Source organism: Salinirubrum litoreum (genome assembly GCF_020567425.1).
Classification (GTDB): domain Archaea; phylum Halobacteriota; class Halobacteria; order Halobacteriales; family Haloferacaceae; genus Salinirubrum; species Salinirubrum litoreum.
This window is the reverse complement of the sequence record NZ_JAJCVJ010000002.1, coordinates 112,283-168,486: the sequence shown is the minus strand read 5'-3', so window position 1 is coordinate 168,486 and position 56,204 is coordinate 112,283. Positions and strand designations below refer to the sequence as shown.

At 68.1% G+C, this 56,204-nt stretch carries 55 protein-coding genes, 3 tRNA genes and 1 pseudogene (2 of these 59 running past the window's edge); 28 read left to right on the top strand and 31 right to left on the bottom strand.

Going from position 1 to position 56,204, the window contains the following annotated elements; all coding sequences use genetic code 11:
- Positions 1-994: the 5' portion of a putative ATP-dependent zinc protease gene (locus LI337_RS09505; protein ID WP_227229609.1), read on the bottom strand. 365 nt of this gene lie to the left of the window's left edge; the window shows 994 of its 1,359 coding nt (coding positions 1-994); it begins with the start codon at positions 992-994; its stop codon lies off the left edge, out of view.
- Positions 995-1,147: 153 nt separating this feature from the next.
- Here LI337_RS09505 and LI337_RS09500 point away from each other — a divergent pair, with 153 nt between their 5' ends.
- The 8 genes from LI337_RS09500 to LI337_RS09465 all read left to right on the top strand — a co-directional run bounded on the left by LI337_RS09500 (position 1,148) and on the right by LI337_RS09465 (position 7,609).
- The gene (locus LI337_RS09500) at positions 1,148-2,173 is read left to right on the top strand and encodes a succinylglutamate desuccinylase/aspartoacylase family protein (protein WP_227229608.1); all 1,026 of its coding nucleotides are present in this window, start codon (positions 1,148-1,150) and stop codon (positions 2,171-2,173) included.
- A 112-nt stretch (positions 2,174-2,285) separates the two neighbouring features.
- Complete coding sequence (gene sdhC / locus LI337_RS09495; protein ID WP_227229607.1) at positions 2,286-2,681, top strand: succinate dehydrogenase, cytochrome b556 subunit; 396 nt, start codon at positions 2,286-2,288, stop codon at positions 2,679-2,681.
- Positions 2,681-3,052, top strand: a complete 372-nt coding sequence (locus tag LI337_RS09490; protein ID WP_227229606.1) for a succinate dehydrogenase hydrophobic membrane anchor subunit — start codon at positions 2,681-2,683, stop codon at positions 3,050-3,052. Before sdhC ends, LI337_RS09490 begins: the two co-directional genes overlap by 1 nt.
- 1 nt (position 3,053) lies before the next feature.
- Positions 3,054-3,950 (top strand): succinate dehydrogenase/fumarate reductase iron-sulfur subunit, encoded by an 897-nt coding sequence (locus tag LI337_RS09485; protein ID WP_227229605.1) that lies wholly within the window; start codon positions 3,054-3,056, stop codon positions 3,948-3,950.
- Positions 3,951-4,076: 126 nt separating this feature from the next.
- Entirely contained in the window at positions 4,077-5,936 is a 1,860-nt protein-coding gene (locus tag LI337_RS09480; protein ID WP_227229604.1) for an FAD-binding protein, read from the top strand.
- Positions 5,937-5,996: 60 nt separating this feature from the next.
- On the top strand, positions 5,997-6,941 hold the full coding sequence (locus LI337_RS09475) for a prenyltransferase (RefSeq protein ID WP_227229603.1): 945 nt from the start codon (positions 5,997-5,999) through the stop codon (positions 6,939-6,941).
- 102 nt (positions 6,942-7,043) lie between these two features.
- Positions 7,044-7,131: transfer RNA gene (locus tag LI337_RS09470), tRNA-OTHER, on the top strand.
- Positions 7,132-7,384: 253 nt separating this feature from the next.
- Positions 7,385-7,609, top strand: a complete 225-nt coding sequence (locus tag LI337_RS09465; protein ID WP_227229602.1) for a helix-turn-helix domain-containing protein — start codon at positions 7,385-7,387, stop codon at positions 7,607-7,609.
- A 25-nt stretch (positions 7,610-7,634) separates the two neighbouring features.
- Here LI337_RS09465 and LI337_RS09460 read toward each other — a convergent pair whose 3' ends face one another.
- The 5 genes from LI337_RS09460 to LI337_RS09440 all read right to left on the bottom strand — a co-directional run bounded on the left by LI337_RS09460 (position 7,635) and on the right by LI337_RS09440 (position 9,971).
- Positions 7,635-7,793, bottom strand: a complete 159-nt coding sequence (locus tag LI337_RS09460) for a DUF7563 family protein (RefSeq protein ID WP_227229601.1) — start codon at positions 7,791-7,793, stop codon at positions 7,635-7,637.
- Positions 7,794-8,088: 295 nt separating this feature from the next.
- On the bottom strand, positions 8,089-9,141 hold the full coding sequence (locus tag LI337_RS09455; RefSeq protein ID WP_227229600.1) for a hypothetical protein: 1,053 nt from the start codon (positions 9,139-9,141) through the stop codon (positions 8,089-8,091).
- A 46-nt stretch (positions 9,142-9,187) separates the two neighbouring features.
- On the bottom strand, positions 9,188-9,346 hold the full coding sequence (locus LI337_RS09450; protein ID WP_227229599.1) for a hypothetical protein: 159 nt from the start codon (positions 9,344-9,346) through the stop codon (positions 9,188-9,190).
- Positions 9,347-9,406: 60 nt separating this feature from the next.
- Positions 9,407-9,480: transfer RNA gene (locus LI337_RS09445), tRNA-Thr, on the bottom strand.
- A 14-nt stretch (positions 9,481-9,494) separates the two neighbouring features.
- Entirely contained in the window at positions 9,495-9,971 is a 477-nt protein-coding gene (locus LI337_RS09440; RefSeq protein WP_227229598.1) for a GNAT family N-acetyltransferase, read from the bottom strand.
- Positions 9,972-10,212: 241 nt separating this feature from the next.
- Between LI337_RS09440 and LI337_RS09435 the strand changes: the two genes are divergently transcribed.
- From LI337_RS09435 to LI337_RS09420, 4 genes are read left to right on the top strand one after another with little or no spacing between them, the layout of a single operon-like run.
- Positions 10,213-11,289 (top strand): branched-chain amino acid ABC transporter permease, encoded by a 1,077-nt coding sequence (locus LI337_RS09435; protein ID WP_227229597.1) that lies wholly within the window; start codon positions 10,213-10,215, stop codon positions 11,287-11,289.
- The gene (locus LI337_RS09430; RefSeq protein WP_227229596.1) at positions 11,286-12,629 is read left to right on the top strand and encodes a branched-chain amino acid ABC transporter permease; all 1,344 of its coding nucleotides are present in this window, start codon (positions 11,286-11,288) and stop codon (positions 12,627-12,629) included. The genes LI337_RS09435 and LI337_RS09430 overlap by 4 nt, the downstream gene beginning before the upstream one ends.
- Entirely contained in the window at positions 12,622-13,488 is an 867-nt protein-coding gene (locus LI337_RS09425; RefSeq protein WP_227229595.1) for an ABC transporter ATP-binding protein, read from the top strand. Before LI337_RS09430 ends, LI337_RS09425 begins: the two co-directional genes overlap by 8 nt.
- Positions 13,485-14,282: an ABC transporter ATP-binding protein gene (locus LI337_RS09420; RefSeq protein WP_227229594.1), complete on the top strand. Its 798-nt coding sequence runs from the start codon at positions 13,485-13,487 to the stop codon at positions 14,280-14,282. Before LI337_RS09425 ends, LI337_RS09420 begins: the two co-directional genes overlap by 4 nt.
- A gap of 918 nt (positions 14,283-15,200) precedes the next feature.
- Here LI337_RS09420 and LI337_RS09415 read toward each other — a convergent pair.
- Complete coding sequence (locus LI337_RS09415; RefSeq protein WP_227229593.1) at positions 15,201-15,653, bottom strand: Hsp20/alpha crystallin family protein; 453 nt, start codon at positions 15,651-15,653, stop codon at positions 15,201-15,203.
- 131 nt (positions 15,654-15,784) lie between these two features.
- Between LI337_RS09415 and cofD the strand changes: the two genes are divergently transcribed.
- The 5 genes from cofD (at position 15,785) to LI337_RS09390 (ending at position 19,508) form a co-directional block, all read left to right on the top strand.
- Positions 15,785-16,828 (top strand): 2-phospho-L-lactate transferase, encoded by a 1,044-nt coding sequence (gene cofD / locus LI337_RS09410; RefSeq protein ID WP_227229592.1) that lies wholly within the window; start codon positions 15,785-15,787, stop codon positions 16,826-16,828.
- A 26-nt stretch (positions 16,829-16,854) separates the two neighbouring features.
- Positions 16,855-17,709, top strand: coding sequence for a tRNA-dihydrouridine synthase (locus LI337_RS09405; protein ID WP_227229591.1), 855 nt, complete (start codon positions 16,855-16,857; stop codon positions 17,707-17,709).
- The gene (locus LI337_RS09400) at positions 17,706-18,536 is read left to right on the top strand and encodes a triphosphoribosyl-dephospho-CoA synthase (protein WP_227229590.1); all 831 of its coding nucleotides are present in this window, start codon (positions 17,706-17,708) and stop codon (positions 18,534-18,536) included. Before LI337_RS09405 ends, LI337_RS09400 begins: the two co-directional genes overlap by 4 nt.
- A complete protein-coding gene (locus LI337_RS09395) occupies positions 18,533-19,186 on the top strand; it encodes a DUF447 domain-containing protein (RefSeq protein ID WP_227229589.1) in 654 nt (217 codons plus the stop codon). The genes LI337_RS09400 and LI337_RS09395 overlap by 4 nt, the downstream gene beginning before the upstream one ends.
- Positions 19,187-19,313: 127 nt before the next feature.
- Entirely contained in the window at positions 19,314-19,508 is a 195-nt protein-coding gene (locus LI337_RS09390; protein ID WP_227229588.1) for a 30S ribosomal protein S17e, read from the top strand.
- 107 nt (positions 19,509-19,615) lie between these two features.
- Here the strand turns inward: LI337_RS09390 and LI337_RS09385 are convergent, their stop codons facing one another.
- Entirely contained in the window at positions 19,616-20,845 is a 1,230-nt protein-coding gene (locus LI337_RS09385) for a TIGR04347 family pseudo-SAM/SPASM protein (RefSeq protein ID WP_227229587.1), read from the bottom strand.
- Positions 20,842-21,231 carry an Htur_1727 family rSAM-partnered candidate RiPP gene (locus tag LI337_RS09380; protein WP_227229586.1) on the bottom strand — a complete coding sequence of 130 codons (390 nt, stop codon included), beginning with the start codon at positions 21,229-21,231 and terminating at the stop codon, positions 20,842-20,844. Before LI337_RS09380 ends, LI337_RS09385 begins: the two co-directional genes overlap by 4 nt.
- Positions 21,232-21,348: 117 nt before the next feature.
- Between LI337_RS09380 and LI337_RS09375 the strand changes: the two genes are divergently transcribed.
- From LI337_RS09375 to LI337_RS09360, 4 genes are all read left to right on the top strand, one after another.
- Positions 21,349-22,536 (top strand): radical SAM protein, encoded by a 1,188-nt coding sequence (locus LI337_RS09375; RefSeq protein WP_227229585.1) that lies wholly within the window; start codon positions 21,349-21,351, stop codon positions 22,534-22,536.
- 215 nt (positions 22,537-22,751) lie between these two features.
- Complete coding sequence (locus LI337_RS09370) at positions 22,752-24,977, top strand: CDC48 family AAA ATPase (protein WP_227229584.1); 2,226 nt, start codon at positions 22,752-22,754, stop codon at positions 24,975-24,977.
- 86 nt (positions 24,978-25,063) lie between these two features.
- A complete protein-coding gene (locus LI337_RS09365; protein WP_227229583.1) occupies positions 25,064-25,444 on the top strand; it encodes a DUF8159 domain-containing protein in 381 nt (126 codons plus the stop codon).
- Entirely contained in the window at positions 25,441-26,403 is a 963-nt protein-coding gene (locus tag LI337_RS09360) for an alpha/beta hydrolase (RefSeq protein ID WP_227229582.1), read from the top strand. Before LI337_RS09365 ends, LI337_RS09360 begins: the two co-directional genes overlap by 4 nt.
- A 197-nt stretch (positions 26,404-26,600) precedes the next feature.
- Here LI337_RS09360 and argF read toward each other — a convergent pair whose 3' ends face one another.
- From argF to LI337_RS09310, 10 genes and pseudogenes are all read right to left on the bottom strand, one after another.
- The gene (argF, locus tag LI337_RS09355) at positions 26,601-27,488 is read right to left on the bottom strand and encodes an ornithine carbamoyltransferase (protein ID WP_227229581.1); all 888 of its coding nucleotides are present in this window, start codon (positions 27,486-27,488) and stop codon (positions 26,601-26,603) included.
- On the bottom strand, positions 27,488-28,582 hold the full coding sequence (locus LI337_RS09350; RefSeq protein WP_227229580.1) for a [LysW]-lysine hydrolase: 1,095 nt from the start codon (positions 28,580-28,582) through the stop codon (positions 27,488-27,490). Before LI337_RS09350 ends, argF begins: the two co-directional genes overlap by 1 nt.
- Positions 28,582-29,706: an aspartate aminotransferase family protein gene (locus LI337_RS09345; protein WP_227229579.1), complete on the bottom strand. Its 1,125-nt coding sequence runs from the start codon at positions 29,704-29,706 to the stop codon at positions 28,582-28,584. Before LI337_RS09345 ends, LI337_RS09350 begins: the two co-directional genes overlap by 1 nt.
- 31 nt (positions 29,707-29,737) lie before the next feature.
- A pseudogene (locus LI337_RS09340) lies at positions 29,738-30,577 on the bottom strand (acetylglutamate/acetylaminoadipate kinase); the annotation flags it as partial.
- Positions 30,578-30,604: 27 nt separating this feature from the next.
- Complete coding sequence (gene argC / locus LI337_RS09335) at positions 30,605-31,642, bottom strand: N-acetyl-gamma-glutamyl-phosphate reductase (RefSeq protein ID WP_227229577.1); 1,038 nt, start codon at positions 31,640-31,642, stop codon at positions 30,605-30,607.
- Positions 31,639-32,511: a lysine biosynthesis protein LysX gene (gene lysX, locus LI337_RS09330; RefSeq protein ID WP_227229576.1), complete on the bottom strand. Its 873-nt coding sequence runs from the start codon at positions 32,509-32,511 to the stop codon at positions 31,639-31,641. The genes argC and lysX overlap by 4 nt, the downstream gene beginning before the upstream one ends.
- 1 nt (position 32,512) lies before the next feature.
- Positions 32,513-32,683: a lysine biosynthesis protein LysW gene (lysW, locus tag LI337_RS09325; protein WP_227229575.1), complete on the bottom strand. Its 171-nt coding sequence runs from the start codon at positions 32,681-32,683 to the stop codon at positions 32,513-32,515.
- Positions 32,684-32,979: 296 nt separating this feature from the next.
- A complete protein-coding gene (gene argH / locus LI337_RS09320) occupies positions 32,980-34,479 on the bottom strand; it encodes an argininosuccinate lyase (protein WP_227229574.1) in 1,500 nt (499 codons plus the stop codon).
- A complete protein-coding gene (locus LI337_RS09315) occupies positions 34,480-35,745 on the bottom strand; it encodes an argininosuccinate synthase (RefSeq protein WP_227229573.1) in 1,266 nt (421 codons plus the stop codon). It abuts the gene before it with no gap.
- A gap of 730 nt (positions 35,746-36,475) precedes the next feature.
- Positions 36,476-37,645, bottom strand: coding sequence for an NAD-binding protein (locus tag LI337_RS09310; RefSeq protein WP_227229572.1), 1,170 nt, complete (start codon positions 37,643-37,645; stop codon positions 36,476-36,478).
- A 259-nt stretch (positions 37,646-37,904) separates the two neighbouring features.
- Between LI337_RS09310 and LI337_RS09305 the strand changes: the two genes are divergently transcribed.
- The 3 genes from LI337_RS09305 to LI337_RS09295 all read left to right on the top strand — a co-directional run bounded on the left by LI337_RS09305 (position 37,905) and on the right by LI337_RS09295 (position 40,810).
- Entirely contained in the window at positions 37,905-39,200 is a 1,296-nt protein-coding gene (locus LI337_RS09305) for a potassium channel family protein (RefSeq protein WP_227229571.1), read from the top strand.
- Positions 39,197-40,465, top strand: a complete 1,269-nt coding sequence (locus tag LI337_RS09300) for a DUF8167 domain-containing protein (protein WP_227229570.1) — start codon at positions 39,197-39,199, stop codon at positions 40,463-40,465. The genes LI337_RS09305 and LI337_RS09300 overlap by 4 nt, the downstream gene beginning before the upstream one ends.
- 66 nt (positions 40,466-40,531) lie before the next feature.
- Positions 40,532-40,810, top strand: coding sequence for a ubiquitin-like small modifier protein 1 (locus LI337_RS09295; protein WP_227229569.1), 279 nt, complete (start codon positions 40,532-40,534; stop codon positions 40,808-40,810).
- A gap of 67 nt (positions 40,811-40,877) precedes the next feature.
- Here the strand turns inward: LI337_RS09295 and LI337_RS09290 are convergent, their stop codons facing one another.
- The 3 genes from LI337_RS09290 to LI337_RS09280 all read right to left on the bottom strand — a co-directional run bounded on the left by LI337_RS09290 (position 40,878) and on the right by LI337_RS09280 (position 42,866).
- Positions 40,878-41,396: a peptidylprolyl isomerase gene (locus LI337_RS09290; RefSeq protein WP_227229568.1), complete on the bottom strand. Its 519-nt coding sequence runs from the start codon at positions 41,394-41,396 to the stop codon at positions 40,878-40,880.
- A 65-nt stretch (positions 41,397-41,461) separates the two neighbouring features.
- Entirely contained in the window at positions 41,462-42,127 is a 666-nt protein-coding gene (locus tag LI337_RS09285) for a potassium channel family protein (protein WP_227229567.1), read from the bottom strand.
- Between the two features lie 106 nt (positions 42,128-42,233).
- Positions 42,234-42,866 (bottom strand): DUF2238 domain-containing protein, encoded by a 633-nt coding sequence (locus LI337_RS09280; RefSeq protein WP_227229566.1) that lies wholly within the window; start codon positions 42,864-42,866, stop codon positions 42,234-42,236.
- 176 nt (positions 42,867-43,042) lie between these two features.
- Between LI337_RS09280 and LI337_RS09275 the strand changes: the two genes are divergently transcribed.
- Positions 43,043-43,654: a metal-dependent hydrolase gene (locus LI337_RS09275; RefSeq protein WP_227229565.1), complete on the top strand. Its 612-nt coding sequence runs from the start codon at positions 43,043-43,045 to the stop codon at positions 43,652-43,654.
- 99 nt (positions 43,655-43,753) lie between these two features.
- On the opposite strand, the gene LI337_RS09270 is transcribed toward LI337_RS09275, so the two are convergent.
- On the bottom strand, positions 43,754-43,915 hold the full coding sequence (locus LI337_RS09270) for a DUF7563 family protein (protein WP_227229564.1): 162 nt from the start codon (positions 43,913-43,915) through the stop codon (positions 43,754-43,756).
- 167 nt (positions 43,916-44,082) lie between these two features.
- Positions 44,083-44,535 carry a PaaI family thioesterase gene (locus LI337_RS09265; protein WP_227229563.1) on the bottom strand — a complete coding sequence of 151 codons (453 nt, stop codon included), beginning with the start codon at positions 44,533-44,535 and terminating at the stop codon, positions 44,083-44,085.
- A 222-nt stretch (positions 44,536-44,757) separates the two neighbouring features.
- Between LI337_RS09265 and LI337_RS09260 the strand changes: the two genes are divergently transcribed.
- Complete coding sequence (locus LI337_RS09260; RefSeq protein ID WP_227229562.1) at positions 44,758-45,276, top strand: high-potential iron-sulfur protein; 519 nt, start codon at positions 44,758-44,760, stop codon at positions 45,274-45,276.
- Between the two features lie 157 nt (positions 45,277-45,433).
- Here the strand turns inward: LI337_RS09260 and LI337_RS09255 are convergent, their stop codons facing one another.
- From LI337_RS09255 to LI337_RS09240, 4 genes are all read right to left on the bottom strand, one after another.
- On the bottom strand, positions 45,434-48,169 hold the full coding sequence (locus LI337_RS09255) for a S8 family peptidase (protein WP_227229561.1): 2,736 nt from the start codon (positions 48,167-48,169) through the stop codon (positions 45,434-45,436).
- Between the two features lie 154 nt (positions 48,170-48,323).
- A tRNA-Pro gene (locus tag LI337_RS09250) sits at positions 48,324-48,396 on the bottom strand.
- A gap of 143 nt (positions 48,397-48,539) precedes the next feature.
- Positions 48,540-50,399, bottom strand: coding sequence for an SLC13 family permease (locus LI337_RS09245; RefSeq protein WP_345777746.1), 1,860 nt, complete (start codon positions 50,397-50,399; stop codon positions 48,540-48,542).
- A gap of 103 nt (positions 50,400-50,502) precedes the next feature.
- Complete coding sequence (locus tag LI337_RS09240; protein WP_227229560.1) at positions 50,503-52,563, bottom strand: DEAD/DEAH box helicase; 2,061 nt, start codon at positions 52,561-52,563, stop codon at positions 50,503-50,505.
- A gap of 227 nt (positions 52,564-52,790) precedes the next feature.
- On the opposite strand from LI337_RS09240, the gene LI337_RS09235 reads away from it, so the two are divergent.
- The gene (locus LI337_RS09235) at positions 52,791-52,979 is read left to right on the top strand and encodes a DUF8106 domain-containing protein (protein WP_227229559.1); all 189 of its coding nucleotides are present in this window, start codon (positions 52,791-52,793) and stop codon (positions 52,977-52,979) included.
- A 28-nt stretch (positions 52,980-53,007) separates the two neighbouring features.
- Here LI337_RS09235 and LI337_RS09230 read toward each other — a convergent pair whose 3' ends face one another.
- The gene (locus LI337_RS09230; protein WP_227229558.1) at positions 53,008-53,403 is read right to left on the bottom strand and encodes a cupin domain-containing protein; all 396 of its coding nucleotides are present in this window, start codon (positions 53,401-53,403) and stop codon (positions 53,008-53,010) included.
- Between the two features lie 52 nt (positions 53,404-53,455).
- On the opposite strand from LI337_RS09230, the gene LI337_RS09225 reads away from it, so the two are divergent.
- Positions 53,456-54,637 (top strand): site-2 protease family protein, encoded by a 1,182-nt coding sequence (locus tag LI337_RS09225; RefSeq protein ID WP_227229557.1) that lies wholly within the window; start codon positions 53,456-53,458, stop codon positions 54,635-54,637.
- Positions 54,638-54,714: 77 nt separating this feature from the next.
- Here LI337_RS09225 and LI337_RS09220 read toward each other — a convergent pair whose 3' ends face one another.
- Positions 54,715-55,515, bottom strand: coding sequence for an ABC transporter permease subunit (locus LI337_RS09220; protein ID WP_227229556.1), 801 nt, complete (start codon positions 55,513-55,515; stop codon positions 54,715-54,717).
- 48 nt (positions 55,516-55,563) lie between these two features.
- A protein-coding gene (locus LI337_RS09215) for an ABC transporter ATP-binding protein (protein WP_227229555.1) crosses the window boundary here: on the bottom strand, positions 55,564-56,204 show its 3' portion. Its footprint extends 343 nt past the window's final position; only the last 641 of its 984 coding nucleotides appear in the window; the start codon falls outside the window, past its right edge; its stop codon occupies positions 55,564-55,566.

Here is a 56,204-nt window from a genome sequence, read left to right as displayed (position 1 = left end):
CCTCGATGTAGCCGACGATGGGCGCGTCCTCGCGTTCCGGGCGGTCGATGCGCGGCTTGCAGGACGGGGTGGAGTCGTCCAGCGAGTTGGCGAGTGCCTCGACGCGGTCTTGGTCGACCTCGCCCTCGACGCGTTCGATGGCGGCCTTGGCGATGTACGGCGCGGGACTCGTCCCCGTCGCTTCGTAGAGCCCCTTGAACCCGGCGGTCGGGTTGACTTCGAGGACGAACCAGCCGTCCTCGCCCTCCACGAGGTCCACTCCCGCGTAGTCGAGGCCCATCACGTCGGCGGCGTAGAGTGCGGTCTCGGAGGCCTCCTCGGGCATCTCGTCGGTCGCGTCGTCGACTGCACCGCCGAGTGCGACGTTCGTCCGCCAGTCGCCCTCGGGCGCGTAGCGGTACATCGCGCCGATGATCTCGCCGTCGACGATGTAGACGCGCAGGTCGCGGTGTTTCGAGGAGTCGCGTTCGATGAGATCCTGCAAGAAGGCCTGCCGGTTGCCGACCTTCGGGTTCACGGGTTCGGTGAGGTCCACCTTCCACGTCCCGCCGCCGTGGGTCCCGATGGCGGTCTTGTAGACGCCGACGTCGCCGAAGCGTTCTCTCCCCTGGTTCAGTCGCTCGTTCGAGAGCGCGAGGAGTGCGTCGGGTACCTGGATGTTCCAGTTCGCCAGCGTCGCGGCCGTGGCGAACTTGTGGATGGCCGTCAGGACGGCGTCCGGTTCGTTCATCATCGGCCGGATGCGGTTGAACGTCGTCGCGAGGCCGAGCAGTTCGGCCGGTTCCTCGGTGTTCGACAGCAGGAGGCGGTTGGCGATGATGTCGACCTCTGGTTCGACGGTCAACTCCGAGTCTTCGACGCTGATGGCCGTGTTCTCCCGGCGGAGCCAGACCGGTTCGTGACCGAGGTCCTCGACCGCGTTCAGGATCGCTTTCGTCTCTTTGCTGTTGTGTAGGCTCAACACCCCGACTCGCACCGGCTCGTCTCCAGACATTCCTGTTCGAGGCTTCACGGACGATTTTGAAAGGTATGCCGGTTTCCGAAGTCTCGGGTCGTCGAATCCTCCGGCTCGCCGAACACTTCGCCTCGCTGAGAGGCTCGCCCCGTCGGTGGGCCATTTAAATACCGTCGCCCCGGAACGTCGCTCATGGCCGACGACGCGACCTTCACCTACAACGGGGGGAAGGTCGATCCGGGCGAGACGCAGAACATCCGGTACGGGATCAGCGAGACGTATCTCGGTGATCCGGTCCGCATCCCCGTGACGATCATCAACGGGGCACGGGAGGGACCGACCGTCTTCCTCTCGGCGGCCGCCCACGGCGACGAACTGAACGGCATCGAGGTGGTCCGCGAGGTAGCCCACGAGTGGAACCTGGACGACCTCGCCGGCACGCTGGTCTGTATGCCGGTGTTGAACGTCCCCGGCTTCCTCGCCCAACAGCGCTACCTGCCGATCTACGACCGCGACCTGAACCGATCGTTCCCCGGGCACGAGACCTCCACCAGCGCGAAGCGGATGGCCTACCGCATCTTCCACAACTTCGTCGAACCCTGCGACTTCGGGCTGGACTTCCACACCTCCACGCGCGGCCGAACGAACACGCTCCACGTTCGCGCCGACATGAGCGACCCCGAGGTGGCTCGTCTCGCACAGGCGTTCGGGACGAACATCATCCTCGACGGCGCCGGCCCGGACGGCACCCTGCGCGGCGAGGCGACTCGACGCGGGACACCGACCATCACCATCGAGATGGGTGAGGCCCACCGGTTCCAGCGGGAACTGATCGACGAGGCACTCGCGGGCGTAGAGAGCGTCTTCGCCGAGTACGGACTCCAAGAGACACCCACGGTTCGGTGGCCCGGTTGGCGGACGATCATCACCGACGATCAGGAGAAGACGTGGATTCGCGCCGACGCGGGCGGTATCGTCGACATGCACCACGACGTCGGCTCGCTGGTCGAGGCCGGCGACCGCATCTGCACGCTGACGAACCCCTTCAAGGACGACAACGTCACGGTCGAGGCACCCTTCACGGGCCTGCTCGTCGGTGTGCTGGAGAATCCGGTCGTCTACCCCGGCAACCCGCTGTGTCACCTCGTCGAACTCGACGAGCGCGTCCGGCGCGTGGTCGAGCGTCAGCAGTCGCCGCAGTCGGACGGCGGCGTCTGAGCGAGGCGGAGGGTCGCGTCACACCCGACGAATCGGAGAGAATCGCCGGGAGTCGGCGTCCCGTTCGCTGACACACGTAACTTCTATACCACCCCGGTCCGGAACGTGCCGTATGAGTCAGTCTTACAACCGTGGGCTGGTCGAGGACTTCGGACGCTGGCGGGAGTTCTCGGCCGGCATGTGGGCGTGGATCTTCCACAAGTTCACCGGCTGGGTGCTCGTGGGCTATCTGTTCACCCACATCGCCGTCCTCTCGACCGCGCTGTCGGGCGGGGACGCCTACACCGCGACGATCAGCACGCTCGAGAGCCTGCTGATCGTCCGCATCCTCGAAGTCGGTCTACTCGCGGTGGCGATGTTCCACATCCTGAACGGACTTCGCCTCCTGCTCGTGGACCTCGGTATCGGCCTCGAATCGCAGGACAAGAGCTTCTACGCCTCGCTGGTGTTGACGGGTGCGATCGTCGTCGCCAGTGTCCCGACGTTCCTCGCCGGGGTGAGCCTCTGATGGCGGAACGCTACTCCTCGTTCGAGACCGGCGGGCGGCGGTGGCTCTGGCAGCGCATCACGGCGGCGTTCCTCGTCGTCGTGCTCGCGTTCCACTTCTTCCTCCTGCACTTCGTCCACCACGCGGCGGACGTGACGTTCGCCATGAGTGCAGGCCGGATGGAGACGCTGAGCTACTACTCGCTGATGGTGCTGTTCCTCGTCACCGCGACGTTCCACGGCGTCAACGGCGTCTACAACGCACTGATCAACCAGGGCCTGTCGGGCCAGCGCAAGACCGCGATCAAGTGGGTGCTGGTCGCCGCCAGCGCCCTGCTGATCGTGCAGGGGATCCGCACCGCGAACGCCTGGGCCGGACTGCCGACCTTCTAACATGAGCACGCAAGTACCCGAGTCGAAAGAGCAGACCGAATCGGAACCGGAGACGAAGCCCGTCTCGCAGGGCAAGCAGAAGCGCGACCAGAAGAAGCGCGAGCGCCGAGAGCGCGAGGCCGCCGAGGCGGAAGAGCAGTCGCAGAAGGAGGAGGCCGCGAAACTCGCCGAGGACAGCTACCACCTGAAGGTGTTCCGCTACGACCCCGAAGTGGAGGGGAAACAGGAACCCCGGTTCGACGACTTCCACGTCCCCTACAAGCAGGGGATGACCGTGCTGGACGCGCTCATCTACGCCCGCGACGAGTACGACTCCTCGCTCACCTTCCGGCACTCCTGCCGGCAGGCGATCTGTGGCTCGGACGCGATGTTCGTCAACGGCAGCCAGAAACTCTGCTGTAAGACGCAGTTGTCGGACCTCTCGGAACCGGTCCGCGTGGAACCGCTCCCGCACGCCGAGGTCGTGAAGGACCTCGTCGTGGACATGGAGCACTTCTACGACCAGATGGAGGCGGTCGAGCCGTACTTCCAGACGAACGACCTGCCTGAGGGTGAACTCGAAGAACAGCGCCAGACGCGGGAGAACCGCGAGAAGGTGAAGATGTCCACCCGGTGTATCTGGTGTGGCGCGTGCATGTCCTCGTGTAACATCGCGGCCGGCAACAACGACTACCTCGGCCCGGCGGCCATCAACAAGGCCTACCGCTTCGCCATGGACGAACGCGAGGGCGAAGAGATGAAACAACACCGACTGGAGATCATCGAGCGCGAGAACGGGGTCTGGCGCTGTCAGACGCAGTTCTCCTGTACCGAGGTCTGTCCGAAGGACATCCCGCTGACCGAGCACATCCAGGAACTGAAGCGGGAAGCGGTGAAGAACAATCTGAAGTTCTGGTAGGTCGGCACCGTCGCCGACATCCGACTCGATTTGTCGTTCCGGTGTCCGTCCTGGCAAAGGACCCGACACGAAAGAGGGTGAGTCTCAAGTACCCCCAGTCCTAACCACGGATAGAACCAGTCTATCATGTACGAACACGACGTCATCGTGGTCGGCGCGGGGGGCGCTGGCCTCAGAGCCGCAATCGCGGCACAGGAAGAGGGTGCGGACGTGGCCATCGTCTCGAAGCTCCACCCGGTCCGGTCACACACCGGAGCGGCGGAGGGTGGCATCAACGCCGCGCTCCGGGAGGGCGACTCCTGGGAGTCGCACGCCTACGACACGATGAAGGGGTCGGACTACCTCGGCGACGCCCCGGCCATCGAGACGCTCGCACAGGACAGCCCCGAGGAGGTCATCCAACTCGAACACTGGGGGATGGCGTTCTCGCGCGACGACGACGGCCGGGTGAGCCAGCGTCCGTTCGGCGGTCTGTCGTTCCCGCGAACCACCTACGCCGGTGCCGAGACCGGCCACCAACTGCTCCACACGATGTACGAGCAGTTGGTGAAGCGCGGCATCGAGGTGTACGACGAGTGGTACGTCTCCAACCTCGCGGTCTCCGACGAGGAGAACCCGGAGGAGCGCACCTGTCACGGCGTCGTCGCCTACGACATCCAGTCCGGCGAGGTCGAGGGCTTCCGCGCCCGGAAGGGTGTCGTGCTGGCGACCGGCGGTCTGGGCCAGGTGTACGACCACACGACGAACGCGGTCGCCAACACCGGCGACGGCGTGGCGATGGCCTACCGCGCCGGCGTCCCCATCGAGGACATGGAGTTCATCCAGTTCCACCCGACGACGCTCCCCTCGACCGGCGTGCTCATCACCGAGGGTGTGCGCGGAGAGGGCGGCATCCTCTACAACAGCGAGGGCGAGCGGTTCATGTTCGAACACGGCTACGCGAACAACGCCGGCGAACTCGCCTCGCGTGACGTGGTCTCCCGCGCCGAGTTGACCGAGGTCAACGAGGGCAGAGGGATCGAGGACGAGTACGTCCACCTCGACATGCGCCACCTCGGCGAGGAGCGCATCGTCGACCGCCTGGAGAACATCGTCCACCTCTCGGAGGACTTCGAGGGCGTCGATCCCCTCGAAGCGCCGATGCCGGTCAAGCCCGGCCAGCACTACGCGATGGGCGGCGTCGAGACCGACGAGAACGGCGAGACCTGCGTCTCGGGGCTGTACGCCGCCGGCGAGTGTGCCTGCGCGTCGGTTCACGGCTCGAACCGCCTCGGCGGCAACGCCCTGCCGGAACTGATCGTCTTCGGCGCGCGCGCCGGCCACCACGCCGCCGGGCGCGACCTGGGCGAGGCGAAGATCGAGACCGGCAAGCGCGGCGAGTACGAGGTCGGCGAAGTCGACACGCCGGTCTCGCCCGGCGAGGTCGGCCTCGGGAGTCCGTCCGGCGACGCGGTCGCCGACGGCGGCGAGAAAGCGGCGGACGGCGGTGCGGTCGCCGCCACGGGCGAGGAGATCGTCCAGCGCGCGCTGGACCGCGAGCGTGCCCGCGTCGACCGCCTGCTGAACACCGACGGCGTCAACCACTCCGAGATCCGGTCGGACGTCCAGCAGTCGATGACACGGTACGTGAACGTCTTCCGCGAGGAGGGGGGCCTGAAGGAGGCGCTCCGCGACATCCGGGAGGCCCGGGAGCGCTACCAGGAGGTCGGCGTCTCCGACCCCTCGCGGACGTTCAACACCGACCTGATCCACACCATCGAGACGCGGAACATCCTCGACCTCGCGGAGGCCATCACCCTCGGCGCACTGGCCCGCGACGAGTTCCGCGGTGCCCACTGGCGGAAGGAGCACCAGGAGCGGAAGGACGACTCGTGGCTCAAACACACGATGCTGTCGTGGAACGACGGCGAACCGGAGCTCTGGTTCCGGCCGGTCATCCTCGAAGGCGAGGGGAAGACCTACGAACCGAAGGTCCGGAGCTACTGAGTCCCCCGGTTCGTGGCCGACTCCCCCCGCCGCTCTGTGCCCGACGCTTCCGACCGCTCTGTGCCCGACTCCTCCCGCCCCGGCGCAGATCACGACTCGCTGACCGTTCTCCGCGCGCTGATCGAGATGAGCCGCCCCGACCAGCTACTGCTGATGGTGCTGCTGTACGCGACCGGCGTGCTCGTCGCGGTGGTCGCGGGGGCGACCCTCGACCCCCTCTCCGCCCTCGTCGGGTTCCTCCTCTTCTCGCCGGTCGCCGTCAGCGTCCACTACGCGAACGAGTACGCCGACTACGAGACCGACCACCTGACGACCCGGACACCCTTCTCCGGCGGGAGCGGCGCACTCGTGCGGACCGGCCTCCCACGACGACTCGCACTGCGGGCGGCCGTCGCCGCCCTCGTGCTCGCCGCCGTGGCGGTGGGAGTCGTCGCAGGGATCGAACTCTGGGCGACCGGCCGCGTCACGACCGTGCCGGACGCGAAGGCGCTCGGCCTCCTCGCACTGATCGCCGTCCTCGGCTGGCAGTACTCGCTCCCGCCGCTGGCGCTTGCGTGGCACGGCTGGGGCGAACTCGACAACGCCCTGCTCGGCGGTGTGCTCCTGCCGGTGTACGGCGTGGCGGTCGCGGGCGAGGTGACGGTCGCGTCGGTGCTGGCGTTTCTCCCGTTCGGCTGTGTGGTCTTCGTCAACCTGCTGGCGACGACCTGGCCCGACCGCGCGGCCGACGCGGCGGTCGGGAAGGCGACGCTGGCGACCCGCCTGTCGGCCGGTCGACTCCGGTGGCTCTACGCCGGCGGACTCCTCGCGGGTGGGGTGTCGATGGCGGCGGTCCACGGCGGGCCGGTGCCGGCGGTCGTCTGCTGGGCGAGTCTGCTCGCCGCCCCGTTCCTGCTGTGGGGCCTCCTGGCGTACACCCGGCGTCGGTCGCCGTTTCCGACGGTCGCCGGGATGGTCCTACTCGCCGGTGCGCAGTTCGCCGGGTGGGTCGTCGCCGGTCTGTAGCACAGCTCTCGCCGCCCCGAGGCCCCGACAGAGCCGGCGACGCCCTGGACCGGGTCGGAGACAACCAACGATTATTTGCTCGTCGCTCGCGTAGCGACGAGTGGAAGGGTGGCTCAGTGGTAGAGCAGCACCGCCGTCCGTGCGCGGTGGTACTTTCTGGCTTCGCGTGGTTCGACTCCCGCCCCTTCCACTCACGCTCGACGCCACTCGTCGACGAGGACTCGCAGCGAGCGTCGGGGACGACACCGTGTCGATCCCCGATCACGACGACGGTCGAAAATCGGCCGCGCTCGGGGTCGACTCTCACGTCGACTGGCGACGCCCGGCGGGGGCGATTTCCCCGCCAGCGACCGTCTGTTTAGAGGTTTACTCGATTGCGAGTATTTCGACGACTGTTGTAGACGGGTTTTATTATCGTCGAACAGTTGGTGTCCAGTACGACAATGCAACAGGCACGACGGACACACCAGACTGCGGTTCCCGACGGTCTCGAATCGCCACGGGCGAAACTCGTCTATCTCTACCTCTCGACGCACGACGGGGCGACCGTCACCGAACTGCAGGACGGACTGTCGATGAAGAAGATCACGCTGTTCAGCATCCTGAAGACGCTTCGCGGGCGCGGACTCGTCGGGCAGGACCGCGACCGGTACGTCGTCGCGTCCTGAGCGGCTCTCACGGGGCGAGTGTCGGTCAGGTGTTTCTCGGAGAGCGGGCTTGCCGCACGTCGGCACCGTCGCGGACCATATCCTCGCAGTTCGGACAGACTCGTGGCTCCTCGACCTCCTCGGGTGTGAACACCCGCGCGTACGCTCTCGTCACGAACGAGCCACAGTTCTGGCATTCCGGCATGGGTCGTGATGGACTAATCGATTGACATAAACTTTGTGTCGACACGCACGCTCGGTGCGGACTCGCCTGCGACTCACAGCAGACTCACCGCGATGCCGACCACGAACAGCGCGAACAGCAGGGCGATCACCGCGAGGAAGAATCGGTCCGATCCGGTCATACGTCGACTACTCCCGCCAGTGACCTAACGGTCACGCCGTCGTATCGCCGGGACCGACCACCTCCCGGAGCACGACCCGAGTGCGTACCGGGTGGGTCACGCGCCACGCGGCGCGCCGGTCGTGTCGCCGCCGACTCAGGCGACACAGGCCCCCGCTCGCGACAGGGCGGCCCGCGCGTCCGAGACGAACAGGTCGGCGTCCGCAGTCCGGGCGTCGCCGTAGGCGGTCGCCGCGTCCGCGTAACTGGCCGCCGCGTCGGCGAAGGCTCCGGTGTAACACGCGAGGTCGGTCACGAGCGACGCGAACGCGCCCGGCGCGGGCCGGGCAGTGAGTCGGCGTTCGGCCCGGCGGAACCGGTCGGCGACGACCCGGAACCGGAACGCTGCCGTCCCGAACTGCTCGTCGTCCAGCGTCGCGAGCGCGTCCGCGAAGTCGTCACGCTCCGAGAGCGTCGTCGTGTACCCCGCCCGGAGTGCGTCGGCCGCCTCCAGTTCGTCGGCGAGTCGGTCGACTTTCCGGCGGGCCTGTTCAAGAGACACGTCCGCGACCAGTTCGGTCACGCTCCGCGAGAGCCGACTTCCGGTCCGCACGACCGCGTCGTAGCCCGCCTCGGCGCGGTCGACGGCGTCGGTCAACGCGTCCAACTCCCGGCGTGCGCTGCTGTCGGGTCCCTCGAAGGTCCGTGCGGCGACACGGCGTGCCGACCGCAGACAGGCGACGTAGGCCGGGACCGTCTCGACGACCGCCCGGAAGAACGCGAGCCACGTCCGGAGGCGCTGGATCGTGGTCCGCTCGTCGGGTGTCGGCGGCGGGTCGGCCGCGTCGACGGCGTCCAGTTCTCGGCTCGCGGCCGCGAGCGACCGGGTGATCGGTGCCGGATCGAACATCGTCGTCCCGGCCGTCACTGCCCCGGCGAACCCCCCGTCGCCGTACGAGCGGTAGTCCGCGACCGCCGCGTCGATCAGCGACTGGGCGGTCTCGATGCGCTCTGCGACGGTCGGCCGCGGCGTCGTCGGTTCTTCGGTCGGTTCCTCTGTCGGAGACGCGGTGGTCGTCGGAGACGTGGACGTCTCGGTGCGAGTCGTGGTCTCCGCGTCGGTGGTGGTCGGGGTCTCGGTCGGAACGACCGCGTCGCTGCATCCGGCGGTGAGCGCAGCGAGTGCCGCGAGAAGTGATCTGCGAAACATATCCGGCGAGCGTCACGTCGGTCTGTCGTCGGTTCGGTGTCGTAGATCAGGCCGCAGAGTGGCTGCTCCGGTCCTGGTCGGCGTCGCTCCCGTCACCGCTGTCGGCGTCGTCCGGGACGAGCATATCCGGATGCCGGCGGGACCGTGGCGTCTCGATGAACCGTTTGATACGCGCTTTCTCCCCGTTCGTTGGCTCCCCAACCATATCCGAACAAAACCATAGGACAGGGAAAAGCACACTGGCTGAATTCTCAGGGTGGTCGGAAGCCAGGGACGGGATTTGAACCCGTGAAGTCTCGATTACAAGTCGAGTGCATGAACCGCCCATGCTCCCCTGGCGCGGTTTCGGCTACTCACCCCTCCGTTGTTACGTTGTCGCTTTCGGTCCGCTTCTCCAACTCGACGCGGTGAGGGCGATAGCCCGCCCGCTCGTAGAATCGCCGGGCCGAGTCGTTGCCCGCCATGACCTCCAGTGCGACCGTGTCCGCGCCGTCCTCGGCGAGTCGCGTCTCGGCCGCCTCCAACAGGGCGGTGCCGACGCCCTCGTCTCGCCGTCCGGCGACGACGTAGAGGTTGTGGACGATACCCCGTGTCACGTCCTGTTCGTAGCTCCCGGCTTCGGGACCGAACATCACGAACCCGACGACGTCGGGGTCGCGGGCGACGAGTAAGCCGCCGGTGATGAGGTGTCGCGAGATGGCGTCGGTGATCGCCCCCCGGTTCGCCTCACTCCGGAGGTGTGAGCCGTGGCTTCGCTGGCCTCGCGCGAGCGACACCCAGAGGTCGGCGACCGTCTCGGTCTCCTCCATCGTCGGCGGTTCGATCTCCATTCGCTGTCCGCCGGTCGGTCCGCAGACGGGATAAAACCCGCCGTCGGGTGCGGGATCGAATCGCCGTGATATTTCTTTCGGCCATCGGGACCACGATGCCAGCGTTCCGAGCTCCGTCGTTCTCCGAAAACCGCACGACGCGGGTCGGCTCGGACGCCACGAGACGGCAGTGCTCACAGTCGGGCCGGAACGAAGGTTTATTTACCGTGGTAGGGTCGTAAGTACGTTGTGAACAGCAGACATGGGAGTGAGTGATACATACACGCGGGGGCGGGAGATGGTCGTCGAGCGACCGATGGCGGTCGTCGTCGGCGCTGTCGGCGTTCTCGTCCTCTTGGACCTCGCCAGACAGCTCGCCACCGGGTCGATGGCGGTCTCCAGACTGCTGACCCTGTTGACCGACGGGATCGTCGTCGGGCTGGCGGTCGGGCTCGCCGGCATCGGGTTGTCCATGACGTACAGCATCCTGAATTTCGCCAACTTCGGCCACGGCGACTACGTGACGAGCGGCGCGTTCACCGGCTGGGCGGTCGCGTACATCGTCGCCGGCATCGGGACCGTCTCCTTCGGCGACCTCGTCCTGATCGAAGCGAACAACATCGGCCTCAACATCAGCCAGTCGCCGGTCGCCGTCCTCCTGGGGTTGGTCGCGGCGGGCGTCGGCACCATCGCGCTGTCGCTCGTCTTGGACCGGGTGGTCTACCGGCCGATGCGTGACTCGGACGGCATCTCGTTGTTGATCGCCAGCATCGGTGTCGCGCTGGCGCTCCGGTACCTGATCGCGTTCGTCTGGAAGACCGGCACGAAGGGTGTCACGGCCAGTCCGGCGAAGATCGACCTCGCGGGCGTCACCTTCACGAGCCACGAACTGACGCTGGTGTTCGGGTCGGCTGGGTTGATGCTCGGCGTCCACCTCCTGCTCCAGCGGACGAAACTGGGGAAGGCGATGCGCGCGATGGCCGACAACAAGAGCCTCGCCCGCGTCACCGGCATCCCGACCGAGCGCGTCATCCGGATGACGTGGATCATCGGCGGCGGCCTGACCGGCATCGCGGGCTACCTGCTCGTCTTGGAACGCGGGACGATGTCGTTCAGCTTCGGGTGGGTGCTGCTCCTCCTGATCTTCGCGGCGGTCATCCTCGGCGGCATCGGCTCCATCTACGGCGCGATGGCCGGCGGCCTGATCATCGGCGTCGTCGACGCGATGTCGATCATCTGGCTCCCGTCGGGGCTGACGCGGGCGGCGGCGTTCCTCATCCTGATCGTCGTGCTCCTGATCAAACCCGAAGGGCTGTTCGGGGGGGTGAAGACAGCATGAGCGCCGAACAGGAGGGAATCGGCGCGCGGATCGAGTCGCTGTTCGGCGGGAACGACTTCCTGATGGTCGTCGCCGCGATGGCGTTCATCTACGCCTGCTTCCTCGCCGTGACGATCGCCATCGGCCTGAACACCGTCGGGACGGTCAACACCCTGCGGAACGTGACGTTCTTCGTCGCCGCCTACGCGATGCTGGTGCTCGCGCTGAACCTCCACTGGGGGTACACCGGGCTGTTCAACATCGGCGTCGCGGGCTTCATGGCGGTCGGCGTCTACACGATGGGCATCCTGACCGCACCGCCCGGCGGGACGCCGCCGGGACTCGGTCTCCCGCTGTGGGTCGGCATCATCGGCGGGATGCTCGGTGCGGCCATCGTCGGCGGCATCGCGGCGCTGCCGGCACTGCGACTCGAAGCCGACTACCTCGCCATCGTGACGGTGGCGTTCTCCGAGATCATCCGCCTCGCGGTGAACTCCAACACCTTACAGGAGTTCACGATTCTGGGGACGACCCTCGGCACCGGCGGCGGGCGCGGCATCTCGTACCCGCGCCCGTCCGAGCCGATCCGGGCCGTCTTCTACCAGGACCCGAGCAGTCCGGCGTCGGCGACGACACCGCTCGGGGAGTCGATATTCACGTTCTTCGAGGGGTTCGGCATCACGTCGAGCGTGGTGGTCGACAGCGTCTACACGGTGGCGATCATCCTCGTCGCGCTCCTCTTCTACTGGCTCCTCACTCGGATCGGCAACTCGCCGTTCGGCCGGGTGTTGAAGGCGATCCGCGAGGACGAACTCGTCGCCTCCTCGCTCGGGAAGGACACGCGCCTGTTCAAGATCAAGGCGTTCATGGTCGGCTGTGCGCTGATGGGGCTGGGCGGGATCCTGTGGCTCGGTGCCTCCGGGTTCGTGAACCCCCTCTCCTTCCGGCCGAACATCACCTTCTACATCTTCATCGCACTGATCATCGGCGGTGCCGGGTCGAACACCGGCGCGGTGCTCGGCGGCGCGGTGTTCTCCGCGCTCCTGTTCCTCCTGCCGCAGTTGATCAACCAGAACGCGGGGCAGTTCATCGAACGCGGCGTGACGCCCGACACCATCGTCGGCGCACTCGCGCCGATCGCCAGCGCGGACCTGCTCCCGCTGGTCGCCTACGCGGTGGAGAACATGGCCTCGCTCCGGTTCGTCGTCGTCGGCCTCCTGTTGATCTACCTGATGCAGAACCGGCCGGAGGGCCTGCTCGGCCACCGGTCCGAGGTCGCCTCGGCTGTCGATCTCTCGGAGCGCACGAGCCGACCGGCGGATGCTCGGCCGGCGACAGACGGAGGTGAGACCGATGAGTGACGCCGTGACCGATCCGGAGACCGACGCCCGCGACGAACCGCCGGTGGAGTCGGCCGACGCGGAGGCGGCCTCCGAGACGACCGGGGCACCGGACACGCCGCTACGCGTCGAGAACCTGCGGAAGGAGTTCGGCGGTATCACCGCAGTCGACGGCGCGACGTTCGCGGTCGAGCGCGGGTCGCTGACCGGGCTGATCGGGCCGAACGGGGCCGGGAAGTCCACGACGTTCAACTGTATCACGGGCGTCCACGACCCGACGGCCGGCAACGTCTACTTCGAGGGCGAGGACATCACGGGACTGCGGCCGGACCAGATCGCCAACGAGGGGCTGGTGCGGACGTTCCAGATCGCCCGCGAACTGGAGGAGATGACCGTGCTGGAGAACATGATGCTCGCGCCGCGCGGGCAACTCGGCGAGTCGCTGTACCGGTCGGTGACGCCGGGACTGCGCAGTGGGGTCCGCGAGCAGGAGGAAGAACTCCGCGAACGTGTCTGGGAGACCCTCGAACTGTTCGAGATCGACCACCTCGCGGAGGAGGAAGCGGGCAACCTCTCCGGCGGGCAGCGGAAACTGCTGGAGATGGCCCGCGTGCTGATGACGGACCCGGAGATGGTCCTGCTGGACGAACCGCTGGCGGGCGTGAACCCGTCGCTGGAGAAGAAACTGCTGGAACGGGTCCACGAACTCCGCGACGAGGGGTACACGTTCCTGCTGGTGGAACACGACATGGACGTGATCATGAACAACTGCGAACACATCATCGTCATGCACCAGGGACAGGTGCTGGCGGAGGGCGACGCGAGCGACATCCGGAGCAACGACCAGGTGATCGAGGCCTACCTCGGTGAGAACGTATGAGTACCGACGACCACGCAGAGAGTACGGAGACGACCGACGCGGAGACCACTCCCACGGCGGGAGCGAGCACCGACGCGAGTGCGGTGACGGGCGACCTCCTGCGCGTGCAGGGGTTGGACGCCGGCTACGGCGAACTCCAGATCCTCGACGGCGTCGATCTGGACGTCGACAGCGGGGAGTACGTCACCATCGTCGGCCCGAACGGGGCCGGCAAGTCGACGGTGATGAAGTCGGTGTTCGGCCTGACGACCTACATGGGCGGGTCGATCACGTTCGACGGCGAGGAGATCTCCGGGGAGAACCCCGAGGAGATCATCCACCACGGACTGGGCTACGTCCCGCAGAACGAGAACGTCTTCAGTTCGCTCACGGTTCGGGAGAACCTGGAGATGGGCGCGTACATCTTGGACGAGGTGCCACAGGACCGCCTGAACGAGGTGTTCGAGCGGTTCCCGATCCTGGAGGAGCGCCAACAGCAGAAGGCCGGCACCCTGTCGGGCGGCCAGCGTCAGATGCTGGCGATGGGCCGGGCGCTGATGCTCGATCCGAAACTGCTGATGCTGGACGAACCCTCGGCCGGGCTCGCGCCCGATCTGGTGGACGACATGTTCGACCGGATCGACGAGATCAACGAGTCGGGGACGGCGGTGTTGATGGTCGAGCAGAACGCGAAGGAGGCGCTCCGGCGCTGTGACCGTGGCTACGTGCTGGTGCAGGGCGGGAACCGGTACATGGACGACGGCGACGTGTTGCTCCACGACGAGGAAGTTCGCCAAGAGTTCCTCGGTGGGTGAAGGTACGGCACTCGGTCTCGGATCTTCTCGGTTGGTGTTTTGGTGGTGTTCTCGGGTTCGTGATGTTCGACTTAGGGAGGTGTTTTCAGGTCGGTGTTGGAGCGCGTGACTCGGTTGTCTCGGGGTGTCTCGCTGGGGATTCGATAGGGAGAGTACTGCGAACCACAGACCGCGACAGCACTGCTACTCGATTTGGCACATCTCTGACACGACCGCGACAGCACAAGCAACCACGACCGCAACAGCGACAACACAGCTACTCGTGCGAGCGCGAGGAACCGCCACCGCACAGCAACCGCACCACAATTGGAATACCCACAAGCCTCCCCAGCCGACTGCGTTGTCGTCGGGCGACACGGGAGTCGCCCGACTACTGGCGAGACCTCCGGTCTCGCTCTGCTCACGTGGCGCGCCCACAAGGGGCGCGCCGGACTGCGCTACTCATCCACCGTCAGAGGCAAGCTCTGACGAGCCTTCGTTCGGTCCCCTCACTAAGACCTCGCACGCGTTTCTCGCGCACGCCGACCGCAACCGCACAGCAGGATTTCAACTCACATCACAAGTACCAGTCGAGTGGGCTGGCGCGACCTCCGTGTCGCGCCGACGGTCGCAGGTAGGCGCTCGCGCTGAAATCGACTGGTCAACCGGAAGTTGCACGCGCCTTCGCCAAATCACCGGGCGGGACTGAAAGGGGCCGAACGCTCGACCCGGCCCCGACGACGTAAGCACTGGACTGAAGGCGAGTCGGCTTGCCGACTCGCCTGAGGGAAGCGCGCAACGAGTCGCGGCCGGTCGAGCGTTCGGGGGCTTTCACCCAACGGTATCCAAGACTCACTCGACAGAACCCTCACTCACGACGTATCCGACAAAACCCTCACTCACAACGAATTCAACACATCCCACGTACCCAATATTTCCTCACTCGATTTCGATGTCCCGCCCGGTCTCCACCGGTTCCGTCTTCGCCAGCGTCACGGTCAACACGCCGTTCCGGAACTTCGCGGACACCGACCCCTCGTCCACCGGTTCCGGAAGCCGAACGACGCGCTCCATCGAACTGCGGTGCCGCTCCTGCCGGACGAACCGACCGTCGTCCTCGGTCTCACCCTCCTCGGTCGTCTCCTCTGCGTGCTCCGCCGAGATGCGGAGTCGCTGGTCCGAGAGGCGTACGTCGATGTCCTCCTTCTCGAACCCCGGCAGGTCGGCCGTGACGACGAACGACTCGCCGGTGTCCTCCACGTCGATCCGCATCCCCGAGCGCAGCGACTCGACGCTCACCTCGTCCATCGATCCCGTCGCCTCCTCGAACTGGCGGCGCATTCGGTCGAACAGTTCCTCCAGATCCTCGAAGGGGTTGGCTCGTCGGGCCATGACACCCCCCAGTTCGACCGCGACCGGCTTCAAGCTACACCCGGACACCTCAACTCGCGTCCCACCAGAGCCGTCTCACCGTCCCCCGCAGGAGAGCCAGATACAAATCCACGGTCGCCCAACGCCGGTACATGACGACGTTTCTCGCCGGGGGGACCGGCACCCCCAAACTGCTCGACGGGCTGACCGACCCCGGCCGGTCGAGTGTCTTCGATCCCACCGAGACGGTCGTCGTCGGCAACACCGGCGACGACGTGGAACTCGGTGGCCTGCTCGTCTGTCCCGATCTTGACACCGTCCTCTTCCACGGCGGCGGCGTGATCGACCGCGAGCGGTGGTGGGGCATCGCCGACGACACGACCGAGACGAACGCCGAACTCCACCGCCTCGCGGACGCGGCGGGACTCGACGGCGGGCCGCGCTACCTCCCGCCCGAGGCACAGACCGAGGGCCGCGAGATCGCCCGGTGGCGGCGATTCTCGGGGATCGCGGAGTTCATGGAGATCGGCGACCGTGACCGGGCGGTCCACCTCACCCGGACGAGTTTGCTCGACGAGGGCCAGAGCCTCACCGAGGTCACGGCGACGCTCGCCGACGCGTTCGACCTCCCGTACCGACTCCTGCCGATGTCCGACGACCCGGTCGCCACCATCGTCCACACCGACGAGGGGGCGATGCACTTCCAGGAGTTCTGGGTCGCCCGGCGAGCAGTGCCCGGAGTCGAAGACGTGGAGTTCCGGGGGAGTGAGACCGCCAGTCCGACCGACGAGACGCTCGCGGCGCTCCGCGATCCGGTGGTGATCGGCCCCTCGAACCCCGTGACGAGCCTCGGGCCGATGCTGGCACTCCCCGGTGTGGAGCAGGCGCTCGCCGAGACACCGGTCGTCGCCGTCTCGCCGTTCGTCGAGGACCGAGTGTTCTCCGGCCCGGCGGACGACCTGATGCGCGGGGTCGGCTACGAAGCCAGCACGCGCGGGGTGGCCGAGGCGTACCCCTTCGCGGACGCGTTCGTCCTCGACAGCGAGGACGGGACCGACCTCGACGCATCGACGGACGACGACCGGGAGCCGGTCGTCGTCAGGACCGACACGGGGATCGAGGGACCGGCGGACGCGGCGCGCGTCAGGCACGCGGTCGCCGACGCGTTCGCGGAACTGGGGGTCGAGGCGTCGTGACCGGCGAGTCGCTCCTCGGACGAGAGATGGACACCGACCGCCCACTGCTCGCACTCGCCAGCCTCAGCGGGGAGGCGGACGCGGCGTGGGCGAGGCAGGCCGACGACCTCGCAGACCTCGCCTTTCTCGGCGGTCTCGCGCTGGACGACGAGAGCCGGGCGGCGGCCCGCGAGTTGGTCGCCCGCGACCGCGAGGAGTTCCTGCCCGAGGACCCACTCGCCTTTGCCGACCGCCAGTTGTCGGCACTCGCCGACGCGCCGATCCAGGCGGGACTGAACGTCCGGAGTGCGACCGGCGAGCCGATTCGGAAGGCCGCCGCCGTCTGTGCCGACCACGACGCAGTGATCGAGATCAACGCCCACTGTCGACAGCCGGAACTCCGGGCGGTCGGCTGTGGCGAATCGCTGTTGGCCGACACCGACCGCCTCGCCGAGTACGTCGAGACGGCCGCCGCGACCGGTGCGACCGTCTCCGTGAAGGTCCGGTCCGAGGTACCGGGTGTCGACCTGCGGGAGACGACCCGTGCCGTCGCCGAGAGTGGTGTCGACGCCATCCACGTTGACGCGATGGACTCCGAGTCGGTGATCAGCGAGGTGGCGACGACAGCCGAGTCGCTCGCCGAGACGACCGAAGCCTCGGGCGGCGGCGCGTCGGCCGCCGACGGTTCGGCGACCCGACCGACCGTGATCGCCAACAACGAGGTCCGGGACCGCGAGAGCGTCCACGAGTACCTGCGGTACGGCGCGGACGCGGTGAGCGTCGGTCGGCCCAGTACCGACCGCAGAGTCCTCCGGCGTGTCCGCGAGGCACTCGTCGCGTGGCGTGGTGCACAGGAGGAGTCTGCCGGTGCAGTCGCCGAGGACGCCGAGGTGTCGCCGTGACGCCCACCGAGCACGCGCAACTCGCGCTCCTGCTGGAGGTCGCCGGGACGCCGAAACCGGGTAACGTGGACCGGCACCGCGACCTCGCCGACCTGCGATTCGAGCACTTCCTCGCCGGTAGTGTCGGTGCAGGCGAGGGTCTGCGACTGGCCGAGTCGGGCGCGCCGGTCGGCGAGGCCTTCGAGACCGCCGTCGCCGGGATGAGCCAGCAGGAGGGTGGCAACACCCAGTTCGGCTGTCTGCTGTTGCTCGTCCCCCTCGTCAAAGCCGACTGCGAGACCGACCTGTCGCCGGCCGGCGTCGAGTCGGTCGTCGAGTCCACCACCGTCGCCGACGCCGCGGGCTTCTACCGGGCCTTCGAGCACGTCGACGTGGCGGTGGACGACCCACCCGAGAACGCGCCGGATCTCGACGTACGCCGGGGTGCCGACGCGGTGCCGACGCTCGAATCGCGCGGGCTGACGCTCGCGGACGTGATGGAGTCGAGTGCCGACCGGGACACGAACGCCCGCGAGTGGGTCGATGGGTTCCCGCGCACCTTCGAGACCGCCGAGTCCATCCTCGCCGACGAGGGGCCGATTCTCGACCGGGCGGCGCGGGCGTTTCTCGATCTGCTCGCCGACGAACCGGACACGCTGGTCGCCACACAGCACGGCGAGGAGGTCGCGCGGGAGGCGTCGGCGCGGGCGGCCGAAGTCGGACACGACCTCGACGCCGCCGAGGAGTTGGCCGAGACGTTCGTCGCCGAGGGGATCAACCCCGGCACCACCGCCGACCAGACCGCGAGCGCGCTGTACGTCGCGCTCCGCCGGGGGGTGCCGCTGTGAGCGACGACGCGAACTCGGGAGGTGACCAGCAGTGGCTCGGCGACAGCCCCACCGGGTGGCCGACCCCGCTCCGGGGCGTCACCGAGTCGGTCGTCGCCACGCTCGGTCCGAACGACCTGTGGAACCTCGCGGCGCTGGGTCTGCACGCGCCCGATTCGTCTTCGGAGTCCGCGAGCGAGTACGTCACCGCCACGACGTGGGGCCGGACGCGAACGTACCGCAACTTCCGGCGGCGGGGTGGCGGTGTCGTCCAGTTCGTCACCGACCCACGGGACTTCGTGGACGCCGCGCTGACGATCCGTGAGGAGTCCGAACCTGTCCTCGCGTCGGCCGACGCCTGGGTCGAGGTCGCGGTCGAGGCGGTCGATAGCGGGGAGTCCGGCGGGACCGAGTGGACCGAGTGGCGACTGGAGCCGACCGACTCGGGGGTCGAGCAGCAGGGGGTGCGGACGATCAACCGCGGGTTCGCGGCGGTGATCGACGCGACCGTGGCCGTCTCGCGGCTGGACGTGGACGCCTACGACACCGAGGTCCTGCTGGACCGCTTGGACTACTTCGCCGAGACGGTCGAGCGATGCGGCGGGCCGGCAGAACGCGAGGCGTTCGAGCGCGTCGACGCGGTGTCCGACTGGCGGTCCCGTCGGGAGTGACGGTGGGGTACCCCGGACCGTGCAGACCGCGGAGACACCGCAGACGGCTCTGTGCCGTGATCGCACGGCTCCCGGCCGCCGGTGACGGAACGAATCGTTTTAGTGGCCGACCGGGGAACTGTGTCGTATGGCTATCAAACCCAAGTACGTCAAACAGCTGGGGACGATCCTGTTGGAGCGCTACCCGCAGGCGTTCAACACGGACTTCGAGACGAACAAAGAGAGCGTCGCGAAGCTGACCAACGTGGAGTCGAAGTCGGTCCGTAACCGGATCGCCGGCTACGTCACCCGGAAGAAGGCCGGCGGCAAGCCGAGCGCGTAAGGCGATTTCTGCAGGACGCGAGTCTCTCCGGAGCCGAACCCCTGTAGCGGCCGCTCGGTCGGGAGCAGACGGCCGTCGGCGCGAGTACCACACCGGCGACGCGGCGGTCAGTCCGCGCCGACCGAGCCGTCGTCGACACCGGCCACCGGCGACCCCTCGCCGGCGCGCTCTCCGGGCGTGAGGTAACACTGCGGGTCGGGGGCGAAGAGGTCCCCCTCGGTGGCGAGCGCCCGGAGTCGCGAGCCACCGCGACAGATGGAGCGGTACCGACAGTCTGCACACCGGCCCGTCAGCAGGTCCTCGCGCTGGCGGAGGTCCCGGAGCACCGGGTTCGACTCGTCGTCCCAGATGGCTCCGAAGGGCCGGTCCCGGACGTTGCCGAGGCTGTACCCTTGCCAGAACTGGGTCGCGTGGACGTTCCCCTGGTAGTCGACGTCCGCGACGCGCTCCCCGGCCGGGTCGCCGCCGTTCACACGGAGGTAGCGGTAGATGCGGTCGGCGGCGGCTGGGCCGAGTTCCTCGCGGGCGTACTCCACGAGGAAGCCGGCGTCACAGTAGTTGCCGACGAGCAGGGTCTCGATCTCCTCGCCCGCCTCGTGGTACTCCCGCGTGAGGTCGCAGAGGCGGCGGACCGCCTCGCGGCGGTCGGCCGGCGAGAGGTCGACGTCGCGGATGTCGTTGCCGCGCCCGCCGTAGTCGAGGTGGTAGAAGCAGAAGCGGTCGACGCCCACGTCACGCAGGAGGTCCACGACGCCCTCCATGTCGGCGGCGTTCGCCTCGGTGATGGTGTAGCGCAGACCGGTCTTCAGGCCGGCGTCGAGACAGTGTTCGATGCCCCGGACGGCGGCGTCGAAGGCCCCCTCCTGGCCCCGGAATCGGTCGTTGCGCTCCGGCAGGCCGTCGACCGAGACGCCGGCGTACTTGAGTCCCGCCTCCTTCATCCGGCGGGCGTTCTCGGCGGTGATGAGCGTCCCGTTCGTCGAGAGTACGGGCCGGATGCCGGCGTCGCTGGCGTGGGCGATCAGTTCGAGCAGGTCGTCGCGGACCATCGGTTCCCCGCCGGAGAAGAGGACGACCGGCGCGCCGTAGTCGGCGAGTTCGTCCAGGAGCTGTCTCCCCTCGGCCGTCGAGAGTTCGCCGGGCGCGCTCTCGATCTCCGCGCCGGCGTAGCAGTGCTGACAGTGGAGGTTACACCGCTTCGTCAGGTTCCAGACGACGACCGGTTTCTGTTGCTTCTTCTCGCGTATCTGTTCGACTGCGGCGTCGTCGCCGGCGTCGTACCGGAGACCGTCGCCTTCCGCGTCCAGATCACAGAGCAGTTTGCTGAGCGAGATCATGCTGGCCCCTCCTCGTCACCCTCGGCGTCGTCGGCTCCGTCGCGCCGCTCCGTCGCCGACGCCTCGTGTGTCGGCGTCGCGTCGGCGTCTCGGTTCTCGCCGACCGACTCCTCGGCGTACTCGCTGTCCAACTCGCGGGTCGTGAACCGGGCCACCGCGTCCGTCGGCGCACACCAGATCGTGTCGGCGGTGCGCTCGAACAGCGTGTCGGCGGCCTCGTGGGCGACGTCGGCGTTCGGGGCGGTGACGCTCCCGGCGTGGCGGAGCGGTTCCTCGGGGGTCTCCCGGACGAACACCTCCCACTCTCGGGTCTCGTCTGCGCGGGGTTCGGCGACGCGCCGACGCTCGGACGCGGCCGCCGCCTCTCGCGGTCGCTCGGACGACATACCCCACGATTACGGCCGAGATATCAAACGCCCCCCGTCCGTTCCCACGAGGTGAAAACCGGCCGTAGGTGTTCGGGAGTCGGCTTTGATGCGTGGGACACGGAGGAGTAGACAGAGATGTTCGACACCAGCGAGCGCCCGGTCGTCCTGATCTGGGAGGTGACGCAGGCGTGTGAGTTGGCCTGTGACCACTGCCGGGCCGACGCCCACCCGACCCGGCACCCCGACGAGTTGACGACGGCGGAGGGGAAGCAGTTGCTCGACGACGCGGCGACCGAGTTCGGCGAGGGGCAGGTTGTCGTCCTCTCGGGGGGCGACCCCCTGAAGCGGCCGGATCTGCCGGAGTTGATCGACTACGGCACGGACCGCGGTCTGCGGATGTCGCTGACGCCCAGCGGCACGCAGTCGCTGACGCCCGAGCGAGTGCGGGGCCTCGCGGACGCCGGCCTGTCGCGGATGGCGCTCAGTTTCGACGGCGGGGACGCCGAGAGCCACGACCGCTTCCGTGGCGAGTCGGGGAGTTTCGAAGACACCGTCGAAGCGGCCGAGGCCGCGCGCGAGGCCGGCATCTCGCTCCAGATCAACACGACCGTCTGTGCCGAGACGGTCGACGACCTCCCCGCGATTCGTGACCTCGTCGCCGACCTCGGTGCGATCCGGTGGAGCGTCTTCTTCCTCGTCCCCGTGGGTCGGGGGGCGACACTCGACCCCGTCCCCCCGATGCAGGCCGACGCGGTGATGGCGTGGCTGGATCGCGTCGAGAGCGAGGCCTCGTTCGCGCTGAAGACGACCGAGGCTCCCCAGTACCGCCGCGTCCAGCAGCAGGTCGACCCGCCGGGCGACGCGGGTGACCGTGGCACGACCGGTCCGCCACCGGGGGTCGCGAACGGTGACGGCGGCGGCCCACCACCTGGTGTCGACACCGACGGAGATGGAGGCGGCCCGCCACCGGGCGTCGGCGACGTGAGCACCGACGACGCCGACAGCGGTCCACCGCCGGGCGCGACGGTCGGCCGGCCGAGCGTCCTCGCGGGCGACGGCTTCGCGTTCGTCAGCCACACCGGGGAGGTGTACCCCTCCGGCTTCCTGCCGAAGTCCGCCGGCAACGTCCGGGAGTCGTCGGTCGCCGCCCTCTACCGCGAGTCGGACCTGTTCACCGCCCTGCGGGACCGCGACGAACTCCGGGGGAAGTGCGGGGCCTGCGAGTTCCGTTGGGTGTGCGGCGGCAGTCGGTCGCGGGCCTACGCCGCGACGGGCGACCCACTCGCGGCCGACCCACTCTGTCCCCACGAACCAGAGGGCTGAGACGGCGACGGCGCGGCCGGTACCCCGTTCGCCGACGACTGAGTCGGCACCCTTCGTCACGACCTACCGGAGACGCCACCCATAAGTACCCCTCACGCCATACCATGCTATAGAATGGCACACGACGACGCGGCCACGGCGGGCGCGACCCCCGGTAGCGCAGGACTTATCCCCCGTCGTTGCCGACCACAAAACAACTCCCCCGCGAGCATATCATGAACGAAGTTCAACTCGAAGTGGCGAAGGCGTACCCGAACGACTCGGGGCGTGGCATCGCCCGTCTCGACCCGGACACGCTGTTGCATCTGAAGCTCTCACCGGGTGACATCATCGAGATCGAAGGCGGCGAGACGACGGCGGCGAAGGTCTGGCGCGCGGACCGACAGGACTGGAACACCGACACCGTGCGCATCGACGGGTTCACCCGGCAGAACGCCGACATCGGCATCGGCGAGCGCGTGACGATCCGGAAGGCGGACGCGAAGAAGGCCGACAAACTCGTCCTCGCGCCGCCCGAGGAGGCGTCGGTGCAGTTCGGCTCCGACGCGGCCGGGATGGTCAAACGGCAGATCCTGAAGCGGCCGGTCGTCGAACGCGACATCGTGCCCGTGATGTCCTCCACGAACCACCCGTTCATGCGGTCGCCGGGACAGGCCATCCCGCTCATCGCCGTGGAGACCGACCCCGAGGGCGTCTGTCTCATCACCGAGGACACCGAGGTCGAACTCCGCGAGGAACCCATCTCGGGCTTCGAGAAGACCGGCGGCGGCATCACCTACGAAGACATCGGCGGCCTGCAAAACGAGATCCAGCGCGTCCGGGAGATGGTCGAACTCCCGATGAAGCACCCGCAGATCTTCAAGAAGTTGGGGATCGAGCCACCGCAGGGGGTGCTGCTCCACGGCCCGCCGGGGACCGGGAAGACCCTGCTGGCGAAGGCCGTCGCCAACGAGACCTCCGCGAGTTTCTTCTCCATCGCGGGCCCGGAGATCATCTCGAAGTACTACGGCGAGTCCGAACAGCAACTGCGTGAGATCTTCGAGGACGCGAAAGAGGAGTCGCCCTCCATCATCTTCATCGACGAACTCGACTCCATCGCGCCGAAGCGCGAGGACGTGACCGGCGAGGTCGAACGCCGGGTCGTCGCCCAGTTGCTGACGATGATGGACGGTCTCGAGGCGCGGGGACAGGTCATCGTCATCGCGGCGACGAACCGCGTGGACTCGGTCGACCCCGCGCTCCGCCGGCCCGGTCGCTTCGACCGTGAGATCGAGATCGGTGTCCCGGACGAAGTGGGCCGGAAAGAGATCCTCCAGATCCACACGCGCGGGATGCCGCTGTCGGACGACGTGAGTCTGGACCACCTCGCCGACGAGACCCACGGCTTCGTCGGCGCGGACATCGAGAGCCTGACGAAGGAGGCCGCGATGAAGGCGCTGCGGCGCTACCTCCCGGAGATCGATCTCGACGAGGAGGACATCCCGCCGAGTCTGATCGACCGGATGATCGTCAAGCGCAACGACTTCAACGGCGCACTCGGCGAGGTCGAACCCTCCGCGATGCGGGAGGTACTCGTCGAACTGCCGAAGGTCACGTGGGACGACGTGGGCGGGCTGGAGGAGGCCCAGAGTCAAGTGCAGGAGTCGGTCGAGTGGCCGCTGACCGACCCACAGAAGTTCGACCGGATGGGCATCGAGGCCCCGAAGGGGGTCCTGCTGTACGGCCCGCCCGGCACCGGCAAGACGCTGATGGCGAAGGCCGTCGCCAACGAGACGAACGCGAACTTCATCTCGGTCAGAGGGCCGCAACTGCTGTCGAAGTGGGTCGGTGAGTCGGAGAAGGCGATCAGGCAGACCTTCCGGAAGGCCCGGCAGGTGTCGCCGTGTATCATCTTCTTCGACGAACTCGACAGCCTCGCGCCGTCTCGCGGGCAGGAGGTCGGGAGCAACGTCTCCGAGCGCGTCGTCAACCAACTGCTGACCGAGTTGGACGGCTTAGAGGAGATGGGCGACGTGATGGTCATCGGTGCGACGAACCGCCCGGACATGATCGACCCCGCCCTGATTCGCTCGGGTCGGTTCGACCGCCTCGTCATGATCGGCGAACCGACCGCCGAGGGACGCGAACAGATCCTCCGCATCCACACGCAGAACAGTCCGCTCGCCCCGGACGTGAGCCTGCGCGAGGTCGCGGAGATGACCGAGGGCTACGTCGGGTCCGACCTGGAGTCCATCGGCCGCGAGGCCGCAATCGAGGCGCTCCGGGAGGACGACGACGCGGAGGCCATCGAGATGCGCCACTTCCGGAAGGCGATGGAGTCGGTCCGGCCGACGATCACCGACGACCTGATGGACTACTACGAGCGCATGAAAGACCAGTTCAAGGGCGGCCAGCAGGGACCGATGGCCGACCGTGGCAGCGGGCGGATCGGCTTCCAGTAAGCCGGCGGGCGCGGCGCGTTCTCTCTTTGTAACCTGGCGACTGTCACCGGGCAAGGGTTTAGCCCCCGGCGGTCGTAGCCCGGCACATGACAGACGACGCGATCACCGGACTCGAAGGCGATCTCCGCACCAACGGGATCGACGTGGAGTCCATCGACGCCGGGGACCCACTCGACCTGACCTACACCACCTCGTTTCCGGGCGAGCGCGTCGAACACGGTGAGATCGGTCGCGTCTGCAACACGCTGATCGACCGGGCCGAAGATGGAACGTGGGACCCGGTCCGCGTCGAGGCGACGGTCGTCCGGTTCGCGGGCGACGTCCAGGGCACCTGGCACGCCGACGCCGAGTGGTTCGAGGGTCTGCTCTCCTACCGACTCTCGGAGGAGGACTTCTCGGAGCGCGTGCTGGGGACGCTGACGAACACGGTCGACGAGAACTCCGAAGAGTCGGAGGGGTCGGCGTGACCCGCGACACCTCGGCGTGGCGACGACGCGGCCGCGAGGACCCGCCGGAGCGCCCGCCCCGCCCCTCGAACTACGAGTTCTCGAAGGTGACGGCGAACTTCGAGAGCGCCGGCGAGGAGTGTGCCGGGTGGCTCTACCGGCCGGACCGCCCGGCCGACCCGCCGGTGATCGTGATGGCCCACGGCTTCGCTGGCGAGCGCACGTTCCGCCTGCCGACCATCGCCGAACGGTTCGCCGAGCGCGGCTACGCGGTCTTCCTGTTCGACTACCGCAACTTCGGCGACAGCGAGGGCGAACCCCGGAACCTCGTCTCGCCGTCGCGCCACGTCGCCGACTGGGAGGCCGCCGTCGCCCGTGTCCGTCGGTTCGACGACCTCGACACGGGTCGGCTGGCGCTGTGGGGCACCTCCTTCTCGGCGGGCCACGCACTCGTCACGGCGGCGGGCGACCGGCGCGTCTCGGCCGTGGTCGGACAGGTCCCGTTCGTCGACGGGCGGGCGGTGACCCGGAACAAACCGCTGTCGTACCTCCCGACGGCGCTCGGAGCGGGCTTGCGCGACAAGCTTCAATCGCGTCTACTCGGTCCCTACACGGTGCCGGTCGTCGGCGACCCGGAGGAGTTCGCGGTGCTGAACGAACCCGGCGCGAGGTCGGGGTTCATGGAACTGGTCCCGCGCGGGAGCACGTGGGACAACGAGTGTCCGGCCAGAATCTTCCTCTCGCTGCCCCGCTACCGGCCCATCACCCACTGCGAGGACGTGACGTGTCCGACGCTTCTGCTGGCGGGGCAACACGACGAGATCATCCCGCTGTCGTCGGTCGAGGCGGCGGCCGAGGCGCTACCGGACGCCACGCTGATCCGGATGCCGGTCGGCCACTTCGACGTGTACGCCGGCGAGGCGTTCGAACAGGTGTTCGGCCACCAGATCGCGTTTCTCGACAGCGTTCTGCGCGACTGAACCGGGTGAGTGCGGATGCGGTCGCGGGACCCCCCGCTACGAGTCGCGCCGCCGTAGCGGTTCGCGACACCGTCACGGTCACGTCCTGTGACGCAGGCGCTGTCGTAGTTCCAGCCAGGAGTAGTCGGCACCGCTCGGCCACTGTCACCGTCACCGACACCGAACACTCCGACAACAGTCGTGTGAAGATCCGGCGCTCAGCCCAACAGCTCTACCAACAGCCCGCACTGTGCGTGTTTCCGGTTCTCGGCCTGCCGCCAGACGACCGACCGCTCGCTCTCCAGCACGCCGTCGGTGATCTCCTCGCCGCGGTGGGCCGGCAGACAGTGCATCACGACCGCGTCGTCGCCGACCAACTCGGCGTTCACCTGGAAGCCGTCGAACGCCGACAGCTTCTGCTCGCGGCGGTCCTCCTCGCCCATGCTGATCCACACGTCGGTGTAGACCACGTCCGCGTCCGCGACGGCCTGCCCCGGATCGTCCGTGGTGGTCACGGTCCCCTCGTACTCGGCGGCCCGGTTCAGCACCTCGTCGTCGAGTTCGTAGCCGTCGGGTGTCGCCACGGTCAGATCGAGGCCGACCATCGCCGCGCCGACCGCGAACGACTGGGCGACGTTGTTCCCGTCGCCGACCCAGGCCACCTCGGCGTCGAAGTCGCCGAACAGGTCCCGGATCGTCAGCAGGTCCGCGAGCGTCTGACAGGGATGTGCGTCGTCGGTCAGGCCGTTGATCACCGGCGCGGTGGCGTAGGCGGCCATCTCCTCGGCGTCGGCGTGGTCGAACAGGCGGACCATCGTCGCCGACCCGTACCGCGAGAGCACGCGGGCGATGTCCTTGATCGGTTCCCGCCCGTGCAGGCCGATGTCGTCCGGGCCGAGAAAGACCGCGTGCCCGCCGAGACTCGTCATCCCGGTCTCGAAGGAGACCCGCGTCCGGGTCGAGGGTTTCTCGAACACCATCGTCAGCGACTCGCCCGCGAGCGGCGCGGTGTCGTACTCGCCGGCTTTCAGCGCGGCGGCGGTGTCCAGCACCTCGTGCAGTTCCGCCACCGACAGGTCGTCCACGTCGAGGAAGTGGCGGACCATCAGTCGTCACCCGCCAGCGTCTCCGCCACGTCTGACAGCACACCGACCGAGCGGTCGTACTCCGACAGCGGGAGGTGCTCGTTCGGCGCGTGGTCCAGATCCGAGTCGCCGGGGCCGTAGGTCACCATCGGGCAGTCCCACGCGTCGGCGTAGAGGTTCATGTCGCTCGTCCCGGTCTTCCGCACGAGTCGAGGGTCCCCGCCCGCGCTCCGAATCGCCACGCGGAACGCCCGCGCGACCTCGGTCCGGGGACTCTCCATCACCGGCGGGATGGGCTCCTGCCAGTGGACCGTCCCACGACCGAGGGTGCCGTCCGCCACCTCGCGCACGTCGTCGGGCGACAGCGACGGCGGGATGCGGAACTGCACCTCCACGGTCGCCTCCACGGCCAGGCCGTCCTCGCTGGGGCCGCCGTCGAAGCTGACCGGCTTCGTCGTCACCTGCTCGAAGACGGGCGCGTAGTCGTCGCCGCCCGCGAAGTAGTCCGCGACCCGGGACCACCACGAGACGGCCGACTGGATCGCGTTGTCCTCGGGCCGCGAGGAGTGGCCGAGTTCGCTGGTGGCGACGTAGGTCCCGTCGAGGAACCCACGGTAGCCGAGCGTGATGCCCTGCCAGCCGGAGGGTTCGCCGTTGACGACCGCGTCCGGTTCCTCGCGCGTCTCACAGAGGTGGCGCGCACCGTTCGAGGTCGTCTCCTCCTCGACGACGCCCGCGAAGGAGACGCCGGTCTCGACGGCCGAGACGGCCATCGCCGCGAGGGGCCCGGTCGCGTCGACGCTCCCGCGGCCCCACAGTTCGGCCTCGTCGGCCGACACGTCCGCCTCGTCCTCGCCGCCCGCCCCCTTCACCGACACCGGCACGTCGCCGGGGACGGTGTCGATGTGCGAGGTCAACAGGACCGAATCGTCTGCCGGCGCGCGGACGTTGCCGACCTCGTCGAGCCACGCCTCCCGGCCGTGCGACCGGAAGAACTCGACCAGCAGTTCGGCCGCCTCGGCCTCCTCGCCCGACACCGACGGCGTCGAGACGAGGTCGACCAGCAACTGCCGAGCAGAGACGGGATCGACGCTCGGGTGTTGGGTTGCGGTCATCACAGCACCTCTCCGAGCGCCGCGAGCGCCTCGTCGGCCTGCTCCTCGTCGATGGTCAGCGGCGGCAGAAGGCGAAGCACCGACCGCCCCGCAGGGAGCGCGAGGAACTGCTCTCGCAGCGCCAACTGTTTCAGCAGGCGGTTCGCGCCGCGCTTGACCTCGATGCCGAGCATCAGGCCCAGGCCGCGGACCTCGCGCACGTCGTCGCCGTGTTCCGCGCGGAGGTGACTGGTGAGGTAGCTCCCCATCCGGTTCGCGTTCGCGGGCAGGTCTTCCTCGACCAGCGTGTCGAGCGTCGCGTTCGCGGCCGCACAGACCACCGGGCCGCCCGAGAACGTCGAGCCGTGGTTGCCGCAGTCCTCGGCGATCCACTCCTTGCAGAGCGTCGCCCCGAGGGGCAGTCCCGAGGCGATGCCCTTCGCGGTCGTCAGGATGTCCGGCACGACGCCGGCGCGTTCGGAGGCCCACAGCAGGCCGGTCCGCCCGACGCCCGTCTGGATCTCGTCGAACACGAGCGCCGCACCAGCGTCGTCGCAGGCGTCGCGGGCGGCCTGCAGGTAGCCGGTCGGTGCGGGGTGGATGCCGCCCTCGCCCTGCACCGGTTCGAGGAAGACGGCGGCCGTCTCGTCGTCGACTGCGTCGGCCAGTTGTTCCGCGTCGCCGTAGTCGACGAACTCGATGCCGCCGGCCAGCGGCTCGAACGGCTTCTTGTACTTCTGTTTCCACGTCATCGCCAGCGCGCCCAGCGTCCGGCCGTGGAACCCGCGCTTCGTGGCGACGATCTTCTCTCTCCCCGTGGCGCTCCGGGCGAACTTCATCGCCGCCTCGTTGGCCTCCGTGCCGGAGTTGCAGAGCCACACCTTGTCGATGTTGCCGGGTGCGAGCGTCGCCAGTTTCTCGTAGGTCTCGGTGCGGACGCTCGTCGGGTACGACGCCTGCACGTAGGTCAGGTCCGCGACCTGTGTCTGGACCGCGTCCACGACGGCGGGGTGGGAGTGGCCCAGCGGCGCGACCGCGTAACTCGCGCCGAAGTCGAGGTACTCCGTGCCGTCGTCGGTGTAGAGGTACGGTCCCGTGCCGCGTTCGATCTGGATCGGTTTCTCCGAGAAGACGAAGCCGCTCATGCTGTCACCGCCGATTCGGTCTCGGTTCGCGTCATGATTCACTCTCCACTGCGTCGGGCGAGACGTGCGTCCCGCCGCCGTCGAGTGCCGCCACGATGGGGTCTCTGACGTTCGCGTCCGCGACGATCACCTCGCTCGCGCCGCCGGTGAGCGCCTCCTTCGCCGCCATCAGTTTCTTCGTCATGAAGCCTTCCCCGGCGGCCTCCAGGTCGGCCCACTCGGCGGGGGTCGTCACCGACTCGATCAGCGTCGACTCGTCGTCGGGGTCGGCGTAGACGCCGGCCACGTCGGTCAACACGACCAGTCGCGCACCGAGTGCGCCAGCGACCGCGGCGGCCGCCCGGTCCGCGTCGGTGTTGACCGGCGTCCCGTCGTCGGCCAGCATCGGCGGGGAGACGACCGGCGTGTAGCCCGACGCCAGCAGCGTCTCCAGCAGGTCCGCGTTCACGTCGGTCAGCTTCCCCGAGTGGTCGCCGCGCTTGATTTTCTTCGTCCCGTCTTCGACGACCCGGACCGCCGACTTCCGGGGGCCGGTCAGCAGGCCGCCGTCGACGCCCGAGAGGCCGAGCGCGTCGACGCTCGCCTCGCGCAGGGTGGCCACGAGGTCGGTGTTCAGTTTGCCGGGCAGCACCATCGAGAACACCTCCATCGTCGTCTCGTCGGTGAACCGGCCGACGACGCCACCCGGCGTCTCGACGTAGGTCGCCTCCTCGCCGAGGCGTTCAAGCGTCTCGTCGACCGCCGTCGACCCGCCGTGGACGACGACGACCTGCTCGCCGTTCGCGACGAGGTGGGCGACATCGCCGACCGCACCGGCGGGGTCCACGGCGCGTGCGCCGCCGATCTTCACTACTACTGTCATCCTGTCACCTCTCGTTCGACTCCAGTGTCGCGCATCTCAGGGTGCCCCCACGGGATGCAGGCCGGCGAAGTCCAGTCCGGCGGTCTCCTCGAAGCCGAGGGCGACGTTCGCGGCGTGGACCGCCTGGCCGGCCGAGCCTTTCATCATGTTGTCGATGGCCGAGAAGACCACGAGTCGCTTGTTGCCGGGGTCGACCTCGAAGCCGACCTCGCCGAAGTTGGACCCCGCGACTGCCTTCGGTTCGGGGTAGCGGTAGACGCCGCTGCCGCCGGCGACCATGCGCATGAACGGTTCGTCCTCGTAGCTCTCGCGGTACGCGCCCCAGAGGTCGCCCTTCGAGACGGGGCCGTCCGGGAAGACGTGGCAGGTGGCCGCCGCGCCGCGCGTCATGTCCACCGCGTGGACCGTGAAGGAGACGGAGAGGCCGAGGAACTCCTCAATCTCCGCCTCGTGGCGGTGGCCGGTCGGCGCGTAGGGGCGGACGATGCCGGAGCGTTCGGGGTGACTGGACGCCTCCCCGCCGCCCGCGCCGCCCTCCGAGGAGCCGACCTTCACGTCGACGACGACCTGCTCGTCGCCGGAGAGGATGTCCGCGTCGAACAGCGGCTTGAGGCCGAGAATCGTCGCGGTGGCGTTACAGCCACCGGCCGCGATCAGGTCTGCACCGGGCAGGTTCTCGCGGTTGATCTCGGGGAGTGCGTACTCGGACTTCTCGAGGTACTCGGGACAGACGTGCCCGTCGTACCACTCGTCGTACTGCGACTCCTGCGAGAGGCGGAAGTCCGCCGAGAGGTCGACCACGGTGTCCGCGGCGTCCTCGAATTCGTCGATCTGTTCCATCGAGACGCCGTGGGGTGTCGCGGCGAACAGCACGTCCACCGAATCGAGGTCGGTGGGGTCCGAAAAGCGCAGGTCCAGCCCTCTGAGGTTGGGGTGGACCGACCCGACCGTCTTGCCGTCGTAGCTCCTGCTCGTGGCCTGTGTGACCGCGAACTCGGGGTGACCCGACAGCAGGCGGAGCAGTTCCCCGCCCGTGAAGCCCGAACCGCCGACGACGCTGGCTTCGAGCGTCATGCGGTCGCCGTCACCTCCGCGTCGGCCTTCGTCTCCAGCCAGTCGACCACCGCGGCGGGCACGTCGACGCTCTCGCCGACCGCCTCGTTCAGCGCCTTGAACTCGACCGTGTGGTTCACCTCGTGGACGGTGTAGGAGTCACCGGTCTCCATGAGGTCGACGCCGAGCAGGCCGCCACCGACCGCCTCGCTCGCGCGTTCGACGAGTTCGCGGGCCTCGTCGTCCAACTCGAAGGCGGCCGTCTCGGCCCCCTTCGCGGCGTTCGTCAGCCAGTGGTCCGAGGAGCGGACCATCGCCGCCACGGGTTCGCCGTCGGTCGCCAGCACGCGGATGTCGCGGCCGGGCTTGTCGACGAACTCCTGGACGTAGAACACCTTGTGCTCGTAGTGGCCGAGCGTCGCCTTGTGCTCGAGGATCGCTTCTGCCGCAGAACGGGAGTCGATCTTCGCCATCAGGCGACCCCACGAGCCGACGACCGGCTTGAGGACGCAGGGGTAGCCGAAGTTCTCGATCGACTCCATCGCGGCCTCCTTCGTGAAGCTCACCTCGGTCTCGGGCGTCGGCACGCCCGCGTCCGCCAAGGCGAGGCTGTTCTCGGCCTTGTCGGCACAGACCTTCGCGGTCTCGGGGCTGTTGACGACCGTGACGCCGTAGCTGTCGAGGAACCGGGTCGCGTAGAGGCTCCGGCTCGTGGAGAGACAGCGGTCGACCACGAGGTCGAGTCCCTCGATGGGTGCGGTCGTCCCGTCGAGACCGAACTGGTGTTTGCGCACGTCGATCTTCGTCACGTCGTGCCCCCGGTCGCGCAGTTCCAAGAGCAGGAGCTTCTCGTCCTTGCGGATCCGGGAGTAGAGGATACCGACCTGCAACTTACTCCCCCCAGTCCTCTTCGAGCTCCGGGGCTCGGTCGAGGACTGGCGGGTTCACGTCGATGACCTCCAGCTCCGCACCGCAGGTGCCACAGTCGATGATCTCTCCGACTTCGAGGTCGTCGTGCAGGGACACTTCCGCCCCGCACTCGACGCAGTCTGCTTCCGTCATGTGTGTACTCCACCCTACCCCGCTGACGTACATAAACCCATCGAAAGTATCAGGGAAGTTAACTTACACAGAGACTCGTCTAAGCGCCCAAAAACGTCGAACAGCCGCGTCGTGGAAATCCAATATCAGATTTCATATGTTAGTTGTCCCCGGGCGGGGACGGCGGCAGGGGCGCGACCCCTGCGGGCCCCCGCGTTCGTGGCCCTGCACGCGGGGACGGCGGCGGCAGTGGGACCGGCCGTGGTCGTGGCGGCGTCGCCGGCGCGTCCCGGCGAGCGCTCCACTGGGTCCGTGGCTCACGCATACTGCGCCACCTCCGCCTCCAGCGTCTCCGCGGCCTCCGCCAGCGCGGTCCGGGTCGCGTCGACGACACGGGCATCGGTGTCGATGCCGGCCTCGGCGGAATCGAGTGCGTCGGCGACCACCGCCGGTGCGGGACCGCCGACCGAGTCGCGGGACGCGACGCTCTCGACGGGGTCGAGCGCCGCGTGGACACGTGACTCGCTCACGTGGTCGAAGAGGGACTCACCTATCACCGTCTCTGCGGCCGCGTCAAGTGTTGCGAGGTCGGGTGTGTCGCCCGCTGCCGTCTCGGCCGCCGCGGCGACGATCTCGTGGGCGGTCCGGAACGGGAGTCCCGCCATCGCCAGCAGGTCCGCGACGCCGGTCGCCGTCGAGAACCCACTCGCCGCCTCGGCGGCCAGCAGGTCGGCGTTCCAGTCGGCCGTGGCGACCGCCCCGCCCGCCACGTCCAGCGCCGCCGTCACGTCGTCCACGACCGCGAAGGTGTGGTCGTGAGCGCGCTGGAGGTCGCGGTTGTACGCCCGGGGCAGTCCCTTCAGCGTCGTCAACAGGCCCGTCAGGTCGCCGACCGCGTCGCCCGCGACTGCACGGGCCAGTTCCAGCGTGTCGGGGTTCTTCTTCTGGGGCATGATCGACGACGTGGAGGCGTAGTCGTCCGAGAGGTCGACGTAGCCCTTGTTGGCGAAGACGATCAGGTCCTCCGCCAGTCCCGAGACCGTCACGGCGGCTGTCGCCAGCGCCGCCGTCGACTCGGCGAGGAAGTCCCGCGCCGACACCGCGTCCATCGAGTTGTCGACCACCGCATCGAAGCCGAGCAGGTCGGCGACGCGCTCTCTGTCCACGTCGAAAGGCGTGCCCGCGAAGGCCGCAGCACCGAGCGGCGACCGGTTCACGCGCTCGTAGGCGTCCAGCAGGCGCGCCGTGTCGCGGGCGACCGCCTGCTCGTACGAGAGCAGGTAGTGCCCCAGCGTCGTCGGCTGGGCCGGCTGGAGGTGGGTGTAGCCCGGCATCACGGTATCGACGTGCTCGGCGGCTGTCTCGACCAGCGCCTCGCGCAGGGCGAGGGTCGCCTCGACGGCGTCCAGCAGGTCCGCGCGCAGGCGGTACCGCAGGCAGGTCGCCACCTCGTCGTTGCGCGACCGGGCCGTGTGCATCTTCCCGCCGGTCGGGCCGATGCGGTCGATGACGCCCGTCTCGATGGCCTCGTGGACGTCCTCGCCGTCGGGCAGGGCGGCGTGGCCGGCGTCCGCGACCGATTCGAGCGCGTCGAGAATCTCGGCCGCCTCGTCGTCGCCGACGATACCCTGCTCGGCGAGCATCACCACGTGTGCGCGGTCGACCGCGAGGTCGGCCGCGAAGATGCGCTCGTCGGCCGCGAGACTGGAGAGGAAGTCGCGGGCGGGCCCGCCGCTGAAGCGGTCCCGGCGGACGGCCGACGCGCCGCTCTCTGTCCCGGTGTTCCCCGCGTCGGCGTCGTCGGCGTCCTCCGTCATCTACTGGTCCGTGGTGTCGTCTGTCGTGTCGGTCGCGTCTGCCGTCTCGCCCGCGCCGTCGGTAGCGAGTTCGGGTTTCTCGACCTTCGCCGAGACCGCGTTGGCGAGGCGCGACTGGAAGCCGTGGTACTTCGCCACGCCGGTCGCGTCGTTCTGTTCGATCCCGTCCACGGTCTCGGTGTTGAACGACGCGGCCGACTCGGAGTAGACGGCGTAGTCGCTGTCTCTGCCGACCGGGCGGGCCTGGCCACCCTCGAACTTGATCGTCACCGTGCCGGTCACCTTCTGCTGGGTCTCGTCGACGAAGGCGTTCAGCGCGTTCATCAGCGGCGCGTCCACGAGGCCCTCGTAGCCCTTCTGTGCCCACTCGTCGTCCACGGTCGTCTTGAAGTCGCGTTCCTCCTTCGTGAGGACGAGGCCTTCGAGCGACTCGTGGGCGTTGAGCAGGGTCGTCGCGGCCGGGTGCTCGTAGTTCTCGCGGACCTTCAGCCCGAGCATCCGGTCTTCCATCATGTCGGTGCGGCCGACGCCGTGTGCGCCCGCTTTCTCGTTCAGGTACTCGATCATCTGGACGGCGGGCATCTCCTCGCCGTCGACCGCGACCGGGTAGCCGTCCTCGAACTCGATCTCGATCAGTTCCGTCTCGGTCGCCTCGGCGGGGTCGGCGGTCCAGTCGTAGATGTCCTCCGGCGGGACGTAGCTCGGATCTTCGAGGTTCCCGCCCTCGATGGAGCGCGACCAGAGGTTCGTGTCGATGGACCAGACGCCCTCGTTGCCGCCCTCGACGGGCAGGTCCTTCTCCTCGGCGTACTCCATCTCCCACTTCCGGGTGAGACCGAGTTCACGCACGGGCGCGATGACCTCCAGATCGGAGGCACGCCAGACGGCCTCGAAGCGCAACTGGTCGTTGCCCTTCCCGGTACAGCCGTGGGCGATGCCGGTACAGCCGTTCTCCTTCGCCACGTCGAGAATCTTCTCGGCGATGACCGGGCGCGCCAGCGCGGTGCCGAGCGGGTAGCCCTGGTAGGTCGCGTTGGCGCGCACGGAGTCGAGGCACTGCTGGGCGAACTCGTCTCGTGCGTCCACGACGTAGTGTTCGAGTCCGAGGGCCTCGGCCGTCTCCTCGGCCTCGGCGAACTCCTTCTTCGGTTGGCCGACGTCGACCGTGACGCCGATCACTTCGTCGTAGCCGTACTCCTCTTCGAGCAGGGGGACGCAGACTGTCGTGTCGAGTCCGCCCGAGAACGCGAGTGCCACGCGTGTCATGTACTCGACTGTCAGTCCGGGATCGTACTTTAATCCTCTGCTTTTAATTTTGAAAGAAAATGATAGAGTGGAATCTAACCGAAAGATGTGAAGTTTCGAGGCGGCGAGCGACGCAGGTCGGAAGTGAAGTAGTGGTGGCCCTAGCGGGCCGGTCGCGGGACTCGTCGGAGAATGGTGGTCGTGACGGTTGCGCGAGTCCCTCTCATCAGGTAGACGTGGGTCGAGGAGGGTATTAAACTCTTTCGGGGAGGCAAGGATTACGAGGTGGACGGATAGGACTCGGGTGTGTCGGGAGAAGTGAATTCTGCTGGCTCTGCCGGCGGCAACTCAGTCGAGTCGGTCGGCGACAGCAAGGGGTGAAAGCCCCCGGTCTCTCGACTCCGGGACTCCACTGCGCGCTTCCCTCGGGCTGGCGGTTGCGGTGCTGTGCTGTCGCGGTTCCGCTGGTAGCCGCGCTAGATTGAGTAGCGGTGCTGGTGCGGGTGCGGATGCTGTCGCGGTCTGCGGTGCGGATGTTGTCGCGGTTGCTGTGCTGTTGCGGTCGCGGTCGTCTCGTCGGTGCGCTAGCACGAGTAGCGATGCTGGTGCTGTCGCGGTCTGTGGTGCTGTCGTTGTCGCGGTCTGCAGTGCAGTTGCGGTCGCAATCTACCACGCCGTTCCGATCACGGTCGTAATCTACCGCAGTCCACCAGAGAAGAGCCTCTCGACAGCATCGACCCGAATCGTAACCTCACTCCTCGATATACGAGTCGTCTTCCTGCACCAACTCCTCGGCCGCCTCCTCGGTCCCGGCCTCACCGAGCGCCGAGCGCACCAGCAACTTCCCACCGATCGTCGCCGGCGAGATGACCGTGTTCGCACCGGCCCGCTTCAGTTTCTGGACGTTCTCGGTCTGGTTCGCGGCCGCGACGATGCGAATCTCCGGGTTCAACTGTCGGGCCGTCAGAATCGCCAGTGCGTCCTCCGCGTCGTTGACCGTCGCCACGACGACCGCGCGGGCGTCCTCGACGCTCGCCCGGCGAAGCGTCTCCTCGTCGCTCGGATCGGCCGTGAGGACGTCGATGTCCCGCTCCGACAGCATTCGGGCCTTGTCGGCGTCCGGCGTCACCACGAGGTAGTCCGCCGCGTTCAGCCCCAGTTCTTCCAGAATCGGTTCCGTCAGATCGCCGTAGCCGAGGACCAGCACGTGGTCCTCCAGCAGGTCGAGTTGTGTCTCTGTCATGCGTCCGAGTGCTTTCGTCAGTCTGGCTTCGATGGCCGGCGTCAGCAGGACCCCCAGCGCCACCGCGAACGAGGAGACCGTCACCAGCAGTGCCGACATCCCGAACAGTCGCGCCACGTCGGTCTGCGGGGTGATGTCGCCGTAGCCGACCGTACTCCCCGTCACCAGGGCGAAGTAGAACGCGTCCGTCAGCGAGTCCATCCCCGAGAACTGCTCGCGCAGGGCGTAGGCTCCCGCCGTGCCGTATATCTGTGCGCCCGCGATGGCCAGAATCGACGCCATCTGGGTCGCCGAGAGGTCCATCTCGCGGTCGAACCGCCGCCGGTTGGCCCCCAACACGAGGAGGTTCACGGCAGACAGGCCGACCAGCGGGAAGGACAGTTCACTCGACTGCAACAGACCCTGGCCGGCCGTCACCGGCAGGAGGACCATCGTCGAGGTCCACGCGGCCCGCAGTCCGCGACGCAGGCCGAAGGCACTGACCAGCATCAGAAAGCCGGTCAGCGTCCCGGTGAACCCTGCCGTCGTCCGGACGAACTCGGGGACGTACGCCGAAAGCGGCCCGAACGCGACCGTCGTCGTCCCGATGTTGGCGATGCCGGTGACGACCGACAGCACCGCCACCGCGAACGACAACACCACCGCCGCGTGCCCACTCGTCCACTCGCGCCAGCGCATACCACGTCTGACGACGACCGATCACTTAAACCACCGGACACCGGTCCGACACGAGAGGCACTCCTTACGACGACGCAGTCGGCACTCCACGTGACTGACACAGAGACACTCCCTGTGACCGACGCACAGAACGCGCTCTCGGCACCGAACCGACGGCACGCCGACGCTCCCCTGCCGCCGACACCGACACCGGAACCGGCACCGGCACCGATGTCCCACGACGGTAGACGTTTATGCCACCGACACGACAGACCGGCAAATGGCAGCACTCCCGTTCGAGGTGCTCCTCGGACTCTACCTCGGCCTCCTCACCGGTATCGTCCCCGCAGTCGTGGCGTGGACTCTCGGTTTCGGCTTCCGGTACTTCACCGGCATCACGATTCCGGGCTTCGCGGTCGTCGTCCTCGGCGTCGCCATCGCGGGCGTCAACGGCGGCCTCCTGGGACTGATCGACCAGAACGTCACACAGGCACCGGCCCGTGTCGCGGTCGCAGTGCTGGTCGTCTTCGCCATCACGCTGTACGCCCACGCACAGGGGGACAAACTCGGCGCGAATCTGCCGAAGCGCGTCTCGCTTCGGCAACTCACGGAACGCACCCTCTCGACCGACGTGGTCGAACTCGTCGGTGGCAGAGGGCAGGTCCGGGTCCGCGTCACCGGCGAGGTGGCCGACGTGGAAGGCTACCCGCCGCTCCCGGTCGACCTCCGGACGACAATCCGCGAGGCGACGTGGACGTTCCCGGCCGACGTGCCCCTCTCGGAACTGGAGACGCGCGTGGCCGACCGCCTCCGGACCGACCACGACCTCTCTGCGGTCTCGGTTCGACTGGACGAACGCGCCCGCGCCGAGGTCGCGGCGGCCCCGCCGCTCGGTGCACTCTCGAAGCGCGTGCCCTCCGGCGAGCGTGCCGTCTCGCTCACGACGCTCGTCCCGACCGGTCTCGCACCCGGCGACGAGGTGACGGTCGCCGCCGGCGACGCCGACTCCGCGGTACCCGCCGGCGAGGCCACTGACGCCGAAACGACCGACTCGGAGGCGAGAGCGTTCGAGGCGACGGTTCTCGGAGTCAAAGCCGCACCGACGGCCACTGCCGACGCGGACGCCGCGACGGACTCGGCCACGGCGACCGACGGCGGCGACGACCTGCCGACCCCGCCGCGTCCGACACCGACTGCGGCGGGCGGCGAGAGCCGCGTCACACTCGCGGTCGACCGGGCGGACGCCACTGCGCTGCTGTCGGCCGACCCGGACCGACTCGTCGTGCGCTCCCGTGGCGTCCGCCGGGAGTTCGAACTCGTCTCGCTGTTGCGCCGTGCCGGCCGGCGGTTCCGCCGGTTGACCGTTCGAGAGGGTGGAGCACTCGACGGGACGACACTCGGCGAGGCCAGCGTCAGAGACACCTACGGCGTGGCGGTCCTCGCGGTTCGCCAGCCGAGCGGGACCGGCGGGTGGAAACTCGCACCCGAGGGGAGCACGGAACTCCACGCGGGCGACGACCTCTTTGCGGTCGGGACCCGCGACGAACTCGCGCGGTTCGAGGAGGTGGTGGCGTGAGTCTCGCCTCGGCGCTCGTCGCCGTCACCGTGACGCTCACGAGTGAGGTCGCCCCCGCGCCGCCCACGAGCGAGGTCGCCCCCGCGCCGCCGGCACAGGTGTCGGTGCCGACGTTCGGACTCGACGCACCCCTCCGAGAGGCACTACTCCAACTCGCCGGGTACTCGCTCGGCGTCCTCGCGGTCACCGGCCTCACGGCGCTCCTCTACCGGTGGTACACCCGCGAGCGTATCCAACTCGGCCTGTCGCTCCTGCTCGGCGTCGGCACGGTCGGCACCTACCTCAACACGGTCGGCCTGCTGAACACCGTCATCGTCGACCAGGGTGGCGACATCTTCGAACCCGGAGCGGTGCTGTTCAACGTCGTCGCACTCGGCGTCGCGGTCTTGATCGCGCCGGTCGGTCGACGCGGCGGCGACCGCCTCGCCACCGATCTCTTCGCGGTCTCCGGCGCGAAACAACTCGACGCGGAGGTCAGCAGAATCGTCCGCACGGTCGGGCGCGTCACGCCGGTCGAACTCCCCGAGGAGATCGAGGACATGGAGGGGTACGACCCGGTCGCCCCGGAGGTGAAGGAGTCGATGGCCGGGAAGACGCTCCTGTTCCCGCGTCGGCTCTCGGTGGCGGATCTCCGCCAGCGACTCGTCACGCGACTCGCGGACGACTACGGCGTCGGTCACGTCGACCTCGACGTGGACGCCGACGGCACCGTCTCGTATCTCGCGGTCGGCTCTCGGGCCGCAGGGCTCGGGCCGACGCTCCCCGCCGGCGCGGTCGCGGTCGCGGTTCGGGCGGACCCCCCGACTGCGGCCAGCGCCGGCGACGTGGTGCAGGTGTGGACGACGACGCCGGAACCGAAGCGACTCGCCACCGGCGAACTCCGGGCGACGGCCGACGACACGGCGACGCTGGTCGTCGACGAGGCGGACGCGGGAAAACTGACGAGCGACGATCAGTATCGACTCGTCACGCTCCCGGCAGAGCCACAGGCGGACCGGGAGTTCGCGGGCCTGCTCCGCGCGGCCGACGAGACGATGGGTGTCGTCACGGTCGCCGAGGGGAGTGGACTGGTCGGCCGGCACCTCGGCGACCTCGCGGTGTCGGTCGCGGCGGTGCGGCCGGACGGTGGCACCGTCGAGGCGATTCCGGGTCGGAGCCGGGCGGTCGCGGCCGGCGACACGCTGTACGTCATCGCTCGGCCGGACCTGCTCCGCAAACTGGAGGGGCAGGCTAGCGAGGTGACTATCGTCGGCAGTGCGGACTGATCGGGAGACGTTCCGCCCCCGCCCGCCGGACGCAATTCTCTTGTCGCCCGCGAGTCGAGAGTCGGTATGCACTGGAAGTTGTTCGCCGACCTCGCGGAGGCCGCCGGCGACCGCGAGGTTCCGGTCGCGGTCGAACCGGGAGCCACGGTCGGCGACGCGCTCGACGCCCTGCTGTCGGATCACCCCGCGCTCGCCGACCGCGTGCTGGACGCGGACGACGAACTGGTCGAGCACGTCAACCTCCTCCACAACGGCGGCGACGTCTTCACCGACGCAGACGGGCTGGCGACAGAGCTGTCGGAGGGCGACGAACTCGCGCTGTTCCCGCCGGTCTCGGGCGGGTGAGAGGGACGCCGCTCGTCGGGCGTGAACGACCGAGACGAGGTCGCAGAAGCGAACCGAGCCGGACCGATCAGTCGTAGTGAACGTCGACGGACTCGAGGAGCACGTCTTCTCGTGGGCGGTCGTCGCCGTCGGTGTCGAGGTTACCGATCTCACGCACCACGTCCATCCCGTCGATGACCTCGCCGAAGACCGCGTGGCGGCCGTCGAGGTGTGGCTGGGCGTCCAGCGTGATGAAGAACTGCGAGCCGTTCGTGTCCGGGCCGCGGTTCGCCATCGACAGTTTGCCCGCCGAGTCGTGGGTGAGTTCGTCGTGGAACTCGTCGTCGAAGGTGTAGCCCGGACCGCCGCGACCGGTGCCGGTCGGGTCGCCGCCCTGGATCATGAACCCCTCGATGATCCGGTGGAAGGGGACGTCGTCGTACAGCGGTTCGCCGTCGATCTGCTCGTCGGTCTCCGGGTCGGTCCACGACTTCGCGCCGGTCGCGAGGCCGACGAAGTTGTCGACCGTGCTGGGCGCGCGGTCCTGGAACAGTTCGACCTCGATGTCGCCGAAGTTGGTGTGGAGCGTGGCTGTCGGGTTCGACATACCCGGTCCAAGGACCCCCCACCTGAAAACACTGCTGGGACGAGACCCCGCTCCCACCCGACCCCTCAGCCCGCCTGCTCGCCGACCAGTGCCGCCTCGACTGCGGTCAACGACTCGCGCTCGGAGATCAGCGCGACCTGGTCGCCGGCCTCCACGGTCGTCCCCGGCAGCGGGATCGTCATCGGTTCACGGGCGCGACCGTGGGCGTAGATGCGGGCCGTCTGCGGGAGGTCGATCTCGGAGACGCGTTTGCCGACGACCGGCGAACCCTGGGGGATCGTCACCGTCGACAGTTGGAGGCGTTCGGTCAGATCGCCGATCGCGTTGAAGTTCCCGCCCAGCAGTGCGGTCTTCGCGCCCGCCGCGCCGAGTCGCTCGGGGTAGACGATCTCGTCGACGTCCTCGGCGTAGCGTTCGTAGATCTCCTCGCGGTAGTCTTCGTCGATCCGGAGGACCGTCCGACAGCCGTGCTCCTTGGCGATCATACACGCCGCGAAGTTGACGTTCGGATCGCCCGTCAGTCCGCCGAGGGCGTCCGCCTCGGCGATGCCGGCCTGTTCGAGGACCGACTCGGTACTCCCGTCGCCGTCGACCACCTCGAAGCCGGCGTCGCGGGCGCGTTCGACCTTGTCCCGGTCGGTCTCGACGAGGACGAGATCGTGTCCCTCTTCCTTCAGAATGCGGGCGGTGCGTGCGCCGACACGACCGTACCCGACGATAACGAATCGCATGGTCACCCATACGGCACCCGGCACAAAAAGGTAGGCGTCGGATCGCCCGCCTGCGGTCCGACGATCCGGTGGTCACGGCCGTCACCGACGCGTCTCTCGGCGCGACTCACCCGGTGCTGACCCGGTCCAGTCGCTCCGTCAGCGAGGTGACGAGCGACTGGAGTCGCGGCGTCCCGAACAGTGCGACCAGCACCGCACCGACGAAGTCGAAGATCAGGTCGACGATGGTGTCCTCGACGCTGAACTGGATCAACACCGCCTCGACACCGACCAGGTCGGTGACGAACCGGGCACTGAACTCCAGCACCTCCCAGAGGACACCGAACGCCATCGTGAACAGCAGGATGTAGACGAACAGGAAGCGCGACGGGAGGTAGATGGCGTCGCTGTACTCGTCGACCGCACGGGCGGTCGCGTAGCCGACGCTGGCGACGACCGTCGCCGAGAGCGTGTGGGTCACGTGGTCCCACCACGAGACGGAGACGTAGAACCCCAACATCCCGACCGTGTGAAGCAGGACCGCGAGCGTCATCCACAGCGTCAGCCCGGTGCCGAGGTGCACGTCCCAGTCCCGCCGGAGGAGCGCCGGGAGAAACGTGATCGCCAGCGCGAGACTCGCGTTGACGACGACCGCGATGCTGCGCTCCCACAGTCCGACGACGAGGATCACCGCGATCACGCTCTGCATCGCTCGGCCCGCGAGCACACCGAGGTCGGCCCGACGAAGCCACTGGGCCATGAGTCGGTGTACGCGCTCCGGCCGGTAAACGGTAGCGCCGGACCGGCGCACACGAGTCACCGTCCCGGTGTCGACCTGTCGATTCGGCGGCCGAGCCGTCGTCTCCCGCCGACCGGGCCGACTGTCAGCAGTACACACGACACCGTTTTCACGATCTGTTTCCTACGAGGGGACACATGATGGCAACCACGCACGCCCTCGCTGGGGTCGTGCTCGCCCTCCTCGCCCTGTTCGTCGCCCCGGAGGCGGGACTCGCGGTCGTTCTCGCCGGCGCACTCGGTGGGCTGTTCCCCGACTTCGACCTGTACGCGGGCCACCGGAAGACGCTCCACTACCCCGTGCTCTACTCGGTGTTCGCGGTCGTCTCGGTGGCCGTCGCCGGCCTGTTGGGCACGCCCGAGACCGTCACCGTCGCGGTCTTCCTGTCGGCGGCCGCGCTCCACTCGGTGATGGACGTGGCTGGCGGCGGCCTCGAACTGAAGCCGTGGCAGGGTCGGTCCGAGCGTGCGGTGTACGACCACGTCCGCCGGCGGTGGATCGCGCCTCGACGCTGGATCCGGTACGACGGCGCGCCCGAGGACCTCGCCCTGGCGGGCGTGCTGGCGGTCCCGTCGCTGGTCGTCTTCGAGTCGCCGGTTCGGGAGGGCGTGCTGGCCGCACTCGGCATCTCGGCGGTGTACGTCCTCCTCCGGAAGCCGCTGGTTCGGGTGGCGGAGCGTCTCGTCGCCGTGCTCCCCTCCGGCGTGATCGACCACGTCCCGGATCGGTTCCTCGACGGGTTGCAGTGACCGACTCGACGGTCCCGCGTACAGACGAGTGTCGCCACTCGCCGAGTGTGTCCGTGTCGGCCGGCCGGGCCTAGGGCGGCGGCCGTGGAGACGGACGACTCACTCTGCGGTGGCCGAGTCCGCGCCGTACACTGCGCCACCACTGAGGATGTCGGTCCCCGTGGTGCAGTCGAGACAGGCCCAGACCTGGTCGTCGTTGTCCCCGAAGACGCGGGCGAAGTGTGCCGAGACGAAGCTTCCGCAGTTCTGACACTGTTGCATTGGAATTACCTCACCTGAGAGCACTCAGGAAGGCATCCTAACTATGGAGCCGTTACCGACCGCGTAACCGCTGCTTACCACCGTTCGGCCGACACCGCCGAGTCGACTCGAAATCGAGCGCCAGCGCCGAGAACACGACGCCTTACCGCCCGAAACTCTCGGCTCGGCTACCGGAACAGTCGGTAGGCACCCTGGCCGACCGCGACCGTCTCGCGCGCCTGTTCGCCGTCCGGCGTCGGACTCTCGACGAGGATGTCGCTGACGCCGATCGTCGACCCGGAGCGGACGACCTCGGCGGTCGCCGTCAGGTCTCCCGACGCGGGCAGGAGGTAGTTGACGTTGAGGTTGACCGTCGCCACGCCGCCGTCGAACTCGTCCAGTGTCGTCCGGAGCGCCAGTCCGCCGGCGGTGTCGATCAGCGTCGCGGCGATGCCGCCGTGCATCGTCGGTGGCTCCTGGGTGTTCGTCAGTTTGTCGTCGAACGGCACCGTCAGCACACAGCGGCCCCAGTCGATGTCGTCGACGCTCGTGTTCAGCCACGAGAGGTAGCCGTGCTGGTTCTCGACCGCCTCGCGGATGACCTCGGCGACCCCGGGTGGGAACTCCTCGTCGTCGCTCATACCGATCGTGTCGACCGTCGTCGGTTTGTAGCCACCGGTCGCGTCCGGGACTCTCGCCCGCGTCCACCGGGACGGGCGTGACGCGCAGAGACGCGGTGCCCCGCCGCTACGGCCGGGAGAGCGCCCCGGCACGAACGTACTCGTGCCGACGCCGGAGATCGACTCCGGGGACCTGAATATCACTGTCGGCAATTCTTGCTACCCGGCCGATTACGTCCTACTATGAAACAACAGAACGACGCCGGACGACGAGACACCAGTCGGCGACTCGCTTCCGGGGGAGGACCCGGCTCTCGGCGGCGGTTCCTCCGAACGGCCACGGCGACCGCGCTGGTCGGGACGGTCGGCGTCGCGGGGTGTCTCGGTGCGCCCGCCGCAGACGGCGAGGACGACGAGGAACTCCCCGAGGGCGTCTCAGAGCGGCAGTTCCGCGAGGGACCGGTGCCGGAGGTGTACCGCACCGCCACCTCGATCGGTGGGGAGCGACGCGACCCGAACCAGTTGGTCGCCAAGAGCGCGGTCAACTTCGGCGAGGCCAACGAAGTCGCCGAGGCTCCCGAAGGCCAGACCTGCGCGAACTGTCACGAGTTCATCACCGACAAGAACGGCGACGGATACGGTGCGTGCGTGCGCGTCGAGGGCTACATCGGCGGCGAGGACTGGTGTGCGCTGTGGGAGTCGGCCGAGGAGGAACACGACGAGGACGAGGAGGGGGAGGGCGACGACGCGGACACGAACTAGGACGCGGCCGGGACGTCGACGGATTGAGTGACACGGCGTCGAACACGGCGGGTAGCGACCCGACCGCGTCGACCCGGATCCGTTTCGCGGCGGTTCAGGCCCGCTTCGCGGTGGTTCAGGCCCGCTTCGCGGTGGTTCAGCCCCGATTCACGATGGTTCAGGCCTGTTTCGCGGCCGCGATCAGTGCGTCGGCGTCGACCGTCTCGTGGTCGTAGCCGATCGGCACCGGCGCGAGTCGCGCGTCGAGCGCCTTCGCCAGCGTCTCGTGAATCTCGGCTGCGGTCATCCCGGCGACGTCGTCCGCTTCGACGTCCGCCGAGACGAGCAGTTCCGCCGTCTGGCGATCCGCCCCGAAGGTCATGATCCGGGCCATCTCGACGAAGCCGGCGGCGCGCTCCGTCGACACGTCGAGGCAGTCGGCCACCTCGCTCGGGTCGGCCATCGAGAGATCGCCGACCGTCTCGATCCCCTCGGTTCGGAGGCGTGCCTCCCCGACCATGCCGATCCCTTCGACGTAGATCACCGGGAGTCTGGCCGGGTCGCGGGCCGCCTTTCCGCCCTCGATCTGCTCCGGAGGTGTCAGTTGCCACGTGACTCTGCCGACCTCACGCTCCTCGAACAGTTGCCGGACGGCGACCTGGTAGGTGTTCTCGCGGTCGGCTTCGGGGACGTGGACGAGCAGGCGCATCTCGGTCCGCGACTTCGCCGGGAACGGGATGGCGTCCAGCAGACGCCGCCCGTGTGGGTTCATCGGGATGTACGCGACCGCCTCGCCCTCGGGCATCTCGATGCCCTCCAACTCCTCGCGGTGGTTCGGATACTCGTCGAGTTTCTCGACGACGTACTGCGGGAGTTCGAGGAACGCGCGTGCGCCGTCGGGCAGGCGTGCCTGCACCTCCAACTGCATCGGCCGGGCGGCGTCGGGCGCACCGGGTGCGATAAAGGGGAGCGCGACGAAGCGTCCACCGGCGGGCGGGACACTGCTGACGACGTTGAAGTTCCGCCACGTCACGTTGTTGTTGTCGCGGATGTACGTCTGGAAGTTGCTCCAGTCGGTGAAGTCCGCCGGGGTCGGCTGGGGGTCGCCGTCACTGCCGATCAGCGCGACGAAACAGTAGTGGCCCGCGCCGGGAATCTCGCCCGCGTCCCACGTGATCGGCTCCATCACCGTCAGCACCTCGCCGGCCGAGACCTCCGTCGGCGTGGGAGTCGCGGTCGCCGTGGTCGTGCCGACCAGCGTCCACAGGTCGGGCGTGACGAGCGTGGCGACCGGCGACCAGTAGACCGTCGCGGTGACGTTCTGGGCCGGTGCGCCGCCCCGGTTCTGGAGGCGGACGTAGACGTAGTTGTCCTGTCCGGCGACCGCCTCGAAGCCGAGGGTCGCGCTGTTCTCGCCGAGGCTCCCCTCGCCGAACTCGGCCTGTGGGTTCGGGACCTGCGTCGGGCGCAGGATGACGTCCGGACTCGCCGAGATGCTCCCCGAGTGCGGGTCGCCGGTGTCGCCGACGAAGTCGCGGATGTAGACGTCCGGTGTCGTGTTCAGGACCGCCGTGGCGATGGTGCGCAGATCGGGCATCACGCCGATCTCGTCGCTGGCCGGGGTCGCAGACTGGGTCCCGTTGGCCGGGTCGGCGAGGATCGACCGGAGTTGCCGCGGGCTGAACCGGTAGCCGAGCGCCTGTTCGGCCATCCCCTGTACGGAGAGGGCCGCCCCGGAGACGATCGGCGAAGCGCCCGACGTACCGCCGAAGGAGGCGGTGTAGGTCGTCGTGCCGGTGCCGGTCCAGCCGTCGCCGGTCGTGTTGACGCTCTCGCCCCAACCGTAGCAGTCGATCCGGCTCCCGAAGTTCGAGAACCCGAGTCGGCTGTGCGGGGCGGTCGCGCTCCCCGCGCCGACCATGATCGCGCCCGAGTCGCGGAAGTCCGCGCTCCCCCGGTTCAGGATCGAGTCGCCGCCGACCGTCGTGTAGGCGTCGAGGTCCTCGCTCCCGTTGCCGGCCGCCTCGACGACGACGATGCCGAGGGCGGTAGCGAGTCTGATCGCCTCGAAGGTCCCGTTCTCGACCTCGACCGGGAGGTAGCCGTACCCCGGCTGTGAGGTCTGTGCTTCGAGCAGGAGGACGTCGCCGAAGTCCATCACCGCGATGGCCGACGTGATCGCGTCGGCGGTGTCGTACGTCGAGTTCGTCCGCCACTGCGAGACGGCCCGGACCGACCCGAGGGCGGGCGTCGTGCCGACACAGCCGAGGCTGTTGTCCACCGCCGACACCTCGCCGAGGACGGCAGTGCCGTGGCCGTGGAAGTCCTTGTTCACCCCGGAGATCAGCGAGACGCTCGCGCCGGTCAGATCCTCGTGGTCGAACGTCCAGCCGCGTTCGAGGTCGACGAAGCCGACGCCCTGTCCGTCACCGCCGGCGACGGTCCAGGCGTACTCGGCGTCGATGCCGTCCGGTGCCGGGTCGAGGTACCCCTGATCCGGCCAGCGTGGATCGTCCGACGCCGACACTGCGGGGGGCGGGGTCGGTCCGCCCTCGACGTAGCTGTACTCGACGCTCCGCCACTCGGCGATGCGCTCCTGTACCTCGTCGGGATCGACACCCGGCGGGCAGGTGACGGCGAAGAACGTCCGGAAGTTCGGCGGTCGGTAGGTTCTGTCGCGCTCTGTCGCGTGCTTCACGAGTTCGTCCAACTCGTCGGGTGCGAGGCTGGCGAACAGCCGGCCGAACTCGATGCCGGGGAAGCCCTCGGTGAGTTCCATCACCGGGCCGACCTCGGCCTCCTGGAGGTACTCGGCGATGTCGCCCTCGCCGGGGACGCGGACGTCGTCTGTGAACTTGACCACGACGCGCGGGCGATACGTCTTCTCGATGTGTGTCTGCTTTACACCACTCATAGCCGGCATGGATTACGCGCTATCGAGGCTTGAACGTAGTTGCCGGATGGATTCTGTCGACCCGGACGCGGCTAAATCTGATCGCCACGAGAGGGGGCCGAACGCGGAGACTGGGAGCGACCGCTGTCCGTCGTCGGTGACGTCGGCAGAGAGATGGGACCGCCCGGATTTGAACCGGGGTCACGGGCACCCAAGGCCCGAAGTATACCAAGCTAACCCACGGTCCCGCGTCTACACCTTCCGCCGAGTCGGATGTAAAGCGTTTCGTTCTGTCGACCGGGGTGTCACTGGAACACAGTGGCACGCGAGACAGGGCACCGAGCGTCTCTGCGACGCCGACCGGAAGTGGCCCTCAGACGCTTCTCACCCGTCACACCGGCGGGAAGAACACCATGATGCCGAGCGTCGTCACGATAGCGAACACCAGTTGGAGCGGCGCACCCACGCGTAGGTAGTCCGTGAACCGATACCCGCCGGGCCCGTAGACGAACAGGTTCGTCTGGTAGCCGACCGGCGTCATGAACGCGGTCGAGGCGGCGAACGTCACCGCCATGATGAACGAGAACGGGTCGGCCCCGACCGCCGGGTCGCGGGCCGCCTCCACCGCGACCGGGATCATCAACACGACGCTCGCGTTGTTGCTGATGATGTTCGTCAGGAGCGCGGTGACGACGTAGAACAGCCCCAGCACGGCGACGAGCGGGAGCGAGGCGGCGCTGGCGACCACGAACTCCGCGACGAGTGCGGCCGCGCCGGTCTCCTGCATGGCGATGCCGAGCGGGATGACGCCGGCGAGGAGGAAGATGACGTCCCACTGGACCGCGTCGTACACCTCGCCGGGTTTCAGACAGCCAGTGAGCACCATCGCCAGCCCCCCGGCGAGCGCGGAGACGACGATGGGCATGACGTTCAGCGCCGCGAGGCCGACCACCGCGACGACGATCCCGATGGCGACGAAGATGCGCGACCGGCGGAAATCCCGGCGTTCGACGCGCTGGGCGACGATGAAGTCGCGGTTCGCGTCGAGGCGTTCGATGCTCCCCTCGGTCGCCTGCACGAGCAGGGTGTCGCCGACGCGGAGCCGGATGTTGTCCATGCGTCGGCGGATCAGTTCCCCGCCGCGCCGGAGCGCGAGCACCGTGGCGTCGTAGCGCTGGCGGAATCGGACCGAGGTGAGCGACTCCCCGACCAGCGAGGCTCCCGGTGCGACGACGACCTCGACGAGGTTCTGCCCCTCGTCGGCGACCTCCAACTCGGCCTCGTCGACCCGGACCGGCAGGAGATCCAGTCCCTCCACGTCGAGCAGTTCGACGAGCGTGTCGCGGTCGGTCCGGAGCGCGAACACGTCGCCCGCCTGAATCTCCTTCGGCCCGAGCGGTTCGAGGAACACCCGGTCGCCGCGGATCAGTTGGAGCAGGTCCACGTCGAACTCCGTCTCCGAGAGGGCGGGACCGACGCGCTGACCGACGAGCGGGGAGTCCTCCCGGACGACGACCTCGGTCAGGTAGTTGCCCATCTCGAACTCCTCGGTCAGGTCGACCTGCGGTTTGATTCGTTCGGGGGTGATCCGCCGGCCGACCGTCATCAGGTAGACGACGCCGACCACGGACACCACGACGCCGAGCGCCGTGAACTCGAACATCCCGAACGGTCGCCCCAGGAGATCCGCCGACAGTTCGCTGGCGAGGATGTTCGTCGAGGTACCGATCAGCGTGAGCATCCCGCCGAACATCGACGCGTACGACAGCGGGAGCAGGAGTTTCGAGGGCGAGGTGCCGCCGCGTTCCGCGAGGTCGGTCACCATCGGGAGGAGGATGGCGACGGCGGCGGTGTTGTTGATGAACCCCGAGATGGGCGCGACGACGCCGATCGTCGCGCCGAGTTGTCGCGTCTCGTCGTCCTCGGTGATCTCCGAGATCTTCGCGCCCAGCAGTTGGATGATCCCGGTGCGCTGGACGCCCTCGCTGAGGACGAACATCGCCAGCACGGTGAGCGTCGCCGCGTTGGCGAAGCCCGACAGTCCCTGGGCGGTCGGGTCGCTGAAGACGACGATGGGCGTGGAAAAGAGGCCGACTGCGACCAGTTGTCGCGTCACCGGTTCGACGACCAGCAGCGCGACCATGACCCCGAGTGCCGTGATGTCCACCGGCACCGGTTCGGTGGCGAACGCGACCAGCGCGAGGAGGATCAACAGGGAGACGAAAGCGATGCTGGGAGTGACTGCGACCACGGTCGAACGACAGTCTCACCGGGCAAAAGCGTGCGGGGTTGCGGTCGGTAGTTACAGATCGTCGTCGTGCAGAGTCGTCACAGATCGTCGTCGTGCAGAGTCGTCACAGATCGTCGTCGTGCAGTTCCATCTCGGCGACGATGTCGTACGGCGACTGGCCCTTCCGGATGCCGTCGAGCATGAGAAACGCCTCGTCCGGCGCGAGGAAGTGCCGACACACCGCCCGGCCCAGCGGGGTCGGCTCGAAGCCCTCGATGAAGCCCCACTCCAGTAGTTTCCCGATGGCGTGTTTCGTCGGAATCTCGCCGAGCATCCGGTCGTTCAGTCGTTTCGCGCGCTTGCCAGCGACGACGAGGTTCGCCAGCGTCTCCTCCACGGCCGAGGACTCGTCGTACACCGTCTGGACGTCCTCCATCTCGCCTTTCAGGAGCTTGAACGCCACCTCGTCTTCGGTCATCTCCATCGAGTTGTGGTACGAGCAGTCCGGTTCGACGAGCATGTAGACGACACCCCGGTCGTGGTAGTCCGGCCGCCCCGCACGGCCGAGCATCTGCTCGAACTCCTGGACCGAGAGCCACTCGATGCCCATGGCGAGGGTGTCGAAGATGACCTGCGAGGCGGGGAAGTCGACCCCGGCCGCGAGTGCCGCCGTGGTGACGACCGCCGCCAGATCCTGGTTGCCGAACTGTCGTTCGACGCGCTTCCGGCGGCCGTAGTCGAGGCCGGCGTGGTACGGCGCGGAGGCGTACTCCAGTTTCCGACTGATCTCGTGACAGCGCCGCCGGGAGTTGGTGAAGATGATCGTCTGCCCGCGGTACCCCTTCGAGGACTCGCGGTCGAACTCCCGTTTGACCAGTTTGTTCTCGATGTTCGGCTTCTCCTGGCCGTCGGCGAAGGTGACGTGGCGCTCGATGGGGACCGGGCGCTCCTCGAACTCGATGAGCGTCGCTCGCAGTCGCTTCGCCAGCCACTCCGGGTTGCCGACCGTCGCCGAGAGATAGACCCACTGCGTCCCGTCGAAGGAGTCCACGCGCGACTGGCGCGTCTCGCTGTAGTGTTTCAGCCGCGAGATCAGCCCGTCGAGTCGGTGGCCGCGTTCGTCTTCTTTCAGCGTGTGGACCTCGTCGATGACGACCGTCCCGACGTCGCCGAGGTTCTTGCCCGTCCGCAGGGCGTGGTCGATGCCCTCGTAGGTGCCGACGATGACGTCCGCGTTCGGGTCGAACGACGCGCCGTCGTCGTTGATGCGACTCGCGCCGACCCGGATGGTCACGTCGACGAGGTGGCCGTACCGATCCTGAAAGTCCTCGTGTTTCTGGTTCGCCAGCGCGACCAGCGGGACGAGGAAGAGCAGTTTCCCCTCGCCTCTCAGCGCGCGGTCGATACCCGCCAACTCGCCGACGAGCGTCTTGCCGGTCGCAGTGGCGGACACCACGAGTTGGTCGTCGCCGTCCAGCAGGCCGTTTCTGACCGAGAGACTCTGCACGGGAAGCAGGGTGTCGAACCGGTCGGTGACGAGCGATTTGAGTTTCGGGTGGAGGTCGAGGTCGCTCGTCGGGTAAGGGTTCACGTCCTCGACGGTCGCGGAGATCTCGTCGAACTTCGTCAGGTCCGGATCGAGGTTCCCCTCGAGCAGGTTCGTGATCCGGTCTAAGTCCTGCACTTCGAGCATCAGTTCTTCGAGTCGGTCCTGTGCGGCCCCGGTCAGGCCGCCCGACCCGGCGAACGACAACTCGCGTTCCAACTCGCGGATCGCACAGTCCGGGCAGATGTGGTCGCGGTCGGACTTGATCGCCGTGTCGTCGGTGATCGGCGAGTAGCGCCCCTCCTGTGCGCAGTATCGGCAGGTCCGGACGACGACCGCCTCCAGTTGGTAGCCGTCGAGCATCTCCTTGATCTCCTGTCTGCCGGCGGGGCGAGTCTGCTCGGAGATGCGGATGCGGTTCGCTCGGCGAGCGATCTCGACGAACTGGTCGGGACTGCGCGGTTCCTCGGTCGAGCCACGCTTGATCCGGAACTTCGCTGGACGCGGCCCGGCGTCGGTCTCCTTCAGTTCGAGGACGGCCCGGAACACCCGGTCGCCGTCGCGCACGACCGAGACGAGGTAGTCGTCCCGCAACCCGTGGATGAACAGCGTATCGACCTGCGCGACCTGCTGTGACACGTCGAGTTCTACGCGAACGGGGTATTTCAGCGATGCGATGGCGGGACGGTCGGCGGCCAGACGACCCGAGCGTCGCCGCCGCGCCGGTCACGGGACGACACACCACGGGACCGACTCGCACGGAGAATCGAATGAACAACCAGTATATTCTGACAGACTATGGTATCTAATGACTCAATATCCGTATTCACGCCAGGTTTTAGTACCGCGAACCGCTATTCCTCCACGTGTCCAGATCACGCCCTCCCACCACGGACGACGGCCCCCCGAAGACGTTGCTGATCTGTCCGGACTGCGGTCACGAGAGCCACCTCGACGGCGACTGGCAGACACACCTCGAACCGACCGTCGAGGGGACGGTTCGTGTCTCCATCTGTCCAGTGTGTGACGGCGAGATCGCGCGGCGACCGGCCTGAACCGTCACTCCCCGACCGGCCTGAACCGTCACCCTTCGACCAGTTCGATGGCGTCGTCGCCGTTCGGCACCGCACAGAGGAACGCGCCTTCTTCGTCGCCATCGTTTCGGTACCAGTGGACGACACCCGCCGGAATCAGCAGTGAATCGCCAGCCGAGACGGTGTACTCCTCGTCGCCGATGCCGACCACGTACTCGCCGTCGAGGACGTACTGTTCGTGTTCGACCTCGTTGGTGTGGCGCGGTACCTCGCTGCCGGGCGCGAGAACGAACCGCCGCAGCGCGAAGTGCGGTGCGCCGTCTGTCTCGTCCAGGAGGACGCCCTTCGAGAGGCCGTCCGCGGCGTCGACCGTCGCGTAGTCGATCTCCTCGGCGTGCTTGACGACCGGGCGCGGACTGTCGGTCGCGTGCTCTGGGTCGCTCATCGACGGCGGTACGGGGCACGGCCTTAAGAACCCGGCCACCCTACGGCGGAGTATGCGAAGCTTCCGGATCGGTAGTGCGTTCGGCATCCCGATCAAGTTGGACCTCACGTTCTTACTGATTCTCCCGCTGTTCGCCTGGCTCATCAGCGCACAGGTCGGCCAGTGGGTCGAGATACTCAACGGCTTCGGCGCGAGCATCGACCCGACCGCGCTCTCCGGGACCGATCCGCTCGTGCTGGGCATCGTCTCCGCGCTGGGACTCTTCGCCGGGGTCCTGCTCCACGAGTTCGGCCACTCGCTGGTGGCGATGCGCTACGGCTACGAGATCGAGTCGATCACGCTGTGGCTGTTCGGCGGGGTGGCTCGGTTCACCGAGATCCCCGAAGACTGGAAACAGGAACTGTTGATCGCGATCGCCGGCCCGATCGTCTCGGTCGCGCTCGGCGTCATCTCGTGGGTCGCGTTCACGACGATTCCGGGCGGGGCGTCGATCCAGTTCGTGCTCGGCTACCTCGCGCTGACGAACGTCGCGCTGGCGGTGTTCAACATGCTCCCGGGGTTCCCGATGGACGGCGGGCGCGTCCTGCGTGCGCTGCTCGCCCGGACCCGCCCCCACGCGCAGGCGACGAAGATCGCCGCCGAGGTCGGGAAGGTCTTCGCCTTCTTGCTCGGGATCTACGGCCTGTTCACCAACATCTTCCTGATCGCGCTGGCGTTCTTCATCTACATGGGTGCCTCCGGCGAGGCCCAGCAGACGGTGTTGAAGGCGGCCTTCGAGGGCGTCTCGATCCGGGACATCATGACCGCCCGCGAGGACCTCCACACGGTCGAGCGGGACACCTCGGTCGCGGAGTTGATCGACCGGATGTTCGTCGAGCGACACACGGGCTACCCCGTGCTCCAGAACGGCCAGTTGGCCGGGATGGTGACACTCGAGGACGCGCGGTCGGTCCCAGAGGTCGAACGCGACGCCTACCGGGTCGAGGACGTGATGACGCCCGCCGGCGAGTTGGCGACCGTGCCGGTCGAGGGTGAGGCCATGGACGCGCTCCGGACGATGCAACAGACCGGCGTCGGTCGCCTCCCGGTCGTGGACGAGACCGGCGCGATGGTCGGACTCGTCTCGCGGTCGGACCTGATGACCGCGTTCAACATCATCCAGTCCGGCGGGTCGTTCCGGTCGCTCGGCTCCGACGAACCGATGGGGTCGCCGGGCCGAATTCGGTCGCAGTAACCGCTCTCGCACACTGCGTCTCTCGTCGCTTCTCCTTCCGTCGCACACTGCGTCTCTCGTCGTCTCTCTCGCACCGCTCAGCCACTGATCTCGCGGCGCTCGAACAGTTCTGCGGCGACGATCACCAGGGCGACCGTCGCGGCCAGCAGGACCGCCACGCCGGTCCAGTCGATCGTCCCCTCGACGAGAATCTCGCCGGGGTCGTAGTACCGCGCGAACGCCAGATCGCCCAGCCACTCGTAGTCGGTGTCGAACGTCAGCGAGTCGAGGAGGAACGTGCCGAACACCGCGCCGATCCCGACCGTCTGTGCCCGGCGGGCGGTGTCGAAGGAGACGGATGCCACGAGACCGAGTGCGGCACACGCGAGCAGGTACGGGATGGAGACGACGTGCACCGCGATCAGATCGACGAGTGCGACTTCCTCGCCGAGGAACGCGACACTGGCCCAGATCAACACGAAGGTCAAGGCGTTGACCGCGATCACGGTCGGCACCAGCGCGAGGAACTTCCCGACGACGATCCGGGTGCGGGAGACCGGCGCGGCCAGCAGCAGGTCGATCGAGGTGCGTTCGACCTCCTTCGCCACCGACGAGGCGGCGGTGTACGCGAAGTAGACGCCGAGGATGAGGAGCCAGCCGAACTGGTACAGTTGCGAGACGAGATACCCCTCGATGGTCGTGATCGACGTGACGTTGCCGACGAACGCCCGGCGGGCCTCCGGCGGCAGGCTCTCCAGGTAGGCGTCCAGATCGACGCCGGCGCTCTCGATAGAGGGGAAGACGGCCATCGTCAGCACGATCAGCGCGCCGAGTGCGGCCGTCAGCAGGAAGATGCCGCGCACGCGTTGGCGGGACTCGAAGCTCGTCACTTCGAGCATCTGTTCACCTCCCGGTGGACGCCCGCCCGGTGACAGACGCCCGGCGACTCACACATCCGGCGACACCTCCTCGGTCTGCCCGGCGTCGGGGTCGCCGTCCGGATCGGTCGGGTCGACCGTATCCGAATCCATCGCCTCCGGTGTATCGGCTGTCCCCTCGTCGTAGAAGTGCATGAACACGTCCTCGATGGCGGTCTCGCGCATCTCGAGGTCGGTCACGTGGTAGTCGGTGAGTCTGTCGAGGAGTTCGTCGTAGTTGCCGGTGACGAGCAGTCGAAGCCCACCGGACGCTGCCTCGACGCTGGCGACACCCTCGAACCGGAAGTCGTCGGGCGCGAGGTGGTCGGGCGACTGGACGTGGACGACCTTCCCGCTCTTGCGCAGGAGATCGTCGATCTCCTCGACGGTGACGAGTTGCCCCTCGCGGATGATCGCCACGCGCTCGCACATCCGTCGCACCTCACTCAGGATGTGCGTCGAGAAGAAGACGGTCGCGCCGCGGTCGACCTCCCGGTCCAGAAAGTCGTAGAAGCGCTCCTGCACGAGGGGGTCCAGGCCGGCGGTCGGTTCGTCCATCACCAGCAGGTCGGGTTCGTGCATGAACGCCTGTACGATGGCGAGTTTCTGGCGGTTCCCCCGCGAGTAGGTCTTGATCTTCCGGTCGAGTGGGACCGGGAAGTCCGCGAGGA

Bases quoted from the DNA above. Each gene is read 5' to 3' on its own strand.
- LI337_RS09500 (WP_227229608.1), top strand. From the start codon at position 1,148: ATGGCCGACGACGCGACCTTCACCTACAACGGGGGGAAGGTCGATCCG.
- sdhC (WP_227229607.1), top strand. From the start codon at position 2,286: ATGAGTCAGTCTTACAACCGTGGGCTGGTCGAGGACTTCGGACGCTGG.
- LI337_RS09490 (WP_227229606.1), top strand. From the start codon at position 2,681: ATGGCGGAACGCTACTCCTCGTTCGAGACCGGCGGGCGGCGGTGGCTC.
- LI337_RS09485 (WP_227229605.1), top strand. From the start codon at position 3,054: ATGAGCACGCAAGTACCCGAGTCGAAAGAGCAGACCGAATCGGAACCG.
- LI337_RS09480 (WP_227229604.1), top strand. From the start codon at position 4,077: ATGTACGAACACGACGTCATCGTGGTCGGCGCGGGGGGCGCTGGCCTC.
- LI337_RS09465 (WP_227229602.1), top strand. From the start codon at position 7,385: ATGCAACAGGCACGACGGACACACCAGACTGCGGTTCCCGACGGTCTC.
- LI337_RS09460 (WP_227229601.1), bottom strand. From the start codon at position 7,793: ATGCCGGAATGCCAGAACTGTGGCTCGTTCGTGACGAGAGCGTACGCG.
- LI337_RS09455 (WP_227229600.1), bottom strand. From the start codon at position 9,141: ATGTTTCGCAGATCACTTCTCGCGGCACTCGCTGCGCTCACCGCCGGA.
- LI337_RS09450 (WP_227229599.1), bottom strand. From the start codon at position 9,346: ATGGTTGGGGAGCCAACGAACGGGGAGAAAGCGCGTATCAAACGGTTC.
- LI337_RS09440 (WP_227229598.1), bottom strand. From the start codon at position 9,971: ATGGAGATCGAACCGCCGACGATGGAGGAGACCGAGACGGTCGCCGAC.
- LI337_RS09435 (WP_227229597.1), top strand. From the start codon at position 10,213: ATGGGAGTGAGTGATACATACACGCGGGGGCGGGAGATGGTCGTCGAG.
- LI337_RS09430 (WP_227229596.1), top strand. From the start codon at position 11,286: ATGAGCGCCGAACAGGAGGGAATCGGCGCGCGGATCGAGTCGCTGTTC.
- LI337_RS09425 (WP_227229595.1), top strand. From the start codon at position 12,622: ATGAGTGACGCCGTGACCGATCCGGAGACCGACGCCCGCGACGAACCG.
- LI337_RS09420 (WP_227229594.1), top strand. From the start codon at position 13,485: ATGAGTACCGACGACCACGCAGAGAGTACGGAGACGACCGACGCGGAG.
- LI337_RS09415 (WP_227229593.1), bottom strand. From the start codon at position 15,653: ATGGCCCGACGAGCCAACCCCTTCGAGGATCTGGAGGAACTGTTCGAC.
- cofD (WP_227229592.1), top strand. From the start codon at position 15,785: ATGACGACGTTTCTCGCCGGGGGGACCGGCACCCCCAAACTGCTCGAC.
- LI337_RS09405 (WP_227229591.1), top strand. From the start codon at position 16,855: ATGGACACCGACCGCCCACTGCTCGCACTCGCCAGCCTCAGCGGGGAG.
- LI337_RS09390 (WP_227229588.1), top strand. From the start codon at position 19,314: ATGGCTATCAAACCCAAGTACGTCAAACAGCTGGGGACGATCCTGTTG.
- LI337_RS09385 (WP_227229587.1), bottom strand. From the start codon at position 20,845: ATGATCTCGCTCAGCAAACTGCTCTGTGATCTGGACGCGGAAGGCGAC.
- LI337_RS09380 (WP_227229586.1), bottom strand. From the start codon at position 21,231: ATGTCGTCCGAGCGACCGCGAGAGGCGGCGGCCGCGTCCGAGCGTCGG.
- LI337_RS09375 (WP_227229585.1), top strand. From the start codon at position 21,349: ATGTTCGACACCAGCGAGCGCCCGGTCGTCCTGATCTGGGAGGTGACG.
- LI337_RS09370 (WP_227229584.1), top strand. From the start codon at position 22,752: ATGAACGAAGTTCAACTCGAAGTGGCGAAGGCGTACCCGAACGACTCG.
- LI337_RS09365 (WP_227229583.1), top strand. From the start codon at position 25,064: ATGACAGACGACGCGATCACCGGACTCGAAGGCGATCTCCGCACCAAC.
- argF (WP_227229581.1), bottom strand. From the start codon at position 27,488: ATGGTCCGCCACTTCCTCGACGTGGACGACCTGTCGGTGGCGGAACTG.
- LI337_RS09350 (WP_227229580.1), bottom strand. From the start codon at position 28,582: ATGACCGCAACCCAACACCCGAGCGTCGATCCCGTCTCTGCTCGGCAG.
- LI337_RS09345 (WP_227229579.1), bottom strand. From the start codon at position 29,706: ATGAGCGGCTTCGTCTTCTCGGAGAAACCGATCCAGATCGAACGCGGC.
- argC (WP_227229577.1), bottom strand. From the start codon at position 31,642: ATGACGCTCGAAGCCAGCGTCGTCGGCGGTTCGGGCTTCACGGGCGGG.
- lysW (WP_227229575.1), bottom strand. From the start codon at position 32,683: ATGACGGAAGCAGACTGCGTCGAGTGCGGGGCGGAAGTGTCCCTGCAC.
- argH (WP_227229574.1), bottom strand. From the start codon at position 34,479: ATGACGGAGGACGCCGACGACGCCGACGCGGGGAACACCGGGACAGAG.
- LI337_RS09315 (WP_227229573.1), bottom strand. From the start codon at position 35,745: ATGACACGCGTGGCACTCGCGTTCTCGGGCGGACTCGACACGACAGTC.
- LI337_RS09310 (WP_227229572.1), bottom strand. From the start codon at position 37,645: ATGCGCTGGCGCGAGTGGACGAGTGGGCACGCGGCGGTGGTGTTGTCG.
- LI337_RS09305 (WP_227229571.1), top strand. From the start codon at position 37,905: ATGGCAGCACTCCCGTTCGAGGTGCTCCTCGGACTCTACCTCGGCCTC.
- LI337_RS09295 (WP_227229569.1), top strand. From the start codon at position 40,532: ATGCACTGGAAGTTGTTCGCCGACCTCGCGGAGGCCGCCGGCGACCGC.
- LI337_RS09290 (WP_227229568.1), bottom strand. From the start codon at position 41,396: ATGTCGAACCCGACAGCCACGCTCCACACCAACTTCGGCGACATCGAG.
- LI337_RS09285 (WP_227229567.1), bottom strand. From the start codon at position 42,127: ATGCGATTCGTTATCGTCGGGTACGGTCGTGTCGGCGCACGCACCGCC.
- LI337_RS09280 (WP_227229566.1), bottom strand. From the start codon at position 42,866: ATGGCCCAGTGGCTTCGTCGGGCCGACCTCGGTGTGCTCGCGGGCCGA.
- LI337_RS09275 (WP_227229565.1), top strand. From the start codon at position 43,043: ATGATGGCAACCACGCACGCCCTCGCTGGGGTCGTGCTCGCCCTCCTC.
- LI337_RS09270 (WP_227229564.1), bottom strand. From the start codon at position 43,915: ATGCAACAGTGTCAGAACTGCGGAAGCTTCGTCTCGGCACACTTCGCC.
- LI337_RS09265 (WP_227229563.1), bottom strand. From the start codon at position 44,535: ATGAGCGACGACGAGGAGTTCCCACCCGGGGTCGCCGAGGTCATCCGC.
- LI337_RS09260 (WP_227229562.1), top strand. From the start codon at position 44,758: ATGAAACAACAGAACGACGCCGGACGACGAGACACCAGTCGGCGACTC.
- LI337_RS09255 (WP_227229561.1), bottom strand. From the start codon at position 48,169: ATGAGTGGTGTAAAGCAGACACACATCGAGAAGACGTATCGCCCGCGC.
- LI337_RS09230 (WP_227229558.1), bottom strand. From the start codon at position 53,403: ATGAGCGACCCAGAGCACGCGACCGACAGTCCGCGCCCGGTCGTCAAG.
- LI337_RS09225 (WP_227229557.1), top strand. From the start codon at position 53,456: ATGCGAAGCTTCCGGATCGGTAGTGCGTTCGGCATCCCGATCAAGTTG.
- LI337_RS09220 (WP_227229556.1), bottom strand. From the start codon at position 55,515: ATGCTCGAAGTGACGAGCTTCGAGTCCCGCCAACGCGTGCGCGGCATC.